The sequence below is a fragment of the Chryseotalea sp. genome (assembly GCF_057350905.1).
On record NZ_JBMRCF010000019.1, the window covers coordinates 1 to 57,671 of the forward strand.

General features: G+C 40.9%; 52 protein-coding genes (1 of these 52 running past the window's edge). 29 read left to right on the plus strand and 23 right to left on the minus strand.

The features are described from left to right. Positions 1 to 202 (plus strand): hypothetical protein (locus ACO1XM_RS18280; protein WP_486231677.1); only part of this gene is annotated, 202 nt, incomplete at its 5' end. 86 nt (positions 203 to 288) lie between these two features. Here the strand turns inward: ACO1XM_RS18280 and ACO1XM_RS18285 are convergent. Next, positions 289 to 594 carry a HesB/IscA family protein gene (locus ACO1XM_RS18285; protein ID WP_486231679.1) on the minus strand — a complete coding sequence of 102 codons (306 nt, stop codon included), beginning with the start codon at positions 592 to 594 and terminating at the stop codon, positions 289 to 291. 59 nt (positions 595 to 653) lie between these two features. Between ACO1XM_RS18285 and ACO1XM_RS18290 the strand changes: the two genes are divergently transcribed. Genes ACO1XM_RS18290 through ACO1XM_RS18315 form a run of 6 tightly spaced genes read left to right on the plus strand, consistent with a single transcriptional unit; the run spans position 654 to position 4,567 of the window. After that, positions 654 to 1,175, plus strand: coding sequence for a DUF7935 family protein (locus ACO1XM_RS18290; protein ID WP_486231681.1), 522 nt, complete (start codon positions 654 to 656; stop codon positions 1,173 to 1,175). A gap of 10 nt (positions 1,176 to 1,185) precedes the next feature. Then, on the plus strand, positions 1,186 to 1,830 hold the full coding sequence (locus tag ACO1XM_RS18295; protein ID WP_486231683.1) for an NAD-dependent epimerase/dehydratase family protein: 645 nt from the start codon (positions 1,186 to 1,188) through the stop codon (positions 1,828 to 1,830). Then, positions 1,827 to 3,083, plus strand: a complete 1,257-nt coding sequence (locus ACO1XM_RS18300; protein WP_486231685.1) for a carboxypeptidase-like regulatory domain-containing protein — start codon at positions 1,827 to 1,829, stop codon at positions 3,081 to 3,083. The genes ACO1XM_RS18295 and ACO1XM_RS18300 overlap by 4 nt, the downstream gene beginning before the upstream one ends. Beyond that, positions 3,080 to 3,532 carry a D-aminoacyl-tRNA deacylase gene (gene dtd / locus ACO1XM_RS18305; RefSeq protein WP_486231687.1) on the plus strand — a complete coding sequence of 151 codons (453 nt, stop codon included), beginning with the start codon at positions 3,080 to 3,082 and terminating at the stop codon, positions 3,530 to 3,532. The genes ACO1XM_RS18300 and dtd overlap by 4 nt, the downstream gene beginning before the upstream one ends. Next, positions 3,532 to 4,224, plus strand: coding sequence for a M15 family metallopeptidase (locus ACO1XM_RS18310; protein WP_486231689.1), 693 nt, complete (start codon positions 3,532 to 3,534; stop codon positions 4,222 to 4,224). The genes dtd and ACO1XM_RS18310 overlap by 1 nt, the downstream gene beginning before the upstream one ends. A gap of 16 nt (positions 4,225 to 4,240) precedes the next feature. Next, positions 4,241 to 4,567: a nucleotide pyrophosphohydrolase gene (locus ACO1XM_RS18315; RefSeq protein WP_486231691.1), complete on the plus strand. Its 327-nt coding sequence runs from the start codon at positions 4,241 to 4,243 to the stop codon at positions 4,565 to 4,567. A gap of 13 nt (positions 4,568 to 4,580) precedes the next feature. On the opposite strand, the gene ACO1XM_RS18320 is transcribed toward ACO1XM_RS18315, so the two are convergent. The 5 genes from ACO1XM_RS18320 to ACO1XM_RS18340 all read right to left on the minus strand — a co-directional run bounded on the left by ACO1XM_RS18320 (position 4,581) and on the right by ACO1XM_RS18340 (position 9,370). Then, positions 4,581 to 6,407: an alpha-amylase family glycosyl hydrolase gene (locus ACO1XM_RS18320; protein ID WP_486231693.1), complete on the minus strand. Its 1,827-nt coding sequence runs from the start codon at positions 6,405 to 6,407 to the stop codon at positions 4,581 to 4,583. A gap of 171 nt (positions 6,408 to 6,578) precedes the next feature. Continuing rightward, a complete protein-coding gene (locus tag ACO1XM_RS18325; protein WP_486231695.1) occupies positions 6,579 to 7,319 on the minus strand; it encodes a 2-phosphosulfolactate phosphatase in 741 nt (246 codons plus the stop codon). Positions 7,320 to 7,329: 10 nt separating this feature from the next. Continuing rightward, a complete protein-coding gene (locus tag ACO1XM_RS18330) occupies positions 7,330 to 7,722 on the minus strand; it encodes a GxxExxY protein (RefSeq protein WP_486231697.1) in 393 nt (130 codons plus the stop codon). A 44-nt stretch (positions 7,723 to 7,766) separates the two neighbouring features. Further along, positions 7,767 to 8,855 carry a glycine cleavage system aminomethyltransferase GcvT gene (gene gcvT / locus ACO1XM_RS18335; protein ID WP_486231699.1) on the minus strand — a complete coding sequence of 363 codons (1,089 nt, stop codon included), beginning with the start codon at positions 8,853 to 8,855 and terminating at the stop codon, positions 7,767 to 7,769. An 83-nt stretch (positions 8,856 to 8,938) separates the two neighbouring features. Then, positions 8,939 to 9,370 (minus strand): hypothetical protein, encoded by a 432-nt coding sequence (locus ACO1XM_RS18340; RefSeq protein WP_486231701.1) that lies wholly within the window; start codon positions 9,368 to 9,370, stop codon positions 8,939 to 8,941. Positions 9,371 to 9,744: 374 nt separating this feature from the next. Between ACO1XM_RS18340 and ACO1XM_RS18345 the strand changes: the two genes are divergently transcribed. The 7 genes from ACO1XM_RS18345 (at position 9,745) to ACO1XM_RS18375 (ending at position 22,350) form a co-directional block, all read left to right on the plus strand. Beyond that, positions 9,745 to 10,587, plus strand: a complete 843-nt coding sequence (locus tag ACO1XM_RS18345) for a prephenate dehydratase (RefSeq protein WP_486231703.1) — start codon at positions 9,745 to 9,747, stop codon at positions 10,585 to 10,587. A 4-nt stretch (positions 10,588 to 10,591) separates the two neighbouring features. After that, positions 10,592 to 11,788, plus strand: a complete 1,197-nt coding sequence (locus tag ACO1XM_RS18350; protein WP_486231705.1) for a pyridoxal phosphate-dependent aminotransferase — start codon at positions 10,592 to 10,594, stop codon at positions 11,786 to 11,788. Next, positions 11,785 to 12,678, plus strand: a complete 894-nt coding sequence (locus tag ACO1XM_RS18355; protein ID WP_486231707.1) for a prephenate dehydrogenase — start codon at positions 11,785 to 11,787, stop codon at positions 12,676 to 12,678. Before ACO1XM_RS18350 ends, ACO1XM_RS18355 begins: the two co-directional genes overlap by 4 nt. Before the next feature lie 17 nt (positions 12,679 to 12,695). Then, complete coding sequence (locus ACO1XM_RS18360; protein ID WP_486231709.1) at positions 12,696 to 13,835, plus strand: chorismate mutase; 1,140 nt, start codon at positions 12,696 to 12,698, stop codon at positions 13,833 to 13,835. A 241-nt stretch (positions 13,836 to 14,076) separates the two neighbouring features. Next, the gene (locus ACO1XM_RS18365) at positions 14,077 to 18,063 is read left to right on the plus strand and encodes a CHAT domain-containing tetratricopeptide repeat protein (protein WP_486231711.1); all 3,987 of its coding nucleotides are present in this window, start codon (positions 14,077 to 14,079) and stop codon (positions 18,061 to 18,063) included. A gap of 8 nt (positions 18,064 to 18,071) precedes the next feature. Then, entirely contained in the window at positions 18,072 to 20,135 is a 2,064-nt protein-coding gene (locus ACO1XM_RS18370) for an OmpA family protein (protein WP_486231713.1), read from the plus strand. A 1-nt stretch (position 20,136) separates the two neighbouring features. Further along, positions 20,137 to 22,350: a hypothetical protein gene (locus ACO1XM_RS18375; RefSeq protein WP_486231715.1), complete on the plus strand. Its 2,214-nt coding sequence runs from the start codon at positions 20,137 to 20,139 to the stop codon at positions 22,348 to 22,350. Here the strand turns inward: ACO1XM_RS18375 and ACO1XM_RS18380 are convergent. From ACO1XM_RS18380 to ACO1XM_RS18395, 4 genes are read right to left on the minus strand one after another with little or no spacing between them, the layout of a single operon-like run. Next, entirely contained in the window at positions 22,331 to 22,774 is a 444-nt protein-coding gene (locus ACO1XM_RS18380; protein WP_486231717.1) for a c-type cytochrome, read from the minus strand. The two genes, ACO1XM_RS18375 and ACO1XM_RS18380, sit on opposite strands and share 20 nt — an antisense overlap. 19 nt (positions 22,775 to 22,793) lie before the next feature. Continuing rightward, positions 22,794 to 23,441 carry an SCO family protein gene (locus ACO1XM_RS18385; protein WP_486231719.1) on the minus strand — a complete coding sequence of 216 codons (648 nt, stop codon included), beginning with the start codon at positions 23,439 to 23,441 and terminating at the stop codon, positions 22,794 to 22,796. 1 nt (position 23,442) lies between these two features. Continuing rightward, positions 23,443 to 23,973, minus strand: a complete 531-nt coding sequence (locus ACO1XM_RS18390) for a CopD family protein (RefSeq protein ID WP_486231721.1) — start codon at positions 23,971 to 23,973, stop codon at positions 23,443 to 23,445. Beyond that, the gene (locus ACO1XM_RS18395; protein ID WP_486231723.1) at positions 23,970 to 24,773 is read right to left on the minus strand and encodes an MOSC domain-containing protein; all 804 of its coding nucleotides are present in this window, start codon (positions 24,771 to 24,773) and stop codon (positions 23,970 to 23,972) included. Before ACO1XM_RS18395 ends, ACO1XM_RS18390 begins: the two co-directional genes overlap by 4 nt. 50 nt (positions 24,774 to 24,823) lie before the next feature. On the opposite strand from ACO1XM_RS18395, the gene ACO1XM_RS18400 reads away from it, so the two are divergent. The 9 genes from ACO1XM_RS18400 to ACO1XM_RS18440 all read left to right on the plus strand — a co-directional run bounded on the left by ACO1XM_RS18400 (position 24,824) and on the right by ACO1XM_RS18440 (position 32,892). Continuing rightward, complete coding sequence (locus tag ACO1XM_RS18400; RefSeq protein ID WP_486231725.1) at positions 24,824 to 25,504, plus strand: Crp/Fnr family transcriptional regulator; 681 nt, start codon at positions 24,824 to 24,826, stop codon at positions 25,502 to 25,504. A gap of 61 nt (positions 25,505 to 25,565) precedes the next feature. Next, positions 25,566 to 26,204, plus strand: coding sequence for a peroxiredoxin (locus tag ACO1XM_RS18405; protein ID WP_486231727.1), 639 nt, complete (start codon positions 25,566 to 25,568; stop codon positions 26,202 to 26,204). A 360-nt stretch (positions 26,205 to 26,564) separates the two neighbouring features. Beyond that, entirely contained in the window at positions 26,565 to 27,722 is a 1,158-nt protein-coding gene (locus ACO1XM_RS18410) for an efflux RND transporter periplasmic adaptor subunit (protein WP_486231729.1), read from the plus strand. Further along, positions 27,723 to 28,976 (plus strand): ABC transporter permease, encoded by a 1,254-nt coding sequence (locus tag ACO1XM_RS18415; RefSeq protein WP_486231731.1) that lies wholly within the window; start codon positions 27,723 to 27,725, stop codon positions 28,974 to 28,976. Positions 28,977 to 28,991: 15 nt separating this feature from the next. Beyond that, positions 28,992 to 29,666 (plus strand): ABC transporter ATP-binding protein, encoded by a 675-nt coding sequence (locus tag ACO1XM_RS18420; RefSeq protein ID WP_486231733.1) that lies wholly within the window; start codon positions 28,992 to 28,994, stop codon positions 29,664 to 29,666. A 68-nt stretch (positions 29,667 to 29,734) separates the two neighbouring features. Next, complete coding sequence (locus tag ACO1XM_RS18425; protein ID WP_486231735.1) at positions 29,735 to 29,884, plus strand: hypothetical protein; 150 nt, start codon at positions 29,735 to 29,737, stop codon at positions 29,882 to 29,884. Further along, positions 29,881 to 31,038 (plus strand): FAD-dependent monooxygenase, encoded by a 1,158-nt coding sequence (locus ACO1XM_RS18430; protein ID WP_486231737.1) that lies wholly within the window; start codon positions 29,881 to 29,883, stop codon positions 31,036 to 31,038. Before ACO1XM_RS18425 ends, ACO1XM_RS18430 begins: the two co-directional genes overlap by 4 nt. 55 nt (positions 31,039 to 31,093) lie before the next feature. Continuing rightward, positions 31,094 to 32,110: a sensor histidine kinase gene (locus tag ACO1XM_RS18435; RefSeq protein WP_486231739.1), complete on the plus strand. Its 1,017-nt coding sequence runs from the start codon at positions 31,094 to 31,096 to the stop codon at positions 32,108 to 32,110. Positions 32,111 to 32,136: 26 nt separating this feature from the next. Next, entirely contained in the window at positions 32,137 to 32,892 is a 756-nt protein-coding gene (locus ACO1XM_RS18440) for a LytR/AlgR family response regulator transcription factor (RefSeq protein WP_486231741.1), read from the plus strand. A gap of 124 nt (positions 32,893 to 33,016) precedes the next feature. Here the strand turns inward: ACO1XM_RS18440 and ACO1XM_RS18445 are convergent, their stop codons facing one another. From ACO1XM_RS18445 to ACO1XM_RS18460, 4 genes are all read right to left on the minus strand, one after another. Continuing rightward, positions 33,017 to 33,325 carry a hypothetical protein gene (locus tag ACO1XM_RS18445; RefSeq protein ID WP_486231743.1) on the minus strand — a complete coding sequence of 103 codons (309 nt, stop codon included), beginning with the start codon at positions 33,323 to 33,325 and terminating at the stop codon, positions 33,017 to 33,019. A gap of 277 nt (positions 33,326 to 33,602) precedes the next feature. Then, complete coding sequence (locus ACO1XM_RS18450; RefSeq protein ID WP_486231745.1) at positions 33,603 to 34,217, minus strand: AAA family ATPase; 615 nt, start codon at positions 34,215 to 34,217, stop codon at positions 33,603 to 33,605. Between the two features lie 88 nt (positions 34,218 to 34,305). Continuing rightward, complete coding sequence (locus ACO1XM_RS18455; RefSeq protein ID WP_486231747.1) at positions 34,306 to 35,628, minus strand: dihydrolipoamide acetyltransferase family protein; 1,323 nt, start codon at positions 35,626 to 35,628, stop codon at positions 34,306 to 34,308. Between the two features lie 142 nt (positions 35,629 to 35,770). Next, positions 35,771 to 37,033, minus strand: coding sequence for a competence/damage-inducible protein A (locus ACO1XM_RS18460; RefSeq protein WP_486231749.1), 1,263 nt, complete (start codon positions 37,031 to 37,033; stop codon positions 35,771 to 35,773). A 361-nt stretch (positions 37,034 to 37,394) separates the two neighbouring features. Here ACO1XM_RS18460 and ACO1XM_RS18465 point away from each other — a divergent pair, with 361 nt between their 5' ends. The 4 genes from ACO1XM_RS18465 (at position 37,395) to ACO1XM_RS18480 (ending at position 42,206) form a co-directional block, all read left to right on the plus strand. Beyond that, positions 37,395 to 38,657 carry an alpha-hydroxy-acid oxidizing protein gene (locus ACO1XM_RS18465; protein WP_486231751.1) on the plus strand — a complete coding sequence of 421 codons (1,263 nt, stop codon included), beginning with the start codon at positions 37,395 to 37,397 and terminating at the stop codon, positions 38,655 to 38,657. Positions 38,658 to 38,824: 167 nt separating this feature from the next. After that, a complete protein-coding gene (locus ACO1XM_RS18470) occupies positions 38,825 to 39,541 on the plus strand; it encodes a DUF4197 domain-containing protein (protein WP_486231753.1) in 717 nt (238 codons plus the stop codon). Between the two features lie 22 nt (positions 39,542 to 39,563). Further along, positions 39,564 to 41,231: a phenylacetic acid degradation protein PaaN gene (gene paaN / locus ACO1XM_RS18475; RefSeq protein WP_486231755.1), complete on the plus strand. Its 1,668-nt coding sequence runs from the start codon at positions 39,564 to 39,566 to the stop codon at positions 41,229 to 41,231. Between the two features lie 129 nt (positions 41,232 to 41,360). Next, a complete protein-coding gene (locus tag ACO1XM_RS18480) occupies positions 41,361 to 42,206 on the plus strand; it encodes a sensor histidine kinase (protein ID WP_486231757.1) in 846 nt (281 codons plus the stop codon). Here ACO1XM_RS18480 and ACO1XM_RS18485 read toward each other — a convergent pair. The 8 genes from ACO1XM_RS18485 to ruvA form a co-directional block, all read right to left on the minus strand. Continuing rightward, positions 42,181 to 42,549 (minus strand): hypothetical protein, encoded by a 369-nt coding sequence (locus ACO1XM_RS18485; RefSeq protein WP_486231759.1) that lies wholly within the window; start codon positions 42,547 to 42,549, stop codon positions 42,181 to 42,183. The two genes, ACO1XM_RS18480 and ACO1XM_RS18485, sit on opposite strands and share 26 nt — an antisense overlap. 19 nt (positions 42,550 to 42,568) lie before the next feature. Further along, positions 42,569 to 43,003 (minus strand): hypothetical protein, encoded by a 435-nt coding sequence (locus ACO1XM_RS18490; RefSeq protein WP_486231761.1) that lies wholly within the window; start codon positions 43,001 to 43,003, stop codon positions 42,569 to 42,571. Positions 43,004 to 43,200: 197 nt separating this feature from the next. Beyond that, complete coding sequence (gene floA, locus ACO1XM_RS18495; RefSeq protein WP_486231763.1) at positions 43,201 to 44,184, minus strand: flotillin-like protein FloA; 984 nt, start codon at positions 44,182 to 44,184, stop codon at positions 43,201 to 43,203. 103 nt (positions 44,185 to 44,287) lie between these two features. Further along, the gene (locus ACO1XM_RS18500; protein WP_486231765.1) at positions 44,288 to 44,752 is read right to left on the minus strand and encodes an NfeD family protein; all 465 of its coding nucleotides are present in this window, start codon (positions 44,750 to 44,752) and stop codon (positions 44,288 to 44,290) included. 77 nt (positions 44,753 to 44,829) lie between these two features. After that, positions 44,830 to 45,714, minus strand: coding sequence for a lipoyl synthase (gene lipA / locus ACO1XM_RS18505; protein WP_486231767.1), 885 nt, complete (start codon positions 45,712 to 45,714; stop codon positions 44,830 to 44,832). An 89-nt stretch (positions 45,715 to 45,803) separates the two neighbouring features. Continuing rightward, entirely contained in the window at positions 45,804 to 46,178 is a 375-nt protein-coding gene (gene gcvH / locus ACO1XM_RS18510; RefSeq protein WP_486231769.1) for a glycine cleavage system protein GcvH, read from the minus strand. A 195-nt stretch (positions 46,179 to 46,373) separates the two neighbouring features. Further along, entirely contained in the window at positions 46,374 to 53,582 is a 7,209-nt protein-coding gene (gene sov / locus ACO1XM_RS18515) for a T9SS outer membrane translocon Sov/SprA (RefSeq protein ID WP_486231771.1), read from the minus strand. Positions 53,583 to 53,586: 4 nt separating this feature from the next. Continuing rightward, complete coding sequence (gene ruvA / locus ACO1XM_RS18520; RefSeq protein WP_486231773.1) at positions 53,587 to 54,177, minus strand: Holliday junction branch migration protein RuvA; 591 nt, start codon at positions 54,175 to 54,177, stop codon at positions 53,587 to 53,589. Between the two features lie 272 nt (positions 54,178 to 54,449). On the opposite strand from ruvA, the gene ACO1XM_RS18525 reads away from it, so the two are divergent. Next, entirely contained in the window at positions 54,450 to 55,760 is a 1,311-nt protein-coding gene (locus ACO1XM_RS18525; RefSeq protein WP_486231775.1) for a hypothetical protein, read from the plus strand. Positions 55,761 to 55,991: 231 nt separating this feature from the next. On the opposite strand, the gene ACO1XM_RS18530 is transcribed toward ACO1XM_RS18525, so the two are convergent. After that, complete coding sequence (locus tag ACO1XM_RS18530) at positions 55,992 to 56,726, minus strand: superoxide dismutase (RefSeq protein WP_486231777.1); 735 nt, start codon at positions 56,724 to 56,726, stop codon at positions 55,992 to 55,994. A gap of 87 nt (positions 56,727 to 56,813) precedes the next feature. Here ACO1XM_RS18530 and ACO1XM_RS18535 point away from each other — a divergent pair, with 87 nt between their 5' ends. Further along, positions 56,814 to 57,671 carry the 5' portion of an isopenicillin N synthase family dioxygenase gene (locus ACO1XM_RS18535; RefSeq protein ID WP_486231779.1) on the plus strand. It continues 117 nt past the right edge of the window, so only the first 858 of its 975 coding nucleotides appear in the window; its start codon is at positions 56,814 to 56,816; its stop codon lies off the right edge, out of view.

Here is a 57,671-nt window from a genome sequence, read left to right on the forward strand (position 1 = left end):
AAGCTTCGGTGTACAAGCTAGAAACCCTGATAAGGAAACTTGTCAGGGTTTTTTGTTTTTAGGCTCATCTACAAAGAATACAGAATATAGGAGCTTCACCGGTTATTTAAGAAACGAGATCGATCAACTAAACACGCAACTTCCGGCCAGGGATAGGAGAGAAAAGTACGCTGGCCTAGTTTTGTGCGATGAGCGTACTTGAAACGGATAGTCCGGTGACTGCCGATACAACTACTCCCACCACCTATTCCAATGGTAACAAGGCAGGCAGGACGCCAAATAATTTAATCAGGATGTTGGTTGTTCGATGAATGAGAAGCCGCGCCCTTGCTCTGTCTCGACAAAATCAACCTGCTTACCAATGAGATACATGGTGTGCTTTTTATCGATGTAAACAGGTATATCGTTGATGATAAATTGTGTGTCGCTTTCTTTCTTTTTGTCGAAACCGACCATGAGTGATACCCCGCAGCCACCACCCCGCACCCCTACACGCAAACCATATTCTGCAGGTATGCCCTTTGTGGCCATGATTTTCTTAATTTCAATGGCTGCTTTGGTGGTTATGCTTATTGGCTGAAAGTTGTTGAACATGGTGCGCGGTAAGCAGTTTAATTCCTAACTTGAAACGTAAATTAAGATTAAATAATTCTATGGATGCACTTGTTGAGCTTATAAAAATTATTGTTCCGGCTTCTATCGTTTTGTATGCGGCTTATTTGCTGGTAAGATCATTTATAGCAAGGGAGATAGATTTGAAAAAACTTGAAATACGCTCCAGAAGTATTGAAACAACTTTGCCTTTACGATTACAAGCGTATGAACGGATGGCCTTATTTTTAGAAAGGATAAGTCCTAATAATTTATTGCTTAGACTGGCTGTGCCAGGATTGCCGGCTAAAGAATTTCAACAGATTTTGTTGAATGAGATTCGCGATGAATATAATCACAATGTATCGCAACAGATATTTATGTCGGAGGTGGTGTGGGATTTGGTGCGTAATGCAAAAGAGGATCTGATTATGACCATCAATGATGCAATAACCGATGTGCCTTCGGAGGGAACGACTATTGATTTATCAAAACGAATTATGGAACGGGTGATGACTAAATCAGTCGATCCGATTGCGCTTGCGATGTCGGAGTTGAAAAAGGAAATTCAACAAGCATTTTAAGTCGTATTGTATGAGGACGGCATTATTAGTTGGCGCGAGTGGATTAGTGGGCAGGGAGTTGCTGGATTTACTTTTGGCGGATACAGCATACGGAAAAGTAATTGTGCTAACACGCAAGCCGCTTTTGATTGACAATCCTAAGTATGAAAATCATGTAATTGATTTCGACAGGTTGACAGAATATTACAAGAACATTGTTGCGGACGATATTTTTTGTTGTTTGGGTACTACCATGCGCGTTGCTGGATCGAAGGAGGCTTTTAAAAAAGTTGACTACACTTACCCATTAGAAATTGCTAAGCTTGCCAAGGCCGTAGGTGCAGAACAATATTTGTTGGTTTCTGCGTTGGGAGCAAATGAAAAATCATCTATTTTTTACAATAAAGTTAAGGGGGAAGTTGAACGCGCGATAGAAGCGTTGGGATATCCGTCATTTAAGATATTCAGGCCATCGCTATTATTAGGCAACAGAAGCGAGCAACGAAACGGAGAGGATGCTGCCAAGATTTTTTATAAGGTATTCGGCTTTATTATTCCTGCCAAGTACAAGGCTATTGAAGCGAGGAGAGTAGCGCTCGCCATGCTAACTGAAGCTAAGTTGAAGAAGCCAGGAATGATTGTTTATGAGTCTGATGTCATGCGTAAAATGGAATGAGATCACTTACAGCAATATTGATTTTTTTTTGCTTATTCACTCTTCATGGACAAGCACAAGTTAACAGTATTGCAGGTGTTGTTAAGGACTCTTTATCTCGCGAACCGCTTCCTTATGTAAATGTATTTTTTGCTAATACTTCAATAGGAACGAGTACGAATAGTAAGGGTGAATTTATTCTGTCAGGATTTCCTTCAGGTAAATACGATCTCACTATTTCATTTGTCGGTTATAAAACACAGCAGTATTCGTTTGATTTTAATGAGTCGGCTTTCAGACTGAACGTTGCACTGGCGCAAGAGTTAGTTCAGCTATCCGAAATATTAGTGAAAGCAGATACAACACACTGGAAACAAAACTATCTGACTTTTAAGCAAAACTTTATTGGAACTACTTCCAATGCTTCTAAAGTTGCCATACTGAACAATAAGGACATTCATCTTTTCTTTGATCCTTCAGAGAGAGTTTTGGTGGCACATGCCAAGAAAGATCTTGTGGTAGAAAACAAGGCCTTAGGGTATCAAGTGCATTATCAGTTAGTAGATTTTATGCTTGATTACAGGAATAGCCGCATGCAGTACTTGGGTATTCCTCGCTTCGAGGAGATGAAACCTAAAAACAACTTACAATCAAAGAAATGGGAAGACGAGCGGAGAAAAGCCTTTGAGGGTTCGTTTGTTCATCTTATTCGCACAATTTACCAACAGGAATTAGAAGATAGCAAGTTTCAATTATTTGAACTTCACGAGATACAGAATCCGGAAAGGCCACCTCAACAATTTCTGGATGAGAGAATTAAGTATTGGCGAACTGCACATTTGCAACAAAGTCCTGGTAAAGAGAAGGTGGTGGTAACTATAGGTGGTAATGGTGTTGTAACTGGGTCGGGCTTACATGACAGCCTTGCCTATTATTTGAGAATGCGTTCATTGCCTGAGAAGATAGACAGCATAGGAAAAGCGATTAAATCGGCATCTGATTTACTAAAACCAGGCAGTACAAATATTATCCAGTTTAAGGGTAGATTAAAAGTGTTGTTTAAAGAAAGAGAAGATGTGCTATACGTTCTCGATAAAAGAAGGGCACCGCAGCGATTTCAAGAATCAACAGTTCACTTTATGGGGAGTGAGTTGAAAATATATCCGAATGGATATTATGAAGATGTTCGCACTGTTTTTATGGAAGGGTATTTGGGGTGGTCTGAAAAAATAGCAGAGATGCTCCCGACCGATTATAAATATGTTGAAAAATGATAGCCGTTATTCAGCGTGTTAGTCGCGCATCAGTAAGCATTGAGGGTTTTAAGCATTCAGAAATAGGTATGGGGCTTCTTGTACTGGTGGGAGTGGAAGAGGCCGATACAGAAGATGATATTAGTTGGCTCGCTGCCAAGATTGTGGCTATGCGTATTTTTAATGATGCTGAAGGTGTGATGAATTTGAGTGTAAAAGATGTAGGCGGTGAAATCATTGTGGTAAGTCAGTTCACCTTACATGCAAGTACGAAAAAGGGTAACAGGCCGTCATACATCAAAGCAGCTAAGCCACCAGTAGCGATACCGTTATATGAACGTTTTGTAAGTGCTGTTGAAAATGAATTGGGCAAGAAAATAGGCACTGGTATTTTTGGTGCCGACATGAAGGTTGATTTATTAAATGATGGACCTGTAACTATTATTATAGATACTAAAAATAAGATTTGATGGTACTTGCACAGAGAATATTTAGCACGATCGTATTGGTGCTGCTGATGGTATCAGCCGGGTGGGGACAACGCTATACGTATGGTCTTAACCCAACAACGCTAACTGACTATCAAAAAAGTATTACGAAGAACTCCGCAAATAAATTGATTGACCTTGCTTCTTTTGTTCCTGGAATCGTACTGGATATTCGTTATGCCACAGCTAATAATTTTACGAAGGAGACTATTTATAAACAGGCAAAAGCGTATGCACGCAAACCCGTTGCAGAGGCTTTGAAAAATGCACAAGAAAGTTTTGCTGCTTATGGAGTTGGGATTAAAGTTTTTGATGCTTACAGACCTTATTCTGCCACGGTAAAATTTTATGAAGTATATAAAGACACCACTTATGTAGCTTCACCTTACAGAGGATCAAGGCATAATCGTGGCTGTGCCATTGATATGACGCTGGTTGATTTGAAGACTGGCAAGGATTTGAAAATGCCTACAGAGTTTGATTCGTTTAAGAAGGAAGCCTGGCCATCAACTATTGTTAAGGATGCCGAGGTAAAAAAGAATCGTGATTTGATTATCAGTGTAATGGCGAAGCATGGGTTTAAGGTGAATTCATCAGAGTGGTGGCATTTTGATTTTATAGGGTGGCAAAAATTTGATGTGCTGGATATTGATTTTGAGGAATTGGAGAAATAATTATTAGAATTTAGTCATGAAGATAGAGGAAGCGCAAAAAGAGGTTGATGTATGGATAAAGACCTATGGTGTTCGTTACTTCAATGAGCTTACCAACATGGCTATCCTTACGGAAGAGGTGGGTGAGTTGGCGCGCATCATTGCAAGACGTTATGGGGAGCAATCTGAAAAGGAATCGGACAGGAATAAAGATCTAGGTGATGAAATGGCCGATGTGCTTTGGGTATTAATGTGTCTGGCAAATCAGACGGGTGTCGATTTAACAGCAGCCCTCAAAAAAAATATTGAAAAGAAAACGCAGCGTGATAAAGACAGACACACCAATAATCCAAAGTTATCTTAGCAGGTCATAGCATTCATTTTACGCGTTTTAATACCATTGCAGATAATGCTTGCACATTTGCATCGCCAGACTTAATAACCTGATTTGTGAGTAGATCGGTGAATTCACCTGCTGGTAGCACATTAAAGTTATATGGAGCATCGCCAACATTCAGGAGCACGAAAATCTCATCATCACCTGAAAATCTTCTATAGGCAAGTGTCTTACCTTCAGCTAACAGAAACTCAATTTCTCCTGTTATAAGCGCAGGATTATTTTTCTTAAGTGCAATTAACTTTTTGTAAAAATCAAAATGTTTCTGATTGAATTGCACGCTGTCGCGCTCATCAGAGCTGTCTGGTTGGAAATTATTTCTGCGCTCTGGCTTAAATGTAAACTCTTTCCACATTAAAGGTTTTCTCGGGTGGGGATCATCGCCCCCCCACATGCCCATTTCTTCTCCGTTCCAAATGTGAGGTGCGCCAATGGATGTATAGGCGTGAATCAAGTATAATCTTAATCGAGCATAGGTCTCTTCATCTGGTTTTCCTGTTTTATAATTTGGATCATCTTGCGGAGAGGCACGGAACTTATATTTATTCGCATTATAGAAATCAGATAATAAACGTGGCGCATCATGACTAGAGGCTACGTTCATCATTGCATATAGATTAGCCTTGTTCAATCTGTTCCATTGAAACTCGAGACTGTCTTTAAATTGTTTGGCATCTATTGGATAGTCAGTCTTAGCAAAGAAGTAACGCGCAGGACGATAAACCTGGTAGAACATCACCGCATCAAAAACATCACCTTGGGTGTAAGGCGCAGGATCCATCAATTGATCTGGCCATTTCTGAAACCATATCTCGCCAACCAAATAAGCATTTGGCTGAATAGTTCTGACAAATTTTCTGTAATCTCTCCAGAATCCTAAACCCACGTGATCAGCAACGTCCAAACGGAATCCGTCAATGCCTTTGCTTGTATCATTATTTGGTGAGAGCCAGCGCTTTGTTACTGCCAGGATGTGATCTTTTGCACCCTGATTGATATTGCCTTCATATGGATTTCCTATTTTTCGCTCCGTGGTTATATTAACTTTTTTGAGCTCAGGCAATGAACTTATATTTAACCAACCTTCGTATTTAAATTCATTTTCAGGAGTTGCGGGATTATCAAAAGCCGTGATGTTGTACCAATCCTTATACTGAGATTTTTCCTGATTTTTCACAACGTCTTGCCATGCCCAGAAAGTAGTGCCTGTATGGTTCCATGAGTAATCCATAATTACTTTCATGTTGCGTTTGTGCGCTTCTTCAACAATCTGAAGAAAAAGTTTATCAGCAGCAGTCCACTGCCATGTTGCCGGATCATTGGGATTTTCTTTTGCAATAATGGCTTTGTCTCCTTCTGGATCGGGGCCAAAGTTTACATCGATGTGATGGTAATTTCGCGCATCGTATTTATGTAAGGATGAAGCATCATTCAGTGGATTAAAGAAGATGGCATTGATGCCAAGTTCTTGCAGATAATCCAATTTGACTAATACGCCTTGTAAATCTCCGCCATACCTTCTATACTGAAGCTGTTCATTAAAATTTTTACCGGGTTGCTTTGCCCAATCCTCCTGCTCATACCAGTCAACAGTCCAATCGCTGGTACGCCAACCTTTAGGTGGATAACTATTGAGATAGGGTGTAGACATGTCCACTGATTTTTGATCATTGGTAGTATCGCCATTATGAAAACGCTCGGCAAAAATCTGATACCAGACGGCATCTTTCGCCCAGGCTGGAGGCTGCGTAAAGGAGTCTGGTTCAGTAGGTGAACAGGACTTCAGGGTGACAAAAAGGAAAAACACGAATAAGTATTTTGACAATCGCATAGCAAAGTATTCAGAAGTGGATAACCTGATCAAAATTTTATAAAACTATATTCAAGAACCTGAATATAGTTATTTCTATGCTTTCAGAAAGCTGAGTGGCATTAATCGCCCAATGAATCAGCCTTCTCTATGCCTGTATGGATGATTTTAAAGCTGAAATGGCTTTAAAATACCATTTATCAAAATGGGTAACACTGTAAATTGATCGGGTGTTAAGCAGAATTTTATGTCTTTGTGTATGTTAAGTCTTGCAAGTCTCTTAACATGACTTGAGTTTTGAAGGAAGGCGACCATATCATGTTTAGCCTGATTGTAAAGATGTTGGGCCATTAACGGAGCATCACAATCTGGTTCGATGTTGTCTTTTAATAATTCAACAAGCGCACCTGCAAAAAGTGTGTCTTCCAGGTTTACTTTTCCTTTCCAGCCGGCACAAACAACTAATACATTATTTTCACTATCTCTTAAGTAATTGACAACAGTGGAGAGATTTAGAAATGAGCCGATGATGATCTCCTTAGCGCCCTCCGATTTTGCAATGGCCTGTGTGCCGTTTGTAGTAGTGAAGGCTATGTTTTGTCCCTTAAGCTTTTCGTCCATGTATTCAAAGGGAGAGTTACCTAAATCAACTCCTTCTACTTTTTTGCCATCGCGCTCTCCTGCGGTAAAATAACCCTGGGCCTTCATAGCCAGGCAATCCTCAAGCTTTGCAAAAGGCTTTATAGCATTAATGCCATGTGCAAAGGCAGTGGTCATACATGAAGTAGCACGTAAAATATCGACAACTACCACGGTTCTGTCGTTAACGTTGTAGAGGTGCATGAGGTCTGGACTTAGGCAAACGTCAATTGTCTTAACTTTGATTTCTGTGATGTTTGTGATAGACATGATGCTTTTACTATTGCTTAAATTTTTTATTCTGCAATCGGTGAAATTCAAGTTTTGTATTGCCAAAATTGATTAAAAGACCGATCTCTAAATTGTAGGCTTCAAGGTAGTTGATGGCCTGAGCCAAGTGTACATTTTCCATTTGAGTAAGTGCTTTTAACTCAACACTTATTTTATTCTCCACTAAAAAATCTGCTCTGCGGAGACCTATTTGTTTTTCTTTGTAGAATATGGGCATTTCAAATTCACGCGTGAAGCCAATTCCTTGAAGTTCCATTTCATGCGCTAGTGCACGCTGATAGATAACTTCCTGGAAGCCATTGCCCAATGCTGAGTGAACCTCCATACAACATCCGATTATCTTGCCAGTTAACTCAGAATATTTGTATTCAGGTTTAATCATTATTCGTAAATCATGAAAATCAAACCAATCAAATAAATCAAGGTTTAGACAAGGGGAAGCTTTGATACCTGCGCTTTTAAAGCCTTTCCTCTTACCTCGATAAATATTTCTGTGCCTGGTGCTGCGTTTTCTGTTGTTACGTAACCCAAGCCAATACCAATGCTTAGCATCGGTGATTGTGTGCCTGATGTAACTTTTCCGATAACATTGCCCGCTGCATCTTTAATTAAATAGTCGTGACGTGGTATACCTTTATCAATCATTTTAAAGCCAACCAGTTTGCGATTTATGCCAGCTTCTTTTTGTTGCTTAATGGCGGCTGAGTTTGTAAAGTCTTTGGTGAATTTAGTAATCCAGCCAAGACCTGCTTCTAAAGGTGATGTCGTATCATCGATATCATTGCCGTATAAGCAGAAGCCCATTTCGAGACGCAAGGTATCTCTTGCGCCAAGTCCAATGGGTTTGATATTGAATTCTGCACCGGCTTCAAATATCTTTTTCCAGATTAATTCTGCTGAAGATTTATGTACGTATACTTCAAAGCCACCAGCCCCTGTATAGCCTGTGTTGGATAGAATAACATCTTTTACGCCCGCTAATTCTCCAATGGTAAAGTGATAATACTTGATGGCACTTAAATCAGTGCTTGTTAATTTTTGAAGTGTTGCTACTCCTTTAGGACCTTGTACAGCAAATAAGCAGATGTCATCCGAGATGTTTTTCATCTCTACACCTTTTGTATTGAATTTGCTTATCCAGTTCCAGTCTTTATCAATGTTGGAAGCGTTCACAACCAGCAGGTAATCATTGTCTTTTATTTTATAAACAATCAGGTCATCGATGATGCCGCCTGTTTCATTAGGTAGGCAAGAATATTGCGCCTGGCCATCGATAAGCTTTGATGCATCGTTGCTGGTTACACGTTGAATAAGGTCTAAAGCATTTGGGCCTTTCAGTGTAAATTCACCCATGTGCGACACATCAAAAACACCCACACTATTACGAACAGCCATGTGTTCTTCAATATCAGAAGAGTAGCGAACGGGCATATTATAACCCGCGAAGGGTACCATTTTGCCACCAAGTTGTGTGTGTAAATCGTTAAGGGGTATATTCTTAATTTCCATAGTCATTTATAAGGCTACAAAGGTAATGCAAACGAATGCAAACAAAAACAGCCCAAATGGGCTGTCGGTACACCATTGATAAAAATCTGCTACTTATTTTCAGTAGGCGCTACTTCAAGGATATTCTCCTTTACTTTTTTAACTGTTTCCAGCTGACCTTCAAGGTATTCTTTTACAACAGCTTCGCCTAAACTATCTGCCGGTGGGTTAAATTCACGCATCCAAACCATCATGCTTTTCATGGCGGCTTCAATTTTACTGATCTTGTCCTCCAGTTCTTTACGCTTTTCTTCCGTAATGTTTGGCGTATCAGCAATCTGCTTTTTTAAATCTTCTTTCACTTTATATAGGTCGTTCATTTTGGGCATCACCTCATCATGGATTTTCATCACCTCATCATAAAGTGCACCATTGGCATCTGGCGAAGCTTCGTTTTCATGATGGTCGTGTTCCGCCTTGTTATTACAAGCCTGATTTACAACCAAAACAGATACTGCAAAGAAAAAAAGCAAGTGTTTCATGTGTCTATAATTTTTGTTTAAGGTTATGCGTGATGGCTTACATGATCATTTGTATTCTTTGAAACACATTGAAATGGCCATTTCATACCGTTTTTCTTGTAAAGGTAAGGCTGTGGCCAGGGTAACGCAATTGATTTTAGTCAGACTAACGCTTATTAGTTAAAATATTTTTCAATGAGTGTTTGGAATTATAAATCGAATGGCGCTTCTTGCATGCATACTTATGAAAAACAACCGATTTTACTTTTATTACTTTTTTTATCGCTCCTCTTCGGGACTGATAGGGTAATATTTGTATAATCTTAAAGATACAATTAACAACTCAGAAAAAGTCCCGGCAAAACCGGGACTTTTTGTTTTTATATGGTTTTGAGATGAAGCAAATTAAAGAAACAAACGTTGCGATACAGGGAATTGCCACCAGCTTTCACGAAGTGGCGGCACATACCTATTTCGGTAAGGATATTAGGACAGTAGAGTGTCTGTCCTTTCATGCCTTGTGTGAAAGCCTGAAGAAGGGAGAAACGGATTTTGCAGTGATGGCCATTGAGAATTCAATAGCCGGCAGTATACTGCCCAATTACTTTTTGCTGCAGGAATATCATTTTAGCATAGTGGGGGAGTTGTATGTTCCCATCCACATGCATTTGCTTGCCTTGCCCGATGCTCAATTGTCGGACATTTCATTGATTGAGTCACACCCAATGGCCATCAGGCAGTGTGCTGAATTTCTTCATTCACTAAGCAATGTATCTATTGTAGAGAGTGAAGACACAGCCTTGTCAGCCAAACATGTAATGGAATTGCAGCGCAAAGATATGGCCGCTATTGCCAATGAGTTTGCAGCGAAAAAATTTGGTCTTCAGATTTTGAAACGCAGAATAGAAACGCATAAGAAAAATTTCACCAGGTTTTTGGTGCTTACGCGTAAGCAGCCGGTAGAAGAGAAAGGCAATAAGGCTTCTCTTTATTTTGAGGTTAGGCATTCAATTGGCAGCCTGGCAGAAGTTTTAACAAATTTTAAAAAGAATCAACTCAACCTCACTAAAATACAATCGATACCCATTATTGGCAGACCACAAGAGTATTCATTTCATGTAGATGTAGAGTGGAAAGAAAGAAGTGGATTTGAAAAGAGTATCAGACAGGTGTCGAAACACGTTGGGAATCTGAATGTGTTAGGAGAGTATAAAAAAGGAAAGATTGAAATTAATTAGTCATATGATTGCAAGCGCTAAACGAATTGAACAAGTTGAAGAGTACTACTTCAGTAAAAAACTCGCAGAAGTAAGAAGTCTGGATTCAGCAGCTTTTCCAATTATCAATTTAGGTATTGGTAGTCCTGATATGCCACCTGCACCAGCAGTGATTGCTGCTTTAACTACAGCTGCAGAAATTCCAGCACACCACGGTTATCAAAACTACAAAGGTGTTCCTGCTTTGCGCCAGGCAATTGCGGCTTTTCATCAGCGCATGTATGGCGTTAATTTAAATGCCGATACGGAGATATTGCCCCTGATGGGTTCGAAGGAGGGAATTATGCATGTGAGCATGGCTTTTGTCAATGAAGGCGATGAGGTGTTAATTCCAAATCCAGGTTACCCTACGTATTCATCGGTAGCAAAATTGGTGGGAGCAACATTGGTGAGCTACGATTTGGATGAAGCGAATGACTGGCGAATCGACATTGAGGAATTGCGCCAGCGAGACTTATCAAAAGTCAAGTTAATGTGGCTGAACTACCCGCACATGCCAACGGGCACGAGAGCATATCATGGCGATATCATAAAGCTGATAGCCTTGGCTAAAGAGAAAAATTTTCTATTGGTGAATGACAATCCTTATAGCTTGATTTTAAACGACCAACCCTTCAGTATTTTATCTATACCGGGTGCTGAAGAAGTGGTGCTGGAGTTGAACTCACTTAGTAAATCACATAACATGGCCGGTTGGCGTATTGGCTGGGTGGCAGGGAATCAAACATACATTGATGCAGTGCTGCGTGTGAAGAGCAATATGGACTCTGGCATGTTTTTGCCATCGCAATTAGCCGCTGTTGAAGCGCTACGCCTGGGAGATGATTGGTTTAAACAACTCAATATAAGCTATGCTAAGCGTAAAGTGCTTGCAGAGCAAATATTACAGCAGCTTGGATGCGCATTCTCTTCAAGCCAGTCTGGACTATTTGTTTGGGCAAAAGTGCCTGATACAGTTCATGCGGTAGAGGCATTTGTAGACAAGATCCTTTATGAAGCCAAAGTATTTATTACACCAGGATTTATTTTTGGATCGAATGGTGAACGCTTCGTTAGAATATCACTTTGTGCTACTGAGGCAAAATTAAAAGAAGCACTAACGCGCATTCAACTTTTTCAGGAAGGAAAATCGGTTGAAAAATCTTTAACAGCAGCTGTATGAAAACAACTATTATAGGTTTGGGGCTGATTGGCGGATCGATAGCCATTGATCTTCGCAAGGCGGGATTTGCTTCTATTCTTTGTGGTGTAGATGCCAATGAAGCAAATGCCAGTGAAGCATTGCAATTAGGTTTGGTTGATCAGGTTGGCAGTCTAGAGGAAATGTTAGCAGAGACTGATGTAGTGATACTGGCTATACCGGTGAATGTACTTACACGCTTGCTGCCACGTGTGTTGGATTTAATAACTGATAAAACGATTGTAATCGATGCGGGATCAACGAAGGGCAGTATTTGTAAAGCAGTGCAATCACACAGTAGAAGAAATCAGTTTGTAGCGGCCCATCCCATTGCGGGTACAGAAAACTCAGGCCCATCAGCGGCATTCTCTGGCTTGTTCGAAAACAAAACAAATATTATCTGCGAGAGGAGTAGATCGTCTGAGCAAGCCATGAATACAGCCATGCAAGTATTTAACGCATTAGGTATGAATACAATTTTTATGGAAGCGGATGAACACGACAAACATGTGGCCTATGTATCACACCTGTCGCACGTGAGTGCTTTTTTATTAGGGCAAACAGTGCTTGACATTGAGAAAGACGAAAAAAATATTGCCATGTTAGCTGGAAGTGGTTTTGCCTCTACAGTTCGCTTGGCAAAGAGTTCTCCGGATATGTGGGCGCCCATCTTTGAACAAAATATGGAGTATTTAAGTCAGGCTTTGCAGGAATACATTATTCACTTGCAACGCTTTCAATATCATTTACTGAAAAGAGATTCAGTGCAATTGCATAAAACTATGACGGAGGCGAACAGCATTAGAAGAATTCTAGAAGGAATAGAAACCAAGAGTACAATAGCACAAACAAAGAAAACAATAACTGCATAATCAGAACATTAATAAACATGAAAAAGGAACTTCAACTCGAATCAATAAAAAAATGGTTGCCTGCACTAAGGAAATCGTCAGTAACTGTACAAAGTAATCACCCGATTATTATTTCAGGGCCATGCAGTGCAGAAACAGAGAGCCAAACCATCACTACTTGTAAGCAACTGGCAGCCACAGGAAAAGTACATGCGCTGCGTGCCGGTATCTGGAAACCACGCACAAGACCCGGACAGTTTGAAGGTGTTGGTGACGTGGGGTTGGAGTGGATGGTGAATGCCAGAAAAGAAACAGGTTTACCCATAACAACAGAGGTAGCAACAGCCGCCCATGTGGAAGCCGCTTTGAAAGCAGGCGTTGATATACTTTGGATTGGTGCAAGAACTACCGTGAATCCTTTTTCTGTACAAGAGATTGCCGACTCGTTGAAAGGTGTAGATATACCTGTGATGGTTAAAAATCCGGTTAACCCTGATTTGGAGCTGTGGATTGGTGCACTGGAGAGATTGAGCAAAGCAGGTATTACAAAAATGGCTGCTATTCACCGCGGATTTTCATCTTTTGAAAAAGGGCCCTTCAGAAATGCACCGATGTGGGAGCTGGCCATTGATCTTAAAACAAGAATACCTGAGTTAGATATTATTTGTGATCCAAGTCATATTACCGGAGCACGTGACTTGATTTCTTTTGTATCGCAGAAGGCATTGGATTTGGATATGGCTGGGTTAATGATAGAAAGCCACATTACACCAGATGCCGCGTGGAGCGATGCGAAACAACAAGTAACACCAACAGCATTAAGTAAAATACTGGATGCCTTGATTGTAAGAACGGCCTCTTCAGATAGTAAGTCGTTTAAAGATACATTGGTAGCCCTACGTGAACAGATAGATCAACTGGATGATGATATCATGCACAAGCTGTCTGCCCGTATGAAAATCTCTGAAAAAATTGGTCAATACAAGAAAGAGAATGGAGTGACTATTTTGCAGGTAAATCGCTGGGAAGAAATTATTAACACACGTGTAGCCATGGGCTTAGCCATGGGCATTAGTGAAGATTTTTCCAAGGAATTTTTGAAACTGGTACATCAGGAGTCAATTCAGATTCAGACCAAAGTCATGAATGATGCGCTCGATAAACATGCGAATGTTTAATATTTTTTATGAAAAGGAGTGATTTACTGGCTCTGATCGTTGATTGTTAAGAAATGAGCCAAATACCAAAATGTGTCTAATAAGTTACTGAGATTTTGCAAGGTATTTCACGGCTGAACATAGCTGTAGTTAGCCTTTTGTTGACTATTTTTGAATACCTCTCCTTATAACGCTGGCGAATACCTATAATAAGGTATTTTAGTTTGACAGCGTTGTTAGCAATTTTGCAAAATATCTACTTATGCGTTGTTGGCTATTACTTATTTTTTGCTTTTCTATTAATACAACTCAGGCGCAGGACTGGAGAGGTCTGTTCACGTCTGCTCAGCAAGCCTATGAAGCGGGTAATGTTGAAGAAGCCATAAAAATTGGAGATCAATGTTTGACTGCCTATAAAAAAGAAGATGGTGCTACTTCAGAAAATTATGCAGCCATTCTGCGGCTTTTGGGTAATGCGCATTATGCCATTGGTGACTTTGTCGGGGGTTTGGTTTTTATTGAACAGGAGTTGGTGATTCGTGAAGCGAAACAGGACATCAACTATGCCAGTGCCCTTGATAATGCCGCTCAATTCCAGAATGCATTGGGTGAGTATGGAAAAGCGAATGCGCTTTTGCAAAAAGCCAGAAGCATACTTGAACTTTTTCACAGAGCTGACGATGCGCCATTATTACTGAACCAACTGGCCATTGCTTCAACACTTTACTTGTCGGGCAACAGTACACTTGCTTATGAAAATTTTAAATCAACATTTTCTCAATTATCGGGTAAATCTGTTAATGCAGATGATTTATTGACCAGTCAATATTACTTTGGGCTGGCAAGTCTTGAGAATAATTTTCTTCAAGATGCAGCTGACCGATTTAAATGGCTGAAAGAATATTATGAATCGACAAGGGATATTGAAAATATTAATTACCATGAAGCACTCTACAATCTAGGAGACATTCGGTTAAGACAATTACAATTGACGGAGGCTGAGACCTTATTAGCAACTTCACAAAAGTTTTTTGAGTCAACAGCACAAACCAGCGAAGAGTTATATACAAAAGTTATTAACGCAAGGGCTTTGTGTTTGCAAAAATTAGGAAGATCAACAGAAGCGACAGCACTATTTGATATTTTAGAAAAAAGTGGTGGTGGACTCTCTTCCTCAATTGCGCTCTCGAATAAAGCAGCCATTGCACAACAAACGGGTAGGCTTGCAGAAGCTGAAAAATTGTACCGTGATGCCTTAAAGGCTTTCGGGCGTAGTACTGAAACAGAATTACTGGCCTATGCAGAAACAGCACAAAACCTTTCTGTGTTACTCACAGAATTAGGAAGGTATGATGAAGCCATTCTATTATTGGATGATGCCCTGGCATCCCTGAAACAAGCAGGTAAAGAAAAAGGAAGCAAGGTTTCTTCAATACTCGCAAAAAAGGGATTAGCCTTGCTAAGGGCTGGTAAATACGCGGATGCCTTAAAAAATTATCAAAGCGCAGTTGGCCAGTCAACAAGATCATCAGACGAATGGATTGTAGCCAGTAACGGTATTGCGGTTATTTATCAACAAACAGGAGATTTTACTAAAGCTGATTCAGTGGTGCAGGAGATTTTTGCTTCCTACGATCAGGGTATAAAAGAAGACATGATTTTTGCATCTGTCTTAAATAACTACGCTGCGCTAAAACAGGTAGAGGGTCAGTTGTTAACTTCCAGAGATCTTTTGCAACAGGCAGCTGTAATCACCAGAAAAAATGCAGGTGCCTTAAACTTGTCTTATGCTACCGCACTTGAAAACCTGGCTTATGTAAATCTTCAAATGGGCGAATTGCGCTCTGCCAAACTGGCCATAGATTCAGTCTTGATTATTTCCAGTGCTATTCTGGGCGATAAGTCAGAAGAGTATGCATCAGCATTGATAAATTTAGGCAGGTATTATCAATATGCCGGTGAGTTTTCAAATGCGGAACCTCAGTTTAAAAAGGCCATTGCTATTTTAGAACAGTCCAGTACAGGTACACAGGCCGAGAAGATAAGGGCCACCAACGGTCTGGCTACCTTCTATCTGACCATGGGTAATTATGATGAAGCAGAGCCTTTATATGTGAAGTCTCGCAAACTTATTGAATCACAGTTTAAAGGAGATCATCCGGAATATTCAACAACACTCCAAAACCTGGCAACCCTCTATCAGTTACAAGATAAATTTTCGGAAGCTGAAGCACTATTGAAACAATCGCTTGAGCTGGATAAAAAAACTTTTGGAGAAAGACACCCGCAATATGCCATCAGTTTACAGAATCTGGCAACGGTTTATCAAAAGCAAGCACAGTTTGATAAAGCACAACCCTTACTTGAGGAAGTGTTAAAGATCACAGAAGCATCTGTCGGAAAAGATCATCCTTCATACTCCATTACACTGAGTAATCTTGCTTCCCTCTATCAAGATACCAAGCAACCAGAAAAAGCAGAAACAGCCTGGCGCGAAAGTGTGGCTATCAGAAAAAGAGTATTAGGAGAGGATCATCCTGACTATGCCCGCTCACTGTATGGTTTGGCTACCATCGCTTTTGCAAAAGGTGAATACACAGAAGCAAAGGCACTTTATGAAAATGTGGTAGAAAAATACCTTGAACAAATCCGCGAGAATTTCCCTTCCATGAGTGAAAAGGAAAAGGGAGCCTTTTACGCCAAAATCAAACCTGTTTTTGATACTTATCAGGATTTCTGTGTTCAATACTATTCACGCAATAGTCAAAATCCAGAGGCGGCAATTGTTCTTAAAGAATTGTACGATATTCAGCTGGCTACAAAAGCAATTCTGCTGAATGCCACCAATAAAGTAAGGTCTAGAATTTTAACGAGTGGAGATGCCGCACTCGTTTTATCGTTTGAAGAGTGGATCAAGATAAAAGAAGAAGTAGTACGTTACTACACATTATCTGAAGAAGAAAGGAAAGCGCAAAATATTGACATTGCTGCTTTGCAACAAAAAGCAAATGATCTTGAAAAAGTGCTTTCATCGAAATCAGAACTATTTAAATCGCAATTTGATCAGGAAGTTATTAGAACAGAGCAGGTAGCGTCAGCTTTACAGGCTGATGAAGCAGCCGTTGAGATCATCAGACTAAAAAGAAAGTTTGAAAGAGACTCAATCTATTATATTGGCTTGGTGTTGAAGCCTAATCAAACAATACCTTCTTTAGTTATCTGGTCATATGGTTCAAAGTTAGAAACACGCCTTTATCGTTACCATAGAAATACAATCAAGTTTAAAATTTCGGATACCCTTTCTTATAAACATTTCTGGCTGCCATTGGAAAATCAACTGCAGGGCACAAGGCATGTTTACATTAGCAGCGATGGTATTTTTAATAAGGTAAATTTGAATACGCTTCAAAATGTAAAGACATCAGCGTGGGTATTAGACAATTATTCTATTGGTTTGGTGAGTAATACAAGTGAAGTCTATAGTCAGCAGCAAGCGAGCCAAAGCAATTCAAAAGGAGCCTATCTATTTGGGGCAGTAGATTTCAATAATAGTGGCGTGGTGGCCAGTGGCACCACTCGATCACTTGCCCGCACCTATGGCTTTACCGACAATGAAATTCCTAACCTACCCGCCACTGAAAAAGAAGTGGATGAGATTAACACCTTGTTAGCCAAGCAGCAATGGGAGGCCAGAAGCTTTAAAGTAAAAGAGGCGAGCGAAGAAAATCTCAAAGGACTTGATAATCCCAAACTCATACACATTGCTACGCATGGATATTTCATGAGCGATATTGACATGGACGACAGAGAAAGTGATGAAGTGACATTTTTTAATAATCCCTTACTCAGATCTGGTATTTTAATGGCAGGCGCAGCACAGCGCAGGCAATCCGTGAGTATAGAAAGCGGAGAAGACGGTGCCTTGTCGGCATATGAAGCCATGAATTTGTATTTAGACAATACAGACTTGGTCGTGCTTTCTGCTTGCGAAACCGGTTTGGGTGAAGTAAGAAATGGTGAAGGTGTTTATGGCTTGCAACGCTCGTTTTTAGTGGCGGGTTCCAAGGCAGTCATGATGAGTTTGTGGCAGGTTGATGATCAGGCAACGCAGGAGCTGATGGTAAAGTTTTACACACTGTGGCTGAATACTGGTAACCAACAAGAAGCCTTCAGGCAGGCACAGATTGCCATGAAAGCAAAATTTAATGATCCTTATTTTTGGGGAGCATTTATCATGATAGGTAAGTAAATGAATGTATGAATAAACGGATACTTTTGATTTTATTTTTTCAGGTAGTGTCCAGCTACTTGTTTGCGCAGAATGCTAATCCGCCAGCAACAGCTCCGATAGATTCTTCTTTGGTTTATGCCAACACTAAGAAGCCTGCTATCAGTCAACCGACTGTGCGCGAGTTCGCACCCTCCATTACGGCTGACGGTAAGAAGATTTTTTTTGAGGCCAATGTGCAAGGGAGTAAATATCGACTTTATGAATCGTATCGTTTGCCTGATGGAACCTGGGGTGGCGCTGTTGATGTGAAGGATATTAATTCGAAAGTTGATTCAACAGATTTGATTGGCGGCCCGAGCATCAGTTTTGATGGTAACGTTTTGTATTTTTTCAGATCAGTAGGCTTTACAGGTAATCATGATATTTTTTATTCTGTTCGCCAGAAAGAAGGATGGTCTGAGCCTGTTTCTATTGGTGCACCTATTAACACAGAAGGTTATGAAGCCTTCCCTTCCATTAGTGCAGACGGGTCGACTTTGTATTTTGTAAGAGAGAATAAAGTTGGGCCCACCAGTAAGGAGTTTAGAAAGCAGGATGACATGTTCTGCACCTCTATTTTTCGTTCCATTAGAAATACAGATGGTTCGTGGGGTAAACCAGAACGCTTACCCTTTCCAATTAATCAGGATTGTGAAAAGGCACCCCGCATCATGGCTGATGGTAAGACCCTAATCTTTTCATCCAACAGACCAGGCGGTAAGGGCGACTTTGATTTATATCAATCACAGTTAACTAACCTGGGTACCTGGAGTATGCCGGTGCCTCTCAACTTTGTGAATACGGCACAGAGCGATCAGCTTCCATGTATTTCTGCCCAGGGCGATAAAATGTTTTATACCTATAACGACCAGGATATTTATTCAGTGGATATTCCTTTTCAACTCAGGCAGTTCATGAACAACATTGTACAAGGTAGTGTGGTAGACATGGATAGCAAGGCAGGTATTGGTGTAGAAATTGTTATTACCGATGCGTTGACATCAGAAGTTGTTTCTACGCTTAGCAATAACGAAGAGGATGGAAAGTACACAATTGTATTACCCGTAGGCAGAAGTTTTAACATTGAATTTAAGAAAGAAGGCTATTCTAGCTATCTACATTCATTAGACCTACGTGCTGAGAAAAAGTATAAAGAAATAAGTCTTGATATAGAATTATTTAAAAACGTGAAACTGGCACTTCATGTCAATGATAAGGAGATTTTTGAGCCTATCGGTGCGGAGATTAAAATCAGGCGGAAAGGTGAGACGAGTTTTTTGAGTGACACATATAATAACCCTGCGACTGGAATTTTAAACACTGAACTTCCCATAGGTTATTCTTATGAATTGATTGTATCATCCAAAGATTTTAAAGGTGCCATCCTTGATTTTGATACCAAGGGTTTGGTGATTTACAGAAACTTCGAAAAATACATGGAGTTGATTCCAGAGAAGAAAGAGGTGCAAATTAATGTTGCAGACATATCCAACAACGCAAAAGTAAAATCGAAGGTAATCCTGAGAAATAAAAACCGGGATGAAGTGATTGAAGTTTCGGGCAATCAGATGGTCTCCCTGCGGGCTGGCGATCGCTACGAGGTTGAAGTTACCAGTGATGCAGGCTACGCCTTTGAATCAGGTACACTTGATATGGCTGTAGGTGGAGCCAAGGGCCTGGAGTTTAAACTCCAGAAACTGGAAGCAGAAGCAAAGCTGACTTTAAAAGATATCAACTTTGAATCGAATTCTGCTCAACTCTCTGATGTGTCGTATACCGAATTGAATCGTGTGGTAAAACTGCTCAACGAAAACCCTACGCTGCGTGTGGAAGTATCTGCGCATACCGATGACGTTGGTTCTGATGTTTATAACTTGGTATTGTCTAAAAAGCGGGCACAGAGTGTGGCGGACTATTTATTACAAAACAAAATTGCACCAGACCGATACACGAACCAGGGTTATGGTGAAAAATTGCCTAAAGTGCCCAATAACTCCGATGAGAATAAGGCCATTAACAGACGTGTCGAACTAAAGATTATCAGCATTTAACATGAAGAAGATACTCGTACTTGTATTGTTGCTAATAAGTCTTGTTGCTAATGCACAACGCGTTAGGTATAAAGATCTATTTCCGACTCTGGCAGACATGTCGCCATCAGAACAACTCTCTGCACTAAGGGATTTTATTGGTTATGATTTGGACCACCCCAATGCCAATTTCAGATTAGCCTTGTTGCACGAGCGAAACTACAGACAGGCAAATCCACTTACACAATATGAAAGTGTAATGGCGCATGCGGCTGAAACGGGTAATCGCTACATTAAATCAAAACAATTGGTTACGGAGCAACAGGTGAAGAGTGATAACGAATATTATGCACCGATTTTTGGTCAACTCGATGCCAAAGGAAAATTGTATGCGCCTTTTGTATTGGTGCAAACTAAAATGCAACGCGGTTATGATTCAGCGATATTAATTCAACAAAAACTTCCGGCCATTTATAGATCCTTTACCAAAAGCGTAAATCAATACGATAAAGCGGTGAAGCTGTTTGCTCAGATCAGTACCACCTATAAAAGTGAAGAAGACATTTATATGTTCTATTCAGATGATTTTGAAAAGCAAATGGATGAATTGGTGAGCTATTACGATTCATCCCTTTTTTATTTTAGCAATTATCTATCCTTAACCAAAGACTATCCACTGCCCGGTTATAAACAACAACTTATTGTTAATGAGATTAAAACCTATCGCCTGGATGGATTGATTAACCGTATGACTTTTCTGGAGGACAAAGTCTTATTCTGGAATTACAAGCAATGGGTTGAAAAGATAAAAGCGAACTACAAATCCGAAATCCTTACCATGCAGGAGCAGCTTTTTGCTAATGAGAAGAAGTTAGTGGACGTATTAAACACGTTGAAGACCAATGGCACAGCGGTTCCGGTAAAAGTGGATAAGGAGCTTATCTATAAATTAAACAACTACGATAAAAACTCCCTTGCATTGGCATTGCTGCGCTACAAAGCTTTTAAACAGGACTGGTTATTGAAAGAGAAGTTGGAGGCAAGCGATACCTTGCTGAATCAAAAACTGGAATTGTACAGTGCCTTAATTCAACAAAACAGAATAGCAGACAGCTTGTATCAGGATGTTAAGTCGACTATTACCAACGACAATGTAATTAAGCATAAACGTTATTTGGATAATTTTTATGGAGGAAAGAGTGGTCTTGATAAATTCACACAAGATGAGAGTGCATTAATCAAGAAAACAATAGCTGACTATCAGGCGAGCTTAAAGTCAGGGTTACTTACTTCTTTAAAGTCAGAGGAGGCCGTGAGTACAAAGCTCTTAAAATTTGGTAGTGCTTCCGTTCCTTTATTCATCTCTGACAGCATTCCTAGTACTTTGGATAACAGTACCTGGGTAACCCAAAAAAAATTAATAAGTCCTGATGGTAGTACTTATTTACTGGGTGTAGGAAAACCTGACAAAAAGAATAACAATTTAGTTTCATTTATTGCCAGAGTTAATCCTGATGGTAAGGCAGGATGGATGCAAAACTACTCTTTCTCTATTGATAGCGCTGTTGTGGATGCCAATAACAGCATTCAATCTGCTATACTTACACAAGAGGGTTGTGCCTTTGTGGTTACCTCTACCCACATAACAAGACCAGAGAGCATTAATACTTTTGTTTATGTCACTGAAAAGAAAGAAGAGAAACTGAAAAAGCGATTAAAGGAGGTAAGCTTTTTACGCGATCTATTGTACGTAGAAGAAACCAACACCTTCGTACTCACTTTCAAAGGAAATGCTTTAATACAAAGTTTTACAGAGGAGGAAATGCTTTCCGTGCAATGCATTAATGTGTTGGGTGATTTGGTTTGGAGAAGAGATATTTCATTTGCGGGTACATTGCAAAACGTAGTACGGGTTCGTGATGGTTTTGTTTTGGCGGGTAATTTTACCTTACTGCGAGATAATGCCGGAAAGGAGATTAGAACAAGAATTGCAACAGGGCAAACTAATCCTTATTTAATTAAGCTTTCAGCCAGGGGTGATGTTCAGAAAATTTTGCCTCTGGTGAGTGATAAATCTATTTGTGTGGATCAATTGGTTAAAGTAAATGATGGATCACTTAACATATTGGCTTATGAAAGCACCTTTATCAATTCCAAGAAGGAATCTTTGAACGCAGAAACACTGAAACATGCCATGGTGAATTATGAGCTGCGTATTATTCTTTCTTCGTTGTAATACAATCTTGTAATACAATTTCGATCTGTCTCACATCAATCAGTCCGTGGTCATTCGACCAGGTGTTATAGATGTAGGTACTTATTTCAGCAATTTCTAAAGGCGTAAGGGATGGCACCCCAGGCATACGTTGGTTGTATAACTTGCCATTGACAAGTAGTTCACCTTCTTTGCCATGCTTGATCAGGCAAATCACTTCTTCTACATTTTGCATCATGAAGTCAGAACTGTCGATGGGGGGATAGACTCTTCCTAAACCTTTTCCACTTTTTTGATGGCAATTACTGCAATGGCTAGTGTATAATTTTTCCCCCTGAATATAATACTGCTGAAATTTTGTAGACCTGTTATCTGCGTTGTTAGTGTTGGGCGGAGAACAGCCTGCCATGCAGGCAACAAAACTTATAGCTGCAAGTCTAAGCATTAAGTAAGTCAGAAGATATTTATTTTTCCTGTGAGGCATATGCGCGCTGCAATTTTCTTACATCCCTGATAAGCTGATTCACACTTTCTTCCACGGTGCCATCGTAATTGCCTCTGATGCGTTGTTGTTTATCAATTAGTAAGAAGGCACCACTGTGTATAAAACCATCAGGTTCACTACTGTCTTCCATAGCTGTTGCGAAATAGCTGGTTTGTGCAATTTTGTAAATAGAGTCTTGAGCACCGGTTACAAAATGCCATTTACTGCTGCTCACACCCAAGCGCTCAGCAAAATCATGAAGTAAAGCCACTGTATCATATTCCGGATCAATGGTGTGTGAGAGAATGAGCACATCATCATCATTTTTTAATGAATCGTATACGCGAAGCATTTGCGTTTTCATAATCGGGCAAATGGTGCGACAAGAGGTAAAGAAAAAATCTGCGATATAGATTTTACCCTTAAAGGTGTCGTTGTTAACAAATACACTATCCTGGTTTACAAATTGAAATTTTGCAATTGTGTGAAAGATAGTATCACCATTGATCACTTCACGTTCACCATATACAGGCAAAGGCTTTTCAGAAATTTTTGTGCATGCTGTAAATAGTACAGCAGCAATAAATAAAAAAGAACTGATTTTTGTGAATTGCTTGTGGTGTAACATATTAACTTCTGTATTTTTTATAAATTCTCATACCGGCTACGATCATTAAAGTGATAACGATTAACCCTGCAAGTCCCCAGACCATGCTCAGGGCACTTTTTAGAACGATAAGAAAAACAATACTGATCAGAAAAAGAGTGGCTACTTCGTTCCAAAAGCGAAGTTGGTTGGAACTATAACGTGTGTTGCCTTTTTTTAATTGATTAAAAATGATTTGTAAAGAATAATGATACAAGTAAAGTAGAAAAACCAGCGTCAATTTAAGGTGCATAAAACTCAACTGTAACCAGTGTGGTTGATTGATCAGCATGGAGGTGCCCATAATCAACGTAATAATGGCGGAAGGCCAGGTAATACCAAACCATAAGCGTGATGCCATCAAGGTAAAGTTTTTCAGCAGAATACTTTTCTCTGGTTCTGTTTTATCAAAAGCCTCTCGCATGTAAATGAGCAAGCGCGGCATGTAAAACAAACCTGCAAACCAGGTAACGATAAAAATGATGTGAACAGCTTTTAAGTAATAGAAAGTCATGCGTTCAATGTAATCAAATCACCTTCTCTTACAACGCTATGGTCGATTGCGAGCAGGTTTTGTCCAAAGTAAATTTTATTATCTCTTTTTCTATAAGTAGAAAGCGTTCGCAAAGGCTCATCACTTTTTTGAGATGTATCCTGATCAACCGTAATGAGTACGCAACGGCTGCATGGTTTCACGCCCATAAAGCGATTCGTGCCAATACTGAATTCCTTCCAATGATCTTCTTCAAAAGCATTGCCACCGGTAAAAACAAAATTGGGCCTGAACCTGTTCATGGGTACTGCCGTTTCCAGTCTGCTATTCAAATCATCTAAGGATGCTTGTCCGATGACCAAGAAAGGATAACCATCGGCAAGACTAACATGTTCCGTTGTGGCATACCTACGATCTACAGCACGATCATTCTCTTCAGGGAAATACACAAGCTTGCAAGTAATGCCGAGCTGTTCAGTAAACCACTGACTGCTGGCAACACTTACTTCATAAGCCAATACAGTATCATCCCAGATGGTTACGGGCTGAGATTGTTGCACTTGCTGAGGCAGTAATGGTACGCTGTGTGATTGTTGTGTTTGCGTGTGTGTAATAATTATAGCATCACCAGCAATGCTTACTTTTAACAAGGCCATGATCGGATGCACCCTTTGGGTAAGAAATTTTCCGGCCTCATCCACCAGCATCCATCGCCTGTCGTACTGAAGTCCCTTTTCAAGAACGTTTGCCTGCTTCAAACGTATGCCCCCCAACGATTTTATAGGGTAAATCCATATTTCTGTAAGCCTTAACGCCTGCATGAAACTTTTCTTTTAAATTTAGTGCTAACATACGCAAAACCACCTTGCAGATGGCAAACACACAGGCGCTTTGGTATTTCGAGAGCGTAAATCTTTATAATATTCTTTGTCCGCATAAGACAAAGGACATGGACAAGAAGCATGAGTTTCGTGCCTTTAAGCGCGACCAGATTATCTACAGACCTGAAGAACCGTCTCAATACATTTATATGGTGGCCGAGGGAAGGGTTAAAATAGGCCACTACCTTGATGATGGAAAAGAAGTAGTTAAAGCTATTTTAACTAAAGGCGAGATATTCGGTGAACTGGCGCTGGCCGGTGAAGAGAAACGGACAGATTTTGCACAGGCCATGGATGGGGATACCACTATTTGCCCCATGAGTATAGATGATCTGAAAGCGCTGATGTGGGAAGATAAGGAGCTGAGTTTTAGGCTACTTAAATTGGTTGGCTTACGCCTTATGCGGATGGAACGCAAACTGGAGTTGCTCGTTTTTAAAGATGCCCGCACCCGCATTATTGAATTTTTACGGGATGCTGCATCCTGGAAAGGTAAAAAAGTAGGTTTTGAGACGATGATCCCTACTAAACTGACCCATAAAGACATTGCTGCGCTTACCGGAACCTCGCGCCAGACGGTAACAACCATTCTGAATGAGTTAAAAGAAAAGAACCTGATTTACTTCGACCGTAAAAAAATATTGATCCGCGATCTGGAGAAACTTGCTTAAATGGGTTTTTCTGCAGACTTTTATAGTCTATTAAGTCTATAGGAATTAAATATTTAATAATATGTCATTACGATTAGGAGACATTGCCCCGGATTTCACAGCCGAAACAACGGAGGGTGTAATCAATTTTCATGCGTGGTTAGGCAATAGCTGGGGGATTTTATTTTCTCACCCTGCCGATTTTACACCAGTGTGCACTACAGAATTGGGTGCTGTAGCCAAACTGAAACCGCAGTTCGACAAACGCAACGTAAAGGTATTGGCATTAAGTGCTGATCCACTGGAGTCTCACAAGAAATGGATAAATGATATTAATGAAACCCAACACACAACGGTTAACTATCCCTTAATTGCCGACCCTGAATTTAAAGTGGCGAATTTGTATGGCATGGTACACCCAAACGTGACCGATAAGTTTACGGTACGTTCTGTTTTTGTTATTGGTCCTGATAAGAAAGTAAAATTGACGCTTACTTATCCTGCAGCTACCGGCAGAAACTTTGATGAAATCCTGCGTGTAGTAGAAAGTCTGCAACTGACTGCAGACTACAGCGTGGCAACCCCCGCCAACTGGCAGCATGGCGAAGATGTAATCATAACGGCTGCCGTAAAAGACGAAGATATACCAGCGCGCTTCCCTAAAGGAGCTAAGCATATTAAACCTTATCTGAGAGTAACACCTCAGCCCAACCTGAACTGATTTATTTCATTAGTTTGTTTTTTAAGCAGAGCATGCACCTCCAAAGGGTGCATGACTCATTTTCGGCTTAACCTCTAAGAGCCAATCCGTCAGACCGCTGAATGCTGAATTAAACAGCGGTCAGACGGATTTTAGATAAAGCGCGGATTACCAATTTAAGCTTTAAGCTTTTTTATTTAAGTATATATCAATGGCCAGTTGCTTTAAGCGGCACATACACCACCCAAGGGTTCAGGACTCATTTTCGGCTTAACCTGTTTTTTCAACACTTCAATTTATTGCCAACACATCTCACTTTTTTAACCCTTAACGCTCATGGTAAAGGCGCGTACATTCGTATCGAAAACAATGTTAAAGCCAGTGAGAACGCTCATTTACCGTTTCGGAAGTAAAATACCACGCAATTTTTTAGAAAATGCATGGAGTCTTTTAGTGGCGCTGATTGCCATTTTATTATCGCTATTGCTGGGATCGTGCCAATCGGGTGACGACTATGTAAAACCAGAAACCAAACCCTTGCTGGAGGCGGTGTATGCATCGGGGTTTTTAAAAGCAAGTGATGAGTACATTGTGTTGGCAGAAGGTGAGGGGCGTGTACAGGAAAAATTAGTAAGCGATGGTGCCTTATTGAAAAAGGGTGATGCCATTTATATTTTAAGTGCCGACCAACCGGATGCGCGCTACCAGATTGCGAGACAAAATTTCGAACTGACAAAAAAAAATGCAGCGCCTGATTCACCGATTTTAGCGGAATTGTATTTTTCGCTAAACAGTTTGGCCACCAAAAAGAAATTTGATTCTATCAATTTCATTCGCTTTCAAAACCTGATGAACCAAAACGCAACCACGCGTGTGGAATATGATAGAGCTAAGCTTACGTATGAGAATTCAATCAATGAATACAATGCAGCCAAAAACCGGTTTAATAAAACTAAAAGTGATCTGACACTGGCTTTCGAAAATGCCAGACAACAATTATTAATCGCTGGTGATGATAGCGGCAGACAAGTTGTGCGCAGCTTAATGGACGGGCGCTTATTATCAACAAAAAAAGAAGTGGGTGAGGTAGTGCGCAGAGGCGAGCAACTGGCATTAATAGGTAAGGCTGACAGCTACTACTTACAATTGAGTGTTGATGAACAAGATATTCGCAAGTTACAAGTAGGGCAAAAAGTTCTATTCAAAGCAGATGCCTTTGCAGATTCGGTTTTTGAGGGAGTGGTTTCTAAAGTGTATTCATTAGTGGATACACGACAGCAATCTCTTCGCGTAGATGTAAGTATACCCGCTACTTTTCCATCCTCTTTTTCTGGCTTGGCTGTGGAGGCAAATATTGTTGTCAGAGAAAAGAAAGATGCCTTGGTATTACCCAAAAATCTGGTGCAAGGAGATTCCGTCTGGATTGAAAAAGAAGGTGAGCGTATGAAAATACAAATCACCAAAGGCATAGAGACAATGGATGAGGTAGAGATACTGAATGGTCTTGATAGCAGCAGTCGTGTTTTAAAGGTAAAGTAAATGACATCCTTAAAACTATCAGTACAGATTGCCTGGGTGCATTTAGTGAGCAAGCCCAAACAGACTTTGATTGCCATGTTGGGGGTGACCTTTGGTATAGGTATGTTCATTGCCATGGTAAGTATGATGACAGGTCTTAATGATTTGACAGAATCACTGGCCATGACTTCCTCGCCTGACATACGCATCTACCACGATGTAACTACTGAAAGAAAATCTATTGCGGAACAATTAAATCCAAATGGCATTACCAAAGTACACCATCAGAAACCGAAGAATGAATCTTTAAAAGTACGAGGTGCTGTTAAAATTGCTGAGCAAATTCGTAAACATCCTTTGGTAAAAGGGGCTTCTATTTTATTGAATTCACAAGTCTTTTATAACTATGGCCCCGTTCAACTTAATGGAACTATTGCAGGGGTAGATATTTTAGAAGAAGACAAACTTTTCGATTTGAAAAGTAAAATGAAAGAAGGGCAAATCGAAAATTTGATCACCAATCAGGATGGTATTTTAATGGGCACGGGGCTTGCTGCAAAATTGAGTGTGCGAACTGGCGATCGTGTTGTAATTACCACCCCACAAGGTTTTACCAAAACATTAAAAATAGTAGGGCTCTTCCAAATGGGTATTGGTGCAGTTGATAACGTGAAGAGCTACGCCAACCTGGGTATGGTGCAAACCATTTTAGAAAAAGATAAAAGTTATATAACAGATGTTAACGTTAAGCTCTTTGACTTCAAAAAGGCAAAAGCGGTAGCCCCTGAATTTCAACAGGCTTTTGGGTATAAGTCTGAAGATTGGGAAACTGCGAACGCCACCATGTTGTTGGGTGTCATCATCAGAAATATTCTTACCTATTCAGTAGCCATTACCTTGTTGATTGTAGCAGGCTTTGGTATTTACAATATTCTCAGCATTACAATACACAACAAAATGAAAGACATTGCCATTCTGAAAGCCATGGGTTTTGCCGGCAAGGATGTAAAACAAATATTTATGGTGCAATCCTTAGTGATTGGTTTTTTTGGCAGTCTCCTAGGCTTGCTAATCGGTTTTGTACTGTCGCTCCTTATTTCAAGAGCACCTTTTGATGGTGGAGATTTTTTAAGCATTGAACATCTTCCTGTAAACTTCAGCTCAACGTACTATATGATCGGGATAGTATTTGGTATTGTAACTACTGCCTTGGCGGGTTACCTCCCATCGCGTAAAGCAGCCAACGTAGACCCTATTGAAATTTTAAGAGGTTAAATAAATCATTGCATCATGGCAGTCTTAAAGGCGCATAAAATAAACAAGTACTTCTATGAACCAGAAAAGTTCCAGGTGCTGAAAGAGGTTGATTTAAGTGTAGATAAAGGTCAGTTCCTTGCTTTGGTGGGAAAATCAGGTTGCGGTAAGTCAACGCTCATGTATGTGTTGTCCACCATGGATACGCAGTACAATGGAGAACTTGAAATAGCCGGCACACGACTTACCGACAAGCCCCAGAATTTCTTAGCCGGATTCAGGAATAAACACATAGGCTTTGTGTTTCAGTTCCATTATTTATTACCTGAGTTTACCGTATTACAAAATGTTATGTTGCCTGCTTTAAAGTTGGGCGCAAAAAGTAAGGAAGAAGTAGAAGCAAAAGCGCTTGAAAAACTGAATATGTTAGGTATGCAGGAGCATGCCAGAAAGATGTCCTCTAAACTTTCAGGGGGACAGCAACAAAGGGTGGCCATAGCCCGGGCGCTCATCAATGATCCTGATATCATTATGGGCGATGAACCCACTGGAAACCTGGATACGTATAACAGTGACCTGGTTTTTGACATTTTTAGCGAATTAACTCATACGTATAAGCAAACTATTATTGCCGTAACACACGATGAAAGCTTTGCAAAACGTTCTGACAGGGTGGTGGAAATGAGTGATGGAAAAATTATCCATGGTTAAGAACGATTTTGTACACTAAACTGTAGTGGTAAACGACCGTATAAGTGTCATAACAGAAATTAGTGCATATGGAAAACAACATAAACATCAAAAACAGCATGCATCCATATCTTTTGCAGTTTAACTATGCCCTCAACAATTTCTCTAAATTCTTGGAAGAGGAGGGTAAAGAGAAGCGCAAGCGCAGATGGCATCATGCCGGACGAAAAGCTGCATGAATCGACAAAAGAGTATCGCCATTATAGGCGCAGGCATTGGTGGGCTCACCCTTGCCATCGCTTTGCACAGAAAAGGTATTCATGCAATCGTTTACGAGAACGCCTCTGAAATGAAATTTCTGGGTGCGGGATTGGCTTTAGCAGGAAATGCCATTCAATCTTTTAAAGCCATTGGACTGCAGGAGGAGGTACTCGCAGCGGGTAAAATTCTAAAAAAGCTTTCTATCAAAGATCATCGAGGGCGTGTAATTACTGCGGCCGATGCTGAATACATTAGTGCTAAGCTTAATATTGTTAATAACTTTGCTGTGCACAGGGCGGATTTGCATGAAGTGTTACTTCAACAACTTCCTAAAGAAAAGTTAGTGCTGGGCAAGCAGGCCATTGATTTTCAACAACACAACGATAGGGTACTGGTAAATTTTGCAGATGGTACTTCTGTAGACGCTGACTATGTAATTGCCTCAGACGGAATTCATTCCATCTTTAGAAAAAAGTTGGTACAGAATAGCGAACCACGCTATGCCGGCTACACCGCCTGGCGCGCAGTGATTGATCAATCAGAAACGGCACTCAACTTAGACGAAACATTAGAGACTTGGGGCAGGGGTAAACGTTTTGGCATTGTACCGCTGACCAATAACAGGATTTATTGGTTTGCAACGATGAATGCCAGTGCGAAAAATGAACGATTAAAAAACTTTACACCCCAGGATTTAGCGAAGGAGTTTGAGGATTTTCATTTGCCCATTCCTCAGGTTATTGAGGAGACTAAAAACGAACAACTCATCTGGTCCGACATTATTGATCTTGAGCCTTTAAAGAAATTTGCCTTTGGCAGAATTGTTCTCATGGGCGATGCCGCCCATGCCACCACACCCAACATGGGGCAGGGTGCCTGCATGGCCATAGAGGATGCAGCTATACTCGCCATCTGCATGAATGAAGAAAAGCAGATTGAAAAAGCCTTTGTCAACTTTGAAAAAAGAAGAATATCACGCACGACCAAAATTGTAAATGATTCGTGGCGCCTGGGTAAATTAGCGCAATTGGAAAACCCTGTATTGATTTCTTTGCGCAATGCTGCCATGAAAATGGTGCCTCAGAGTGTTACTGAAAAACAGGTAAGGTTTTTAAATGATATTTCTTTTTAGCTTTATACTGATTTCAAAAATGAGTTATTGATTACTTGGTGAACAATTTGCAGTAATGCTTGGCTATAAAAAAAAGAAGGACCTCTATCTGGCCTATGGCATCATCTTCGGGCTATCCATTATTGGCTTTTTAGTCCGTCTTTCAAAGTTTAACCAATTTTCCTTTTGGGGCCATGTTACTATTTATGCGGTTTCTTTAGTGCTGGTTATTGCCATATGGGAAGTAATCAGAAATATTGATCGCTATTTAAACAAGGTCTTACCCTTTGAGAGAAATATTCCACTGCGCATAACAGTGCAATTACTTGCTGGCGTAGTGTTAGGCTTGTTCATAAGGATAACTGTTTATTATTTTGGAGAACCGCTTCTGCCCTTTAAGCTGGATGAAATGTTTTCAGCAGCGATCTGGATAATCTATATAATGTTTCCAGGCGTTATTAACCTTGGATTTTTTACCTATCATTTTATTGTAAGATGGCGATTCTCTGTGATACAAAACGAGCGCCTGGAGAGAGAGAAGGCTCAAGTGCAGTTTGATAATTTAAAGAATCAGCTGAACCCACATTTTCTATTTAATGCTTTGTCTTCCCTCAATTCGCTGATCATGGAAGATCAGCGACTGGCATCTGAATTTGTACAACAACTATCCAGGGTATATCGCTATGTTTTGCAGTATAAAGATCAGAGCAGTGTAAACCTTACCACTGAAATGAATTTTATCCAACATTATGTTTCTTTATTGCAAACACGATTTAAAGAAGCGATCACAATATCCATAGAAGTAGATGAAGAAGCTAAAGAGCACAGAATTGTGCCTGTAACACTTCAGATTCTGATTGAGAATGCCATTAAGCACAACATCATCTCAGAAGACCAATCCTTGAATATTGAGATTTTCAATTCTGGTGATTACCTTGTAGTAAGTAATAATTTACAATTACGTAAACACGTAGAGTCATCTAATAAACAAGGCTTGAAAAATATGCAATCCTTATATGGATTTTTGTCAGATAAACCTGTACAAATTGAGCAGACAGATATTCGCTTTTCAGTAAAAGTACCTTTGTTATAGAGCATAAAATTAATCCACCCTAAAGCATGAATATTTTAATTGTGGAGGATGAACCCTTAGTGGCAAAAGACCTTGAACGATTAATACGCGAGGCTTTGCCAACGGTGGAGATCGTGGCGATTTTAGGAAGCGTTGTCGCTGCCAGACAATGGTTTGGAACTCATGCAATGCCCGATCTTATCTTCTCGGATATTCGATTGTCTGATGGTGTGAGCTTTGAAATCTATGAAACGCTTTCAATAGCTTGCCCCATCATTTTTACAACGGCTTATGATGAGTATGCACTGCGAGCTTTTAAAATTAATAGTATAGATTATTTACTAAAACCTATTGATGCAAAAGAGCTGGCCTCAGCCTTACATAAATACAAGGCTGTTAAGGATAGTCAAGTATTGCATGAACAATTACAAACACTCCTTTCTCGCTGGCAAGATGTGGCGGCTAAGCGCTACAAAGAAAGATTTCTGGCTTTGCAGCGCAATGCACTGGTACCCATTAATGAAAATGAAATAGCTTATTTCCATAAAAATGAGATCATTCACCTGCACACTGTAGCTGGCGATAAATTTATAAGTGAGCATCAAACCCTCGATGAAATTGAGCAATTGATCAATCCTAAGGTTTTCTTCAGGGTGAATCGCCAATACCTTGTGCACATACAGGCAGTCGGTCGTGTGAAGACGACCCACAAAGGATTGACTGTTGAATTAAAAGGTGCGCCTGGAGTGGAGATTGACATCAGTCGAGAGAAAGCCACAGCATTTAAAGAATGGCTTGCCTGAGGGGATTCTGAATTATTTATTTTAAGTTATTAAAATTGACAATTGATAATGAACAATTGTCAATATGTCCATCGTCTATTGACCATTGTCAATTATTCAAGAACCCATACACATTTCAAAAAAGCTACTTCTCCCAATAAGCTTTCACCGCTTCTTTCCAGTTGTCACCGTGTTTCAGGTATAAGGCAGTATTAATAAGCATGGCACTTTTTTCGTTGCCGATTTTTTCACCTACGTTAATCAGGGTGTCGTAGAATTTTGATGTGTCTTGTTTAGCCAGCATCAGTAATTGTTCTTCGATGCTGCCAGCGACTGGTGCAGGCGAGGCGCTTTCGTTTTGTTTTAGTTTATCGCTTAAAGAAGATGGTGTTACAATAGAAGAAGCTTCTTGTTTCAGAAACTGATCCAGGTCGTTCAGTGGATTTTTTTTCATGCTTCAGTAAGTTAAATTTTCTTTTAATACGTCTTCTCATCCCTGGTCTGTGTCCTCACAGACCAGTCCGAGATTTTATTATTTTAATCCTATTCCTTTCTCTGGTCTGTGTCTACTCCCCGGTCTGTGTCCTCACAGACCAGCACCTGGTTTTAATATTTTAGTTCTATTACTCTGTCTGTCTCAACTCCAATTCCCTGGTCTGTGTCTTCACAGACCAGCATCATGCTTTACTATTTCGGTCTGTGAGGACACAGACCGAGGAAAGAATAATATGCTATAAGTTTTTTAATATTTCTTTCATCACTGGTGTATACTCTTGCTCAGCATGCATCGTACTGAAATTAACATAAGCATTTTTTTGAGGCACCATAACTTCCAGCACCTTCGCACTCACTTTGCTCAGAGTTTCCTGAACGGTTTTTAGTCGGGTGAAGCTGTGTATGCGATTGGGGAGTACCAATATTTTTAAACCTGTATTGATACTTCTGGCAGGCATCAAATCGGTGACAGTCTGATAGGTAACCAGTAAATCATTTTGCGTTAAACTCGTGGGTACGATCACCGCATTACTTACCAGGCAGAGTTTTTTAATGCCTTCATCGGTAGTCTTACCGGCACTGTCAACAATAATGTAATCGTATTGTGCTTTTTCTTTTATTGACTGAAGTTCATCCGCAACATTATTATCCTGCGATCCGACAATATCAAAAGAAGTGGTGCCACTCTCCTGGGCAGCCTCCATCTTGCGTAGGGTATTCAGGGTATAGTTCGTGTCGGTTTCCACCAGCATAACCTTTTTACCTGCTGCATGTAGGGATGTAGCCAGGTTAATGGCATTAGTTGTTTTACCGGTGCCGCCTTTTCGGCTGATGAAGGAGATTATTTTCATTCAGTCAAAATTTAAAATTTCAGATTCAGCATTGAAAGTCTTGCGACTAAGTTACACCAATTTTGAATCTGAAATTTTAAACTTTTACTTAAATCGAGCGATTAAAATCGAAGCGCTCCAGGTAATCCGCCACTCTTCTTACCAGACTACCGCCCAAAGCGCCATCTACCACACGGTGGTCGTAAGAGTGTGAAAGGAACATTTTATGACGTATGGCAATGCTGTCCCCATAAGGAGTTTCAACGACAGCAGGCTTTTTCTGCACTGCCCCCAAGGCCATAATGGCTACCTGAGGCTGCATGATAATGGGCGTACCCATTACATTGCCAAAAGAGCCAACGTTAGAAACCGTGAATGTACCACCACTTAAATCATCTGGTTTCAACTTGTTTTCGCGTGCACGTTTAGCCAGGTCGTTAACGATTTTGGCTAAGCCACTCAGGTTGTACTGATCTGCATTTTTAATAACAGGCACAATCAAATTGCCGCTGGGCAAGGCAACGGCCACACCGATGTTAATATCTTTTTTCTTAATGATGCGATCGCCATCCACCTGTACATTGATCATCGGATAATCTTTGATGGCCTGTACAATGGCTTCAATGAAAATAGGGGTAAAGGTCAAGGCATCGCCTTCACGTTTCTGGAAGTCATTCTTCCACTTATTTCTCCAGTACACAATGCTGGTTACATCGGCTTCAACAAATGAAGTGACATGTGGAGAGATGCGTTTGCTGTCTACCATACGCTCAGCAATCATCTTGCGCATGCGATCCATTTCGATAATCTCATCACCGGCATTGATGCTGGCAGGAACTAACGGAGCAGAAGGCGTAGGGCTGACTGCTGTTCTGCCATTGGCAACAGGAGCCGGTGCAGCCACAGCCTGAACTACCGCACCTAGTTTACGATTGGCCATATAGGCCATAATATCTTTTTTAGTAACGCGGCCTTCCTGACCTGTACCGGGAATACTTTCTAATTCAGCAACCGCTACACCCTCTTCTTTGGCAATGCTTTTTACCAAGGGCGAATAGAAACGGGAAGCAGATTTGAAATCGCCAATATGGGCACCGTTACCATTGCTTGCTACTGGCGCAACTTCTTTGGCCGGTGTTGCCGCAGGGACTGTTTCAACTTTCGGGGCCGCAGGCGTTTGTGTGGCCTCTCCTCCGGTTGAAATAATGGCAATGGCACTACCTACTTTTACAACCTCGCCCTCTTTGGCCAGAATTTGCTGTAAAATACCGGCATGGGTAGAAGGCACTTCCGTATCTACCTTATCAGTAGCTACTTCCAACACGCTTTCGTCCTGTTCAATCTTATCGCCCGGCTTTTTTAACCAGGTTAAGATTGTTGCTTCCATAATGCTTTCGCCCATCTTGGGCATGATCAGTTCTACATTTGCCATCGGTTCAAACGATTGAATTGGGTCAGCAAGTTAATAGTTTTTGATATGCTTTTACAGCTTTCATCGATTCAATAAGCAATTGGCTCAGGCACGGAAAATTCTTGGTAAACATGCCATTATGAACGAATTATGTTTCAGTTTTTTAGCCTTTTACAGGTGATTCTTTGATTCCCAGTCGTATTAAATTAAGTACGGCCATAGAAGAAAGCTGAATGTTGAGGTGGCGTTCTTTGGCCAGTTGAAGTTTTTTGGTGATCACACGTTCTCCATTCGCAAGCGCTATCCACACGGTACCCACGGGTTTTTCAGGGGTGGCACCTCCGGGCCCTGCAATGCCACTGGTGGCTACTCCTATACTGGTTTTGAATTTTTCGCGCACCAAAGTTGCCATTTCTATAATGGTTTGTTCACTCACGGCACCAAACTGGTTCAGCGTTTCTTCCTTCACGCCTAGCTGAGACATTTTTATGTCGTAAGAGTAAGGGATTATGCTGCCTTGAAAATATTCTGAACTGCCCGGTACACTTGTAATCATATGCGACACTTTGCCACCAGTACAACTTTCTGCAATGGACAGCGTCAAATTACGTTCCCTAAGCATGTTGCCGATCACAACTTCAATAGGTTCTTCGCCATATCCATAAATATATTGATCGATTAGTTGTTTAAGGGCTATTGTTTGTTTTTCAGCTTCTTCTTCCAGTGCTTTTAATGAGGATCCAAAGCAGGTTAATCGCAACTTCACTTCACCTAAACTGGGTAAGTAGGCCAACCTGATATGCGGGGGCAAAGCGTTCTCCCAATCTTTAATTTTTTCAGCCAGAAAAGATTCTCCTTGTCCGATGGTGCGAATCACTTTGTGGTAAATGACGGGTAAATCGAATTGCTTTTTGAGTCGAGGTATAATTCTTTCCTCCATCATCTTTTTCATTTCGTGGGGCACACCGGGCATAGATACAAAAACTTTGTTGCCTTTATTGAACCACATACCAGGTGCTGTACCTACGGGATTCGTAACCTTCTCGCACGCACTGGGCAAGGCCGCTTGCATTCTGTTCAATTCAGTGAGTTCCCTTCCGCGACTTTTAAAAAACTCGGTGACTTCAGCCAAGGCTTCTTCGTTCATCACTAGGTCGCAGGTAAAATATTTTGCCAGACAAGGTTTAGTCAGGTCGTCATTGGTAGGACCAAGGCCGCCCGTAATCAAAATAATATCGGCTCTCTCTTCTGCTTCTTTAAAAGCCTGTAAAATTTCTGATTCAATGTCTCCTACAGAGGTTTTCCTTACGACCCTGATGCCTATGTTGCCAAGTTCAACCCCCATCCATTGCGAATTGGTGTCCACAATCTGTCCATACAAAATTTCATCGCCTATGGTCAGGAGTTCTGCTGTTACTTGCTTCATAAGATATTGCAAAATGTAAAAGTGATCTCAATATTTTACTGTTCAAAATTATTGTGGGAATAAGTTTGGTGAGTAATCGCTCTAAAAAGACATACCCTTATTTATGGTACTTTAGTATCATTCTGTATGATATTCAATTCATCATCACAATAAACACAACTACATTCGTTAATTCGCACGATTATCGTGTCGTGGCCACAAAATGTTTATTTATGGTGAGAGTTTTTATAAGAAAGCTCTATATGCTATTGATTCATTTAATGGTAAAATGGGCTAGCTCTCATACCTACAAAGATGATGATTGAAAGTATCTTAGCAGATACCGATTGCTTTTTATTATTTTTAAATAAATAGTTACAGCATGCAATTCTCTGCATTAGACAGACAAAAAGAAATCTACCTGAATGGATTTAATGGACAAGGGCCAATCATTCCTATAAGCAATAAGGCCTTAGAGGAGGCAGCACAGAAACGTATCAGTAAAAAAGCCTTTGCTTATATCGCTGGGGGTGCTGGTGTAGAGTCTACAGTTAAAAGAAATATTGAAGCATTTGAGCGCTATGCTATTTTACCACGCATGTTGCGCAATGTAGGTGAGCGCGACACTACTATCTCACTTTTAGGAAAACAAAGAACATCACCCTTCCTGCTTTCACCGATAGGTGTACTTGAAATGGTGCATGCCCAAGCCGATTTAGCTGTAGCGCGGGCAGCGGCTTCAATAGGGGTGCCTTATGTTTTCTCTAATCAGGCTTCGTTTCCTATGGAAAGTTGTGCGGCCGAGATGAAAAACGCAGCACATTGGTTTCAATTGTATTGGAGTAAATCTAAAAAACTGGTAGCCAGCTTTGTGCAACGGGCAGAAAAATGTGGATGCGAAGCCATCGTGGTTACCCTGGACACAACCATGTTAGGTTGGCGTACGCGCGACCTTGAACTGGCTTACCTTCCTTTTTTAGAAGGGAAGGGAATTGCACAATACACTTCAGATCCTGTGTTTCAACAACTCATGGATGAAACGAGTATAGTAAAGGCTAAACGAAAAATTACTTTGCAAACAATTAGGGGACTAATACAGATGGTTAACAACTATCCTGGTACTGGTTTTTTAAAGAAATTGAAATCAGGCAGGCCTTTAAAAGCAGTGCAAACATTTACCAGCACCTATACCAATCCTTATACTACCTGGGAAGATCTTCAGTTTTTGAAAACCCTCACCAAACTTCCCATCTTTATAAAGGGTATTCAACATCCTGATGATGCACAAAAGGCAATTGATTATGGTGTAGATGGCATTATTGTTTCTAATCACGGTGGTCGTCAGGTAGATGGAGGAGTGAGCACAATAGAAATGCTTCCCGCAATTGCTAAAGTGGTGCAAAAAAGAATTCCTGTATTACTTGATAGTGGAATTCGCGGAGGTGCTGATGCTTTTAAGGCTATGGCATTGGGAGCAGATGCTGTTTGTTTGGGCAGACCTTATGTGTATGCCCTGGCATTGGCAGGTGAGGAGGGAGTAAGGCAACTGCTTTTAAACTACAGAGCTGATTTTGAGTTAACCATGGCCCTAAGTGGCTGTAAATCAGTAACCGAAATTAAGACAACAACACTCCTAAATGCTTAGCCGATTTAAGCATTTCTTACTTAACTTGCCCTTCAATTCAAACGTATGAAATGGCTGTAAAACCATTTTTTCAATTGAATCAATAACAAGCTTTACTATACAATAGCTGGGAGCTGAAATACCGCTTGGATAAGCAGACACTTGACCTTAAATAAAATTAGTAACTCATGAAATATATAATAATCGCATGTTTATTGGTGTTATCTGCTTGCACCAGCACACAAATAACGCAGGCATTAAATGAAGTAAGCAAGGCCACCACAACAGAAAAGGCGCTGACCACCGCAGAAGTCGGACAAGGTTTAAAAGAAGCCTTGATCAATGGAATTAGCAAGGGCGCTGATCGTGTCTCGCAAATGGATGGTTATTTTAAAAACCCGGAGATCAAAATTCCGTTTCCACCCGATGTAAAAAAGGTAGAAGATAAATTGAGACAGATTGGTTTAGGTAATGATGTCGATAGATTTATTATGACCTTAAATCGTGGCGCTGAGGAAGCCGCAAAAGAGGCTAAGCCAATTTTTGTTGATGCCATTAAACAAATGACCATTGAAGATGCCTGGGGTATTTTAAAAGGGGAGGATAATGCAGCGACCAGTTATTTGCAACGCAGCACTTCAACACAACTAAAAGCCAAATTTAAACCTGTAATACAAAATTCATTAGATAAAGTGGGTGCGGCCCGTTACTATGCCGATCTGGTGAACACTTACAACAAAATTCCGTTTATTGAAAAAGTAAATCCGGATTTGAATGAGTATGCAACAGACCTTGCCATGAAAGGACTTTTCATGCAAATAGCTAAAGAAGAAAAAAACATCAGACAAGATCCCGTAGCACGCACAACCGATTTATTGAAACGTGTTTTCGCACAAGCAAAATAAAAACCTAATAGAAATATCTTTTATGAATCTATACAACAAACACAAAGACGTTCTGAATAAAGCGATTGATGCTTTGCACCACCGCACTTTCTATGCAGCTTACCCGGAGCATCCGGCACCAGCCATTTATGGGGAAACAGCGGATGCAGACGGCCAGGCAAAATTTAAAGCCAGCGTTGGAAAAAAATTTGAAGAGCTGAAGCAAAGCAATCCGGAATCATGGGCTGGACAAGAGGAGTCTCCCTACTTGCAAGACACATTAAAAATTACATACCCTGCGTATTCATCACTAACACTTATTGAAAAATCGAAAGCTGCTTTTCATGCATGGCGCAAAGTAAGTGTTGAAGATCGTGCCGGTATTCTGATTGAATCTTTAGAGCGTATGAAGTCACGCTTCTTTGAAATAGCCTATGCAACGATGCACACTACCGGTCAGGGTTATATGATGGCCTTTCAGGCTTCAGGGCCACACGCAGCCGATCGTGCCTTGGAAGCGATTGCTTCTGGTTATGAGGAATTGCAGCGTTTCCCTAAAACTGCTTTATGGGATAAGCCTATGGGTAAGTTTAACATTCAATTAAATAAAGAATGGAGAGCTATACCTAAAGGTGTTTCAGTAGTAATTGGTTGCTCAACTTTTCCAACCTGGAATACAGTGCCGGGTATGTACGCGAGCTTGATAACGGGCAATCCTGTAATTATAAAACCACATCCGGGGGCTATTTTGCCTATTGCTATTGTTGTTGCTGAATTACAAAAGGTATTGGTTGAAAATAATCTTGATCCCAATATCTGTCAGTTAGGCGTTGATACTTTTGATAAGATGATCACCAAAGAATTGGCTGAGCACAAAGATGTGAAGGTGATTGACTTTACGGGTAACTCAGTTTTTGGATCTTACCTGGAGGCCTTACAAGGCAAAGCAGTGTTTACAGAAAAAACAGGTGTAAACTCTGTAATTCTTGATTCTGTAGAAGATGCTGATAAAGTGGCGGCCAATCTTGCTTTCTCTTTGTCGCTTTACAGCGGACAAATGTGTACCGCACCTCAGAATTTTTATATTCCTGAAAGTGGCATTAAAACACCAACCGGTGTACTTTCTTTTGATGAGTTTGCCAAGAAGATAGCCGATAACATCAATGGCCTGGTAGATAATCCTAAAGCCGGACCTTTTGTGTTGGGTGCAGTACAAAATAAAAAGACAAGCGAAAGAGTAGCCGGTGCTGATAAGTTAGGCGGGAAAGTAATTCTGGCATCCCGCACTTTCGAAAACCCGATGTTTAAAACAGCACGTGTTGCAACGCCAGCCCTACTGGAAGTTGATGCAAGTAAAAAGGAGATTTTCAGTAAAGAGCTTTTCGGCCCTATTGCCTTATTGATTAAAACAAAAAATACGGATCAGTCTATTGCACTGGCGCAAGAGATGGCCATGGAGCATGGTGCGATCTCTTGTGGTGCCTATACCACTGATGCCGCAGTAAGAGAAAAGATTGCAGATGAGATGGCCCTGGCAGCAACGCCTGTTTCTTTCAACCTCACAGGTGGTATCTACATGAATCAGAATGCTGCCTTTAGCGATTACCATGTTACTGGTGGCAATCCTTCAGGCAATGCCTCCTTTACCAACCCGGAGTTTATCAATAAACGATTTACCTGGGTAGGTCATCGGGAGCCTGTTAAAGCTTAATTGCACAAAAAACAACTTTAAAAAAGGTCAGTCGCAAGGCTGACCTTTTTTGATGAGTGGATATGAACTTATAATGCGAATACTGAAATTTGCGTTACCTCTTCGCTTATTATTTATTACCGTTTCATAATGGAGAAAGCTGATTATACAGACTTAGAGAAACAAAAAAAACAGCTTGTTGCCTATGAACAAGAGCTAAATGAACGAACAGAAGAACTGGAGGCGCAAAAAGAAGAGCTTACAGCGGCCATTGAAGAACTTGTAAAGATGAATAATTACCTGAATGCAACGCTGGCAGAATTGCAGGAGCGCAATCAGGAACTCGATCAGCTTGTTTACAGGGCTTCACACGATTTTAAAACACCCATCACTTCAACCCTTGGCCTTGTCCATTTACTAAAAATGGAGCCCATGTCGCCAACCCTAAAAGAATATGTTCATCGCATTGACCTCTCCATGCGACAGATGAATGATTTCCTCAAGTCACTCTCTCTTTTTACACAAGCGAGTTTAGAGGAAGTGTTTTACGAGCGTGTTTCGGTAAGAGATTTGGTAATGAACGCAAATGAACGCCTTCAATACCTGGAAGGTTTTAATCTTGTCGAATTTCAAATTGAAATTGATAAGGATCTCGTCATTAGTACAGATGCTATTCTGGTAAGTGAAGCATTGAAAGCAATTATCACCAATGCTGTTATTTTTAGAGGTTTGGAAAAACCATTTGTCCGTATAACGGCATCGGTAGTTAATGAAAGACTCGAAATTGTAGTGGAGGATAATGGAGAAGGCATGACTGATGAGGTTATGCAGAAAGCTTTTAATATTTTTTATCGAGGATCAGAGAAATCGAAAGGGAGCGGTCTTGGTCTGTACATGGTGAAGAAAATAACACAGCGGCTTGGAGGTCAAGCGCTATTAAAGCAATTGAGTAAAGGCCTGCGTGTAAGCATCAGCATACCGATTGATCGCCCTTAGCTATTGTTTTTTTAAGTGCATCCAGTTCCTGTTCAAGTCTTTGTACATAGGTGAGGGTGTCGCTGAGCATAAGACGTTGCGAGTCGTGGCGTTCATTTAAAAAAGCGATTTCCTCTTCCAGTGCTTTTGTTTTCTGGCAGTACTCTTTTTGTAGAAAGTCAAATTTTTCTTTGTACTCGATTTCAAGCTGCTGCCTTTTTAGGGCTTCGTCTGTTTTTATTTTTAATAAGGCAACTTCGTACGCTTGCTGGAGTTTGGTAATTCTACTTTCATAATCGCTTTGAAGCGAAAGTATTTTTTCCCGCAGTATATCTTCACACACTTTACGTGTCGACTCGTCCATGCTACTCCAAGATTTACCGTTATTTTTCTATCGCTTCTTCAATTGAATCAGCGTATTGAATATCCATATCCTTATACTTTCCATTGGGGAAAATAGACTTTATCCGATCACGACCAATTTTTACACTTTGCTTGAATACATCATCGGCTGGCAAAATTTTACGGTGTACTTTTAAGCCCAAGCCAAACATTTTTTCTTTCCACTCCACGAAATACCATTCCATAGAAGGTTGGTGAAACACTGTTAATTTTCTTTTGTCGAAAATCAGTTTAGTAACAGGTTCTTTCGCAACACTATCACCTATATAATTAAAAATTGTTTTAAAATCTTCTATTGGAATATAAGAAGTGGTTGCTTCTACGATCATCACCCCGGTATTCCCGACTACGCGTAATATGTTGGCATGCTTAAAGGACTTCTCAATAATCATTTCTTTGTTCATTTCTAACTTCATTTCCGTCATCTTAATGTAATAACCCTGTGTCGGATGAAATGTTTAATAAACGTTAAACAAAATGAGTTTATAGCGTAAATCTTAATCTAGATTAAGAACAATTTTATATTTCAAATTTGAATTTAAAATTGTGAAAAGGTATAAAATAAAAAAGGTGGGTTAACATGTTAACCCACCTTTTTTGGAGTAGTATAGATTTATTTAGCGGTAGTTGATCCGCCCTTACCTGAACCTGAAATCGATTGACGCATTTCAGTATCAGCTTGTACATTTTGCATTTTGTAGTAATCCATTACACCGAGGTTTCCGTTAAGGAAAGCCGCAGCGATAGATTTAGGAATTTCAGCTTCTGCTTCAATTACCTTCGCACGAGCCTCTTGCGCTTTTGCTTTCATTTCCTGCTCTACAGCAACTGCCATTGCTCTGCGCTCTTCTGCTTTAGCCTCAGCTACTTTTAAGTCAGCACTTGCCTGATCGATTTGAAGTTTAGCACCAATGTTTGCACCCACATCAACATCAGCAATATCGATAGAGAGAATCTGGAAGGCAGTACCTGAATCCAAACCTCTTGATAAAACAAGCTTGGAGATTTTATCAGGATTTTCTAACACTTCTTTATGCGATTTGGCTGAACCGATAGAGGTAACAATACCTTCACCGACACGGGCTAAAATAGTTTCTTCACCAGCACCACCAATCAGTTGCGAAATGGATGCGCGAACAGTTACCCGTGCAATCGCAATTACCTGAATACCATCAGCAGCCACAGCTGCTACTTTAGGAGTAGTGATTACTTTAGGATTTACAGAAATCTGAACAGCTTCAAATACATCGCGACCCGCCAGATCTATAGCTGTCGCTTGTTTAAAGTCCATTACAATGTTGGCCTTCTCCGCAGAGATAAGGGCGCGGATTACTTTAGGTACATTACCACCTGCCAGGTAGTGAGTTTCCAGGTCTGTGGAGGTAACTTTTAAGCCGGCTTTAGTAGCAGTAATCAAAGAATCGACTACTATACGTGGTGGCACCTTACGAATGCGCATGAAAACGAGTTCAAACAACCCAACCTTTACGCCCGAAAACAGGGCTGTGATCCAAAGATTAATAGGTACGAAATAAAGAAAGGTAAAAAAGAGGACGATACCTCCCAGAACGACAAATAGTAATGCTGCTGCTTCCATAGTTTATTTTTTTGACTGTGCTTATGCTAAGTCATTCAAAATGAGGGCCTTTTGAGTATTATCAGGGCCATTCAAAGAAAATGAGTCTTAACAGCAAAGCAAGTTAACCGATTTGTTCCACAATGACACCCGCCTGTGAAACTTCTTTTATTCGAACGCGCACACCGCTTTCAATGTAGCCGTCCAGGGAATTAACTTCCACAACGCGTGAATTGAATTCAGCCTTGCCCATGGGCCTTAAAACTGAAATGCTGATGCCTTCTTCGCCTACGGAAAAACTTTCGTTTAATCCTTCATTGAATTTACTGCTGATGGTATTCTTGTTGGCGAACTTATTCCAGGCACCACTTCTAAAACTGAAGTAAAGCAGCAAACCTAAACCAGCAAGGGTTGAGATAAGGGTATAAAAGCCAATGGTACTTCCAAAGGCCCAATAACTAAAGCCAATGCCAGCCATTGCCAGTATTAATCCGAGGATACCAACAACCGTTGTGCCAGGTATAAAAATAACTTCTACCACCAGCAGCGCTAAACCGGCTAATATCAATAAGCTAACAATTAGTGTCATGTTGGTATGTTATAATGAAAAGTAATTCTATGGCTAGTATCTGTTTTGTGCTTGCGAGAAACCTTGATTAAAAATTCCTAATCAAAAGGAACATGCACGTGCTTTTCAGCATGGTAAGAAGAGCGAACCAGGGGTCCGGACTCTACATACTTCAACCCTCGCTTCAAGCCTTCTTCTTTATACATGGCAAAAGTATCGGGGTGAATATATTCCGCTACCTCCAAATGCATTTTAGTCGGCTGCAAATATTGCCCCAGGGTTAAGATCATTAAACCATGGGCAACAAGATCGTCCATGGCTTTAAAAACCTCTTCTTTGGTTTCGCCTACGCCCAGCATAATGCCAGACTTGGTGCGTTTGCCAGCCTCTCGTATGCGTTTAATTTCTTCAAGACTTCTTTCGTATTTGGCTTGTGGTCGTACCCTGCGGTACATACGCTCCACCGTTTCCATGTTGTGGCTCACTACTTCCTGTCCGCCTTCAATCATGCGATACAAAGCCTCCCAGTTTCCTTTTACGTCAGGTATCAGGGTTTCAATAGTGGTCTCGGGTGATAATCTTTTTGTTTCAACAACGGTCTGATACCAAACTTCAGCACCACGGTCTTTTAATTCATCTCGGTTTACTGAGGTGATAACAGCATGTTTTACACCCATTAATTGTATCGCCTCAGCCACGCGAAGAGGTTCTGCAGTATCATACTCGGTAGGTCGGCCGGTAGCCACAGCGCAAAAAGTGCAACTGCGGGTACAGACATTGCCAAGAATCATAAAAGTCGCTGTACCTGCTCCCCAGCACTCGCCCATGTTCGGACAATTGCCGCTTTCGCAAATCGTATGCAGCTTATGGCCATCAACAATTTTGCGGACATTCGCATATTCAGGCCCAACGGGGAGTTTTACTCGAAGCCAATCGGGTTTGCGTCTGCGGTTTTCGGGGGCAATTACAGGTAGTTCAATCATTTTTGAATAGACTTAAGACTTAAGTAGCAAGACATAAGAAAAACGGCCTGTTTACACTTACCGCTTGCTACTTATGTCTTACTACCTATTTATTTGCCAATAAGTTCCTTATACTGCGCTGCAGAAAGCAGGTCTGAAGGAGAACCTTTCACTTCAACTTTTACCATCCATCCTGCACCGTACGGATCTTCATTTACTTTTTCAGGATTGCCTTCTAAAACGGAGTTTAATTCAATCACTTTTCCGGCAATCGGCATGTACAAGTCAGAAACAGTTTTAACCGCTTCTACCGTTCCAAATACATCCCCATGATTGATTTCCTGGCCAACCGTGTTGATATCAACATAAACGATATCGCCTAACTCGCTTTGTGCAAAGTCGGTAATGCCGATAGTTGCGGTGTTGCCTTCAATTTTAACCCACTCGTGGTCTTTGGTGTACTGTAGTCCGTCAGGAATATTCATGGTTGTATAATTTGATCCCCAAAATTAAGGACAAAAGACGAACGACAGCAGCCGAATATAAATTAATTAGAGGGCGCTGGTAAAGTTATTTCCTCTATTTAGCTAGGAGCCATCGACCACGAGCCTTTAGCTGTGCAGAAAAAAGGGTTTGTAGCAGAAGGATTTAAGAAAGACACCCATTAGCAAGTCAATTACTTATTGTGCCAGGTTAAACCTAACCTGGGCGCCAAACTTGGTAGTGGCTCTGCGGAAGTTGTTAGATACTTTCGGGTCGATGATATTGCGTTCAAAATACATTTGAATCTGCAATTTTTGGTTTACGGAATAGCTAATGTTGGGTCTCAGCTGAAAATTGACATTGCCGCTGGTGAACAGGTTCTCCTCATTGATTTTTCGTTGAAGGGTACGGGTGTCTGAAACAGTCAGGTTCATTCTGAATGTGACATCATTTTTAAGCACAATCGTACGTCCTTGAGACCTGAAGGGGAGTTTCAAATTGTTTTTTGTATAACCCAATTCTACGGCTACATCTTTTGCGAGGGCCTCAGTTATCTGCGCATTGGTAATGTTCAGCGCCAGATCGCGTTTGGTTTTATACTCCAGACGGGCCGACACACGACTTTTTGTACGCATGTTAATACCAATCAGTGGTTGAAATTGTTCCGACATCGTTACACCAGAAATAACGTAAACCGGAATTAAATCCCCCTGCTCATTTTCCTGGCTACCGTAGAAGCCATTGTTATAATCACTGATGGGTCTTTCAAGTCCATTGAAGCCGGCCTCGTTATATCGCTGTGAATTGATGTATTCTGTTACCGCATAGGTTGACTGATAAGCATGCGACAGTGTAATGGATTGGAAAATATTACTGAAGAACTTGATCTTATTAAGCCCTGTATAATCTATGCGCCAGTTAGGTAATGGTGTTTGAGGGAAAGGGGAAAGTCCGAGTGTGTTAACATCTTTTCCTGTGTAAGCACCAATAAAAGCAGGTATCAATACATCCTGTGAAGTAGTGTCGTAACCTTCATTGCCGGTAATGCCTATGAATTTATTTCTTATTAAAAGGAGGTTCTCTTCAAATTGCTGGAAAACTTCTGAGACGGTTTCTCCATTACTTTTTACAAAAGAAGTATTCAGCATAATCGTAGAAATCCTGTAGCTGCCTCTTCGGGTAGGGCTTAATGATTCGTAGCCATTAGAGGCTTCTTCGTAACGATAGATCTCCGTATAGGTCTCAGAATTCTCACGTTTTACTTCCAGCTGAATTTTAAAATCGGTGGCTGGTTCTATCATGGCCCGGCCGCTCAGGTTAATATTTTTGGTTTGTGTAAAAGGCAATGAAAGTGAAGTAGAGTTGGTGAGCCAACCATTGGCTCCAGCTTCTTTACGAATGTTCGGATCCTGATCTCCCAACACAAAGCCCCATCCAGGTGAAGTAAATACTTCATCCATACCAAAAAACTTAGGTGTATTGGCAAAGCCAGGCAGTATGGTGCCTTCATTTTGTGAGTAGGTTCCGTTTATAGAGCGCACCGACATTAACAAGCGCGCTATACCTGTTAATAGCTGAGGAGGTTTGGGCAAGGTGTCAGCAGGATCAGGCTTGGTTTTTACCTGAGGATTTTTTGGTTTAGGTGGTGGTGGTGTATTTAGTTTTTTAAGAAAGGCTACTTTATTATACAGTTTTACAAAATCGATTTTACCTGTTAGCTGTTGATCGCGGCTGTTTTGAATGGTGTGTTTAAAATCAAGACTGTCAGGTTCATCAAGTTCATCGGGTCCAACTAATTCATCGGGTCTGTTTAACAAGCCGGCCTTCCAATTGTAGCTTACATTGTAACGATACTCTGCCCCCAGCCAGTCCGTTAGCGGTAGTTTGTCGAGTGGTAATACATAGTTTACCGTAACACTCTGATCAAAGTTTTTCATACGGCCCAGTTTTTTAAGATTTGTTATAACTGAGTCGCGATACTCTTGCGCGGTCACCTCTCTGTTCAACACGGTTGAATAACCCCCCAGCGGGTCGGTGTCGAATTCGTCAACAATAGCTGTGGCGCGCGCGGTGTAATCAAGGCTTAGTCCTTTGCTTAAATTCCAGCGCATGTTATACGATCGGTTGAAGTTGAAATACTTCAGGTAATTAGGGGAGGAGTTGAAGCCATCATTGCGATAAACAATTTTGCTAAATGATCGATCCAGGTCAGCACGTAAATTGATACTTGATGGCAACAAACTAAAATTAAAATCTTTGATCAGTTTAAGGTATGGAGAACTGAACATCTTCATTTTTTTGAAAGGCTCGATACCGGTGGCTTTTGGTGAGAAAGTGTAGGCCACGCTGCCTTTGTACATACGTTGTGTGCTTTCTTTCAGCGTAAAACTTCTTCTTGAGGCCTCAGCGTATGCATAGCTGAAAGAGAAATTTTCAATATCATAGATGTGGCTTTTGGCATCCTTCTTCACCTTCGTTTTTCGAACATTGGTAAAGTTTATACCTCTTCGCTCTTCCACATCACGAATTGTATTCAGGTATTCTTCTCTTTCACTTTCTGTTTCAAAAGAAGCAAGTGCAGCATCAATTTTTAAATCGGGATTGGCCGGATCAAACTGGGGCTTTATTGTAGTGTTCTGGTAGCTCACCAGCATCGGAATTTTAATGCCGTGATTACCGGGCAATAATTTATCTGCGTTTACGGTAGCGGTTAGGTCGTAAGCAGTACGCTCCTCGCGGGCACGTTCGTTAATTTTTGAGTTGATGCTTCCAAAACCAAAAGTGTTGTAACGTAGGGTGCCGCTCACCGTAGCAAAATCAGCCAACTTGGCTGTAAGTGCTGTGTTCACTGCGTACCCTGCCTGTCTGTTAAAATCAGTGAGGCGTAATTCGTTTGCCCATAAGCAAATCTGGTAGCTACGCTGATCAACTGTTTGCGGATTGCGAACGCCAATGAGTATGGAACGCACACCGGCTAAATCAGGTCTGCCAAAAATACGGATGAAATGTTTGCCTACTTGCCTAGGACCATTGAGCGGATAGGCTTGAGAAAGTGAAAAATTATTTCGGTCGCGTTCTACTTTTAAAGCATAGAGCTCATCAAGGGCGATATCAATTTCGTTTTCTTCCGGCCACACTTCTTCCGGACTGCTGTTTAGCGGATTACTTACTCTTAAAGGAATCGCAATCTCATAGTAGTTTTGATCAGGATCATTTCCTAAGCGTAAAAAGGCATAGAGTTCGCCATCTGGGGCATTACTATTAGCATGTATAAACATTTTAACCCTACCATAGTTAAAGAAATCCATTTCTACATTTTTGTAAATGGCGCGTGAATCCGCATCCTTTAATTGATCCATACAGATTTGTATGGATTGTTCGTTTAACTGTCGGTTAATAGCAGAAGTAATGTCTCTGTCGCGAATAACACCTGGAGGAATAACGTAGGGCGACTTCTGATCATCACCCGCAGAGTTTTCTTCAATGTTTACAGTTGATACAGTAAAATCCTCCACAGCGGGCTCAGGTGTTTCCACTAAACCACCTTCCAGCAGTGATGCTTCGTACCGTCTCCAGCGGCTGCCCACCATACGGAACTTAGCCATGCGCAACACAACAGGTTCTGCAAAATCGGTAAGTACCAGGCGTGCATAGCGCATGGATTTAAAGCCACTGATATCGCCATATTTACTTTCAGGCTGGCGCACAGGTATTCTGAACAAATACCAGGTGACTAATTCATCTTTATTACCTGTGCCTGAGGCTGGTCTTGTTATTTTATCGACAACATAACCTTGCCCTATATCAAGTTGACCGGGTTTAAGATCAATTGTGTACTGATAATATTCTTCTTGCTCTCCTAAGGTATTATCAGCATTTAAATCTTCATTGTCGGGTATAACGGTACTTGAGGGTGTAATCTCATCACTGCCGGTAATGATGGGAGAGTTGCCATCAAGACCATTGAATTTTTTATAACGCTCAAATAATTTGGCGTCAGCATCATCAAAGCTTCCACCCAAAAAATAACTGAAATCATCTGCTGAAGGATCCTGTAAAATAACATTGCGCGCCTCTGGATTAAGTGTGGCAGGAAGTTGACTGATGAAAGCACTATTAAAAAACTCCTGTTCTACTGCATTGGATGCACCGTCCCATCCAACATCTTGATTAACACGCGAGGCGGGCTCATCGTCAAAAGCATTTACAACAAATTGCTTAGAAGTAACATAACCCCATGGACCTTGCGAAGCATCTCCTCCTTCAATTCCACCTTTTGGTAAACCCTGTTCGAAAGCCTGCTTGCCATCGCGTTGTACATCTTCAGAGATGGTACCAAGTTGTAGAATAAGTTTACCACCCGTGGTGTTTGATTTATTTAATCGACCGTCAATGATCTTTCCATTATCTGTATTGATGAAGGGATCTAACATCCATAATTCAATGTATTCAATATTGGCCTTGTCAAAGTCAACTTCTGTTCTGAAAGCAGTAGTAACACCTGCCCAGTTTTCTTTAGGATTTTTCAGTAAACCGTCATTGGTTAAATCAGGATTATAGTTGTAGGGGCCGCGTTCTTCCGGATAATATGCGAGGTCGAAAATTTGCTCGTAAAAATTTCCTTGTTGTGCCTGAAAGCCAGCAAAGATTTCATTAGGCGCCACAGCCCTTATGTAGTGATTTTGTAAATCTTTGTCTGTTATGTTATCTGGCTTAAATCGGCCAACGCTGCGGTAAAACTGATTGTCAATTTGATACCAGGCCAGTTTTGCTCTTTTAAAACCTGCACTGATATCGTTCTTCTCTCCGCGACTCGGGTCAAATTCAAATTCATTACTCTTGGGTGTAGCGGCAAGTTTCCATCCCAACGGACTCATTAAGGTGTAAGGTGTTGCTGAATTTTCAAAGTCATCAATGTAGCTGGCGCCTTCGCCATCGGTGCGGTTAGAAGTGCCAGGGAGTAATTGAGCAAACTCACCCGTAAATGAAAAAGATGATTGTTCTTTTGTCTGGATGATTGGAAGTGCATCAATAATTTTAGTAAGCATCCTGCTGTTTTTGCGCACACTTAAATCAACACCATATTGTACATTTCGTGCGGGCTCAGTACCAATCTGATTTCGCGTTAGCTGTTGTCTTTCGTTATAGTATAAAAGCGTTCCCCCAAGGTTTACATCTTCACTTAAGCGATAATCCAGGCGCGTGCCAATAAGTGTTCTGGTTTGAAAAGAAAAAGGATCGTTCTGTTCGTATTGTACGCTGATATTTTTGCCTGAGGTTAAAATAGCAGCATTTAAAATGGTAACACGACCAAAGGTGTAGTCAACCTGGTAGTCTGTTCCTTCCTGCAAAGGAATGCCACCGGCATAAACGCGTACCGATCCCTGTGATACACCAAAACCAGGAATCATAATGTCTTGAGCAGAGCCGGCATTGTATCGGCCTACTAAGAAGAATTTGTTTTTAGTGGTTATTAATTCGGCTTCAGCCTTTGTGGTGCTGTAGAGTGTATCAAAGGCATACTTCGAAATCAGAAAATCTTCGTTGTTTTCTCCTTCAAAGGCTTGCCTCAATCCCTGGCCGAAAGGTTCCAGGAATGGAAATATGATCAAGCCCTCTTTAGAAACAATGGTTAGGTTTTCTACATAGTCAAAATTACCATCTCTTTGCCTGTCGTTAGAAGGGTTGAGTCTGTCCAGTCCCAAAATTTCGATGAGCTGTCGGTTCCGAACGCGCGAGCCTTCTTGTAGTTGCGGGTTGTCAATCCCGGTGCGGTCATCGCGATAGATAATGCGGAGCTCAAATCCTTCACGCGTTAATTGATTTACATTAAGAGAGTAAATGTTGCGCATCATCAGGTCCCAGGTAGGAATAGTAGTGTTGTTGCGATCGCGGATAGCAATTTGACGAGGACGTAATAATTTCAGAAAGATGGATTCTTCATCGCCAAGATTAGCATAGTCTTCAGAGAGTTCACCAACTTTATAGGTAACGCCATTGTAGCTGTATTCATAAGCAACAGCAAGGGCTTCATCGTTTTGAAGTCTGCGCGTTAACGTAATGTAACCGAGTTGAGGATGGAACGTGAATTCAGTCGGAGCTAATTTTCTGGCCACATTCATTTTCTCATAATCGAGTCCATTGTTATTGTCGCCTGCAAAAAGTCCATCAAGGGCCACTGCAATCTGATCGGAGTTACGCGAGGGGATGCCCAGTACCTGCGTAAACAAATTGTTGGCTGTGTTGGCTGCTGGCGAAGAGGCGATTCTGCCTCCGACTGCATCGTTATAAACCCTGCGGCCTTCACCCAGATCCATTAAGCCGATAACGTTGCGCTGTGTTTGTGTATCATTATTCCTATTCAATACATAAATTTCAATACGCGTGATGTTAACACCTGAGATTACATTGGGAGGTGAAGCCAGCCAACGGGTATAATTTTCTCTGAAAAAATGACCTAGAAAAAAATGGCGGTTCTCATCGTAGCCTGAGGCAATCAGTTGGAATGGACGCCCCTGGCCATTGCTGCCGCCCGGAATATCAATGGAAGAAACCTTGCCTCTTTGGGTGGAGGCTACTGTTGTGGCGGTAAGCTTACCAAATTGCATTTGTGCCTTGATACCAAATAGGTTCTGGGCGCCTTGTATCAAAGTATTATTAAGCGGTAAGCTAACGTTACCCAATTCCAGTTTTTTTAGAATGTCTTCCTTGTAGCCAGTGTATTCAACCTTAAAGTTGTTCTGAAAGTCGAAGGAGTTGTTATTGTCGAAGTTTGCAGTAACGGCTAGTTTCTCCCCAACCTTACCAGTAACATTCATGCTTATTTGTTGATCGAAAACGAAGCCCCCGTTTCTTTGCTGGCGGATATTTAAGTTGGGGTTACTGTTCTTTTGGAACTCCCCGCCAAAATCAAGCATAACAAAACCGCGGGGAACAAGCTCAACATAGCTGCTCCCAAATAGCCTGTCCAGCACCGGGCTGATATAAAGTTTGGGAATAAAACCCTTTCCTGCTACTTCACTTTCGCCACTGGCGGCCTTGCTTTGCGATTTCCAATAATTTTTGAGCTGTTGCTGATCCTGATAGCGCTTAAACTCCTGAAAACTCATGGTGGTGATCGGCCTGTAGTTGAAGGAGCCGATCTTTTCATAAATCGTATAATTCATGCCAGTGTCTATTTCAACATCCAGCGTCATCAGAGACGGATTTTTCAAAAAGAGGGGAGATTCATTGGCAGGCTCAGAAAAAGGATCGCCATACCTGTCGCTAAAACGGAAAACCGGCTGCCTTTTAGCACGGGTCGTATCTTGCCGGATGCGCTGCGCCTGCGCGCTAAATGCCTGGGATAGCAATAGAAATAAAGCTGCCAGGCAGGTAAAATAGTAAGTGCGAATCTTGAGCGACAAACGTTTAGGCGTTTTTCAAAGCTTGTTTAACCAAATCCTCCAAAGTAAGGTTATTTCCTGATTTTTTCAGGATGGCATCAACACTTTTCTCTGCTGCCGGTCTTGGTATGCCAAGGGTAACCAAGGCTGATAACGCCTGCTGTTTGACCGTATTGTGTAAGCCGACAGGAGAGGAGCCAGTTTCTTCTGTTACTTCTTTTTTGAGTTTGTCTTTTAGCTCAACAATTAAGCGTTGGGCTGTTTTGCCCCCTATTCCTTTTACGCGCTGTAGGGTGGCAATATCTTCTCTGGCAATGGCAGCTTTGAGCTCCTCCACTTCCATAAATGAAAGCATTACAATGGCAGTACTTGGGCCAACGCCATTGACGGAGATAAGATGAAGAAAAAGTCTTTTTTCTGCCTCGGTGCTGAAACCGAAAAGTACGTGGGCATCTTCCCGTATGCTCAGGTGGGTGAATAAAGAAATATTTTCCTGATCCTTTATAGCAGAAAAGGTTTGTAAAGAAATGTTTACATGATAACCTACCCCATTAACATCTATCAGTACATGCGAGGGTTCTTTTTGAATAAGTCTGCCTTTAAGAAATGCAATCATAACGTGCTTTGCGTATTAACAATCAAAAAAATCAGTGGCAATAAAATCTGCTGTTTATCCTGAATCAAGAGTTTTTCAAGCATATTTTTTTAAGCCAGACTGGTTACTGTGTGAATGCCCTAAAAAATTTTGTAAAAGTGATCAATCTAACTTCAGGTAACAAATTAATAAATACTTAACTTAAGTAAGTCTATACTTCAATTTTTTAATCCCCCTTTTGAAAGCATAATGCCAAGTCTTATTTTTGTCACTTAACCAATCTAAATCTGAATATGAAGTTAATTACTCGTTGTGCCCTGGCCTTTGCAGTTGCAGCCTTCACGCTGACAAGCTGCGGTGAAGATGAAATTCCTAAAATAGGATTCACATCAACTACTTCTGATGTTGTTGAAGGAAGTACAGTATCAGTATTGTTGAGTGTGGCTATTCCTAGCGGTGTAACTCCAATTGTGGCGTTCACAGGTACTGCTACAGAAGACGTAGATTTTAGCTGGGCTGTTTCTGCTGATGGTAAGGAGTTGATTTTTGAAACTTTTGCTGATAATACTTTTGACGATGAAACCATCATTGCCGAAATAACTGGTTTTAATGGTAGTGCGAATGTAGGTTCTACGGTAACACACACCATTAACATTTCAGACCCAGGCTTGCTGGTTGAATTAACCTGGACAAGACAAGACGGAGGATCTGCCGATTTAGATCTTGTTCTATTAAGAGAAACTACTCCTGGAACAGGTAACTATACTGAAATTGGTGGTTCTTTTGGTGTAGGAACAACTGAAAGTTTTGTGCTAAGAGGAGATAATACTAACGCTAAGTATGCTGTTGCTGTAGAATACTATAGTGGTTCTTCTGATGACATCGATTTCACATTAACCCTATCAACTACTGCGGGTACGGTAAATACCAATGCTAAAGAAATTGCATTTAACGGATCGTTAACTCAGTACCACCAATCTGCTGAATTGTCTAATGTTACTTTTACTAAGAACAACTTCAACTATTCAGGCTTCTCAAGCCTTTTTATTGACACACCTTTAGACATTACCTTATCCTGGAATGCCGGTGCAGGAACTGCGGGTGATGTAGACATGGATTTGATTCTGTCTTACTTAAACCCAACAACAGGTCTTTATGAAGTTGTTGATGCTTCTACCTCTGGCAGCTCCCCAACTGAGACTGTAACATTGCCTGGTGATTCTCCTAATGGAACGTATGGATTAAGGTACAAGTATTACTCAGGTTCCTCAAATACACTTTCGTTTACATCAACTTTCAAACTTAATGAGGGTGGAAGTTTTTCAGGAACAGCCAATAATACGTTGGCTTTTAATGGTGCTTATACCTTGTCTAACATTAACTCAGGTTCCTCATCAAACATTTCTCAAACCTTTGTAAAGAACGGAAGTACATTTACTAACTTCTCTGCAATGACAATCCCGGTTTCAGGAAGTGGTGCACAGCTTGATGATGCTGCGATAGATGGAAAAAATATCGTGAGCAAAAATAAATCAAGAGTGGGGGGCCAGTCAATCCGTAAAGAAAAAGGATTAAAAGGGCTTACTTTGAATTTGAACAGATAATTCTTAGTTGGATAAAATGAAAAAAGGAGTGGTCATCGACCACTCCTTTTTTTTTGCTGTTGAGATTGCAGAAGAAATTTAGTTCTTGCTGGCCTTCTTAGCTTTTTTCTCAGCGCGTTTTTCTTTTAAAGACTTCTTAGGCTCTTTTTTGTCCTCTTTACGTCTGTCTTCTCCTTTTGCCATAGTGTTAAGTTTTAATAGTACTAAAATATAAAAAAAACTGATTCTAATTTAACCGAGCCTTTTTCCTACCGCTTCCCAACTCACCACATTCCACCAGTTGCCAACGTATTCATTCCTTTTATTTTGGTACTTCAGGTAGTAGGCATGCTCCCAAACATCCAATGCTAATAATGGTTTGCCTTTAAATTCACTGACATCCATGAGGGGATTATCCTGATTGGGTGTAGAGCCGATCACAAGTTTTCCATCCTGTTCAACGAGCCAGGCCCATCCAGACCCAAAGCGGGTCATGGCAGCTTGTGTAAACTGCTCTTTAAATTTTTCAAATGTACCAAAGCTGGCATTGAGTGCCTCTGCAAGTTTGCCGGTAGGGGCAGAAGCTTGACTGGCCGGTTTCATGCTATTCCAAAAGAAGTTATGATTCCAGGCACCACCACCATTGTTTCGCGCTTTTGCTGTATAGCGTGAGGTACTGGAAAAAAAATCTTTTTCTGAATCAGCAGTTATGCCCTCAGCCAGAATTGCCTCATTTACATTTTTAATGTACGCAGCATGGTGTTTTGTATAGTGAATCTCCATGGTCTGCTTGTCAATATAAGGCTCCAGGTCAGAGAAGTTATAAGGCATCAACTCCTGGATAAAAGCAAAGTTTTCTTTTGATTCGTTAACCATTTTTATGGGTGAGCATGCAGTGGTTTTGCCAAAAAAAAGTGGTGTTCCAATGGCAGTAAGCAGTCCCGCTTTGGCACTGGTGGCAATAAATTTCCTTCTGGTCGTCTTCATAAGCTTCGTTCTCTATCCTCCCGATTAAAGGCCTGAAAGTAAAATTAGCTAAAAATTTTTAGCTTGCAGGGTTAAATACTCACTATTATGGAGCCTATTCTATACGATCAAATACCTTCACTGGACCTGGCAGATTTTTATGGTGGCGATGCAGAGAAGAAGAAAAAGTTTGTTGCTGATTTGGGTGCTGCTTATAACACCATAGGTTTTGTAGCCATCAGAAATCATTATCTCAATGATGATTTATCAGATAGACTGTATGGAGTGATTAAAAAATTCTACGCCTTACCCGATGAAATAAAAAGTAAGTATGAAATACCCGGGTTGGCCGGACAACGTGGTTACATCGGAAAAGGAAAGGAACATGCCAAAGGACGTAATACCGGTGACTTAAAGGAGTTTTACCACATCGGTCAGGAGGTTTTGGACAATGACCCGATTAAAAAAGAATACCCAGACAATGTATGGCCCAATGAAATACCTGAGCTGAAAGAAATCGGCCTGGAAGTATATAGAAGATTAGAGAAAACAGGTGTGTATATGTTGCGGGCAATCGCACTGTATCTTAACCTGCCAGAAGATTATTTTGATGCTAAAGTAAAACATGGTAACAGTATTCTGAGACCTATCCATTATTATCCGATTCCTAATCCAGATGAAGTACCGGCTGATGCCGTACGTGCCGCTGAACATGGTGATATCAATCTGATCACTTTACTAATGGGCGCAAGCGCAGATGGTTTACAGGTGCTGCGCAATGATGGTAAATGGATACCGATAACAGCCTTACCAGAGCAATTGGTGGTTAACGTGGGCGATATGCTCGAACGGCTCACCAATAAGAAATTGAAATCAACTATACACCGCGTGGTTAACCCACCCCGCGACCAAATGGATAAGCCACGTTACTCTATACCCTTCTTCATGCATCCGAGAAGTGAAATG

What these genes read in the sequence shown, in the direction of transcription:
- ACO1XM_RS18375 (WP_486231715.1), top strand. Translation starts at nt 20,137, where the DNA reads ATGAAGAAGATACTCGTACTTGTATTGTTGCTAATAAGTCTTGTTGCT.
- ACO1XM_RS18345 (WP_486231703.1), top strand. Translation starts at nt 9,745, where the DNA reads ATGAAGCAAATTAAAGAAACAAACGTTGCGATACAGGGAATTGCCACC.
- ACO1XM_RS18435 (WP_486231739.1), top strand. Translation starts at nt 31,094, where the DNA reads ATGCTTGGCTATAAAAAAAAGAAGGACCTCTATCTGGCCTATGGCATC.
- ACO1XM_RS18325 (WP_486231695.1), bottom strand. Translation starts at nt 7,319, where the DNA reads ATGTCTATCACAAACATCACAGAAATCAAAGTTAAGACAATTGACGTT.
- ACO1XM_RS18420 (WP_486231733.1), top strand. Translation starts at nt 28,992, where the DNA reads ATGGCAGTCTTAAAGGCGCATAAAATAAACAAGTACTTCTATGAACCA.
- ACO1XM_RS18380 (WP_486231717.1), bottom strand. Translation starts at nt 22,774, where the DNA reads ATGCTTAGACTTGCAGCTATAAGTTTTGTTGCCTGCATGGCAGGCTGT.
- lipA (WP_486231767.1), bottom strand. Translation starts at nt 45,714, where the DNA reads ATGATTGAACTACCTGTAATTGCCCCCGAAAACCGCAGACGCAAACCC.
- ACO1XM_RS18300 (WP_486231685.1), top strand. Translation starts at nt 1,827, where the DNA reads ATGAGATCACTTACAGCAATATTGATTTTTTTTTGCTTATTCACTCTT.
- ACO1XM_RS18490 (WP_486231761.1), bottom strand. Translation starts at nt 43,003, where the DNA reads ATGAAGTTAGAAATGAACAAAGAAATGATTATTGAGAAGTCCTTTAAG.
- ACO1XM_RS18485 (WP_486231759.1), bottom strand. Translation starts at nt 42,549, where the DNA reads ATGGACGAGTCGACACGTAAAGTGTGTGAAGATATACTGCGGGAAAAA.
- ACO1XM_RS18480 (WP_486231757.1), top strand. Translation starts at nt 41,361, where the DNA reads ATGGAGAAAGCTGATTATACAGACTTAGAGAAACAAAAAAAACAGCTT.
- ACO1XM_RS18385 (WP_486231719.1), bottom strand. Translation starts at nt 23,441, where the DNA reads ATGTTACACCACAAGCAATTCACAAAAATCAGTTCTTTTTTATTTATT.
- ACO1XM_RS18370 (WP_486231713.1), top strand. Translation starts at nt 18,072, where the DNA reads ATGAATAAACGGATACTTTTGATTTTATTTTTTCAGGTAGTGTCCAGC.
- ACO1XM_RS18500 (WP_486231765.1), bottom strand. Translation starts at nt 44,752, where the DNA reads ATGACACTAATTGTTAGCTTATTGATATTAGCCGGTTTAGCGCTGCTG.
- ACO1XM_RS18455 (WP_486231747.1), bottom strand. Translation starts at nt 35,628, where the DNA reads ATGGCAAATGTAGAACTGATCATGCCCAAGATGGGCGAAAGCATTATG.
- ACO1XM_RS18450 (WP_486231745.1), bottom strand. Translation starts at nt 34,217, where the DNA reads ATGAAAATAATCTCCTTCATCAGCCGAAAAGGCGGCACCGGTAAAACA.
- dtd (WP_486231687.1), top strand. Translation starts at nt 3,080, where the DNA reads ATGATAGCCGTTATTCAGCGTGTTAGTCGCGCATCAGTAAGCATTGAG.
- ACO1XM_RS18310 (WP_486231689.1), top strand. Translation starts at nt 3,532, where the DNA reads ATGGTACTTGCACAGAGAATATTTAGCACGATCGTATTGGTGCTGCTG.
- paaN (WP_486231755.1), top strand. Translation starts at nt 39,564, where the DNA reads ATGAATCTATACAACAAACACAAAGACGTTCTGAATAAAGCGATTGAT.
- ACO1XM_RS18465 (WP_486231751.1), top strand. Translation starts at nt 37,395, where the DNA reads ATGCAATTCTCTGCATTAGACAGACAAAAAGAAATCTACCTGAATGGA.
- ACO1XM_RS18470 (WP_486231753.1), top strand. Translation starts at nt 38,825, where the DNA reads ATGAAATATATAATAATCGCATGTTTATTGGTGTTATCTGCTTGCACC.
- ACO1XM_RS18285 (WP_486231679.1), bottom strand. Translation starts at nt 594, where the DNA reads ATGTTCAACAACTTTCAGCCAATAAGCATAACCACCAAAGCAGCCATT.
- floA (WP_486231763.1), bottom strand. Translation starts at nt 44,184, where the DNA reads ATGGAAGCAGCAGCATTACTATTTGTCGTTCTGGGAGGTATCGTCCTC.
- ACO1XM_RS18530 (WP_486231777.1), bottom strand. Translation starts at nt 56,726, where the DNA reads ATGAAGACGACCAGAAGGAAATTTATTGCCACCAGTGCCAAAGCGGGA.
- ACO1XM_RS18525 (WP_486231775.1), top strand. Translation starts at nt 54,450, where the DNA reads ATGAAGTTAATTACTCGTTGTGCCCTGGCCTTTGCAGTTGCAGCCTTC.
- ACO1XM_RS18425 (WP_486231735.1), top strand. Translation starts at nt 29,735, where the DNA reads ATGGAAAACAACATAAACATCAAAAACAGCATGCATCCATATCTTTTG.
- ACO1XM_RS18315 (WP_486231691.1), top strand. Translation starts at nt 4,241, where the DNA reads ATGAAGATAGAGGAAGCGCAAAAAGAGGTTGATGTATGGATAAAGACC.
- ACO1XM_RS18355 (WP_486231707.1), top strand. Translation starts at nt 11,785, where the DNA reads ATGAAAACAACTATTATAGGTTTGGGGCTGATTGGCGGATCGATAGCC.
- ACO1XM_RS18290 (WP_486231681.1), top strand. Translation starts at nt 654, where the DNA reads ATGGATGCACTTGTTGAGCTTATAAAAATTATTGTTCCGGCTTCTATC.
- ACO1XM_RS18405 (WP_486231727.1), top strand. Translation starts at nt 25,566, where the DNA reads ATGTCATTACGATTAGGAGACATTGCCCCGGATTTCACAGCCGAAACA.
- ACO1XM_RS18415 (WP_486231731.1), top strand. Translation starts at nt 27,723, where the DNA reads ATGACATCCTTAAAACTATCAGTACAGATTGCCTGGGTGCATTTAGTG.
- ACO1XM_RS18360 (WP_486231709.1), top strand. Translation starts at nt 12,696, where the DNA reads ATGAAAAAGGAACTTCAACTCGAATCAATAAAAAAATGGTTGCCTGCA.
- ACO1XM_RS18330 (WP_486231697.1), bottom strand. Translation starts at nt 7,722, where the DNA reads ATGATTAAACCTGAATACAAATATTCTGAGTTAACTGGCAAGATAATC.
- gcvH (WP_486231769.1), bottom strand. Translation starts at nt 46,178, where the DNA reads ATGAATATTCCTGACGGACTACAGTACACCAAAGACCACGAGTGGGTT.
- ACO1XM_RS18295 (WP_486231683.1), top strand. Translation starts at nt 1,186, where the DNA reads ATGAGGACGGCATTATTAGTTGGCGCGAGTGGATTAGTGGGCAGGGAG.
- ruvA (WP_486231773.1), bottom strand. Translation starts at nt 54,177, where the DNA reads ATGATTGCATTTCTTAAAGGCAGACTTATTCAAAAAGAACCCTCGCAT.
- ACO1XM_RS18395 (WP_486231723.1), bottom strand. Translation starts at nt 24,773, where the DNA reads ATGCAGGCGTTAAGGCTTACAGAAATATGGATTTACCCTATAAAATCG.
- gcvT (WP_486231699.1), bottom strand. Translation starts at nt 8,855, where the DNA reads ATGACTATGGAAATTAAGAATATACCCCTTAACGATTTACACACACAA.
- ACO1XM_RS18390 (WP_486231721.1), bottom strand. Translation starts at nt 23,973, where the DNA reads ATGACTTTCTATTACTTAAAAGCTGTTCACATCATTTTTATCGTTACC.
- ACO1XM_RS18340 (WP_486231701.1), bottom strand. Translation starts at nt 9,370, where the DNA reads ATGAAACACTTGCTTTTTTTCTTTGCAGTATCTGTTTTGGTTGTAAAT.
- ACO1XM_RS18350 (WP_486231705.1), top strand. Translation starts at nt 10,592, where the DNA reads ATGATTGCAAGCGCTAAACGAATTGAACAAGTTGAAGAGTACTACTTC.
- ACO1XM_RS18460 (WP_486231749.1), bottom strand. Translation starts at nt 37,033, where the DNA reads ATGAAGCAAGTAACAGCAGAACTCCTGACCATAGGCGATGAAATTTTG.
- ACO1XM_RS18430 (WP_486231737.1), top strand. Translation starts at nt 29,881, where the DNA reads ATGAATCGACAAAAGAGTATCGCCATTATAGGCGCAGGCATTGGTGGG.
- ACO1XM_RS18365 (WP_486231711.1), top strand. Translation starts at nt 14,077, where the DNA reads ATGCGTTGTTGGCTATTACTTATTTTTTGCTTTTCTATTAATACAACT.
- ACO1XM_RS18440 (WP_486231741.1), top strand. Translation starts at nt 32,137, where the DNA reads ATGAATATTTTAATTGTGGAGGATGAACCCTTAGTGGCAAAAGACCTT.
- ACO1XM_RS18400 (WP_486231725.1), top strand. Translation starts at nt 24,824, where the DNA reads ATGGCAAACACACAGGCGCTTTGGTATTTCGAGAGCGTAAATCTTTAT.
- ACO1XM_RS18445 (WP_486231743.1), bottom strand. Translation starts at nt 33,325, where the DNA reads ATGAAAAAAAATCCACTGAACGACCTGGATCAGTTTCTGAAACAAGAA.